The sequence below is a fragment of the Gordonia sp. CPCC 205333 genome, assembly GCF_048537885.1.
Lineage (GTDB): Bacteria > Actinomycetota > Actinomycetes > Mycobacteriales > Mycobacteriaceae > Gordonia.
The window spans coordinates 1-57671 of the sequence record NZ_JBCLVI010000003.1 but is presented as its reverse complement, the minus strand read 5'-3'; the positions used below and the strand labels follow the sequence as shown (position 1 = coordinate 57671).

56 protein-coding genes, 1 tRNA gene and 1 pseudogene (1 of these 58 running past the window's edge) are annotated in these 57671 nt (G+C 61.9%); 23 read left to right on the top strand and 35 right to left on the bottom strand.

The genetic code is table 11. From position 1 onward, the window contains the following. The 9 genes and pseudogenes from AAFP29_RS10470 to AAFP29_RS10430 form a co-directional block, all read right to left on the bottom strand. On the bottom strand, positions 1-566 hold the 5' portion of the coding sequence (locus tag AAFP29_RS10470) for a PLP-dependent aminotransferase family protein (RefSeq protein WP_419217319.1). Its footprint begins 634 nt before the window's first position; the window shows 566 of its 1200 coding nt (coding positions 1-566); the start codon lies at positions 564-566; the stop codon falls past the left edge of the window. Further along, complete coding sequence (locus AAFP29_RS10465) at positions 563-1756, bottom strand: enolase C-terminal domain-like protein (protein WP_419217318.1); 1194 nt, start codon at positions 1754-1756, stop codon at positions 563-565. Before AAFP29_RS10465 ends, AAFP29_RS10470 begins: the two co-directional genes overlap by 4 nt. A gap of 6 nt (positions 1757-1762) precedes the next feature. Further along, on the bottom strand, positions 1763-2602 hold the full coding sequence (locus tag AAFP29_RS10460) for an alpha/beta hydrolase (RefSeq protein ID WP_419217317.1): 840 nt from the start codon (positions 2600-2602) through the stop codon (positions 1763-1765). Next, positions 2599-3864, bottom strand: a complete 1266-nt coding sequence (locus tag AAFP29_RS10455; RefSeq protein ID WP_419218059.1) for a hypothetical protein — start codon at positions 3862-3864, stop codon at positions 2599-2601. The genes AAFP29_RS10460 and AAFP29_RS10455 overlap by 4 nt, the downstream gene beginning before the upstream one ends. 15 nt (positions 3865-3879) lie before the next feature. Further along, positions 3880-4290 (bottom strand): annotated as a pseudogene (locus AAFP29_RS10450) (GH3 family domain-containing protein); the annotation flags it as partial. A gap of 243 nt (positions 4291-4533) precedes the next feature. Next, on the bottom strand, positions 4534-5277 hold the full coding sequence (locus tag AAFP29_RS10445) for an HNH endonuclease family protein (protein WP_419217316.1): 744 nt from the start codon (positions 5275-5277) through the stop codon (positions 4534-4536). 175 nt (positions 5278-5452) lie between these two features. Beyond that, entirely contained in the window at positions 5453-5638 is a 186-nt protein-coding gene (locus tag AAFP29_RS10440; RefSeq protein WP_419217315.1) for a hypothetical protein, read from the bottom strand. Between the two features lie 37 nt (positions 5639-5675). Further along, positions 5676-6425 (bottom strand): hypothetical protein, encoded by a 750-nt coding sequence (locus AAFP29_RS10435; protein ID WP_419217314.1) that lies wholly within the window; start codon positions 6423-6425, stop codon positions 5676-5678. Between the two features lie 116 nt (positions 6426-6541). Next, on the bottom strand, positions 6542-6874 hold the full coding sequence (locus AAFP29_RS10430; protein ID WP_419217313.1) for a histone-like nucleoid-structuring protein Lsr2: 333 nt from the start codon (positions 6872-6874) through the stop codon (positions 6542-6544). A gap of 224 nt (positions 6875-7098) precedes the next feature. On the opposite strand from AAFP29_RS10430, the gene AAFP29_RS10425 reads away from it, so the two are divergent. From AAFP29_RS10425 to AAFP29_RS10410, 4 genes are all read left to right on the top strand, one after another. Further along, positions 7099-7731 carry a TetR/AcrR family transcriptional regulator gene (locus AAFP29_RS10425; protein ID WP_419217312.1) on the top strand — a complete coding sequence of 211 codons (633 nt, stop codon included), beginning with the start codon at positions 7099-7101 and terminating at the stop codon, positions 7729-7731. Positions 7732-7974: 243 nt separating this feature from the next. Then, a complete protein-coding gene (locus tag AAFP29_RS10420; protein WP_419217311.1) occupies positions 7975-9093 on the top strand; it encodes an oxygenase MpaB family protein in 1119 nt (372 codons plus the stop codon). Next, positions 9090-9653 carry a peroxiredoxin-like family protein gene (locus tag AAFP29_RS10415; protein WP_419217310.1) on the top strand — a complete coding sequence of 188 codons (564 nt, stop codon included), beginning with the start codon at positions 9090-9092 and terminating at the stop codon, positions 9651-9653. Before AAFP29_RS10420 ends, AAFP29_RS10415 begins: the two co-directional genes overlap by 4 nt. 57 nt (positions 9654-9710) lie before the next feature. Then, positions 9711-11072: an ABC1 kinase family protein gene (locus AAFP29_RS10410; protein ID WP_419217309.1), complete on the top strand. Its 1362-nt coding sequence runs from the start codon at positions 9711-9713 to the stop codon at positions 11070-11072. A gap of 118 nt (positions 11073-11190) precedes the next feature. Here AAFP29_RS10410 and AAFP29_RS10405 read toward each other — a convergent pair whose 3' ends face one another. The 7 genes from AAFP29_RS10405 to AAFP29_RS10375 form a co-directional block, all read right to left on the bottom strand. Continuing rightward, complete coding sequence (locus tag AAFP29_RS10405) at positions 11191-11838, bottom strand: tyrosine-type recombinase/integrase (protein WP_419217308.1); 648 nt, start codon at positions 11836-11838, stop codon at positions 11191-11193. A gap of 168 nt (positions 11839-12006) precedes the next feature. Further along, on the bottom strand, positions 12007-12528 hold the full coding sequence (locus AAFP29_RS10400) for a hypothetical protein (protein WP_419217307.1): 522 nt from the start codon (positions 12526-12528) through the stop codon (positions 12007-12009). A 2-nt stretch (positions 12529-12530) separates the two neighbouring features. Next, positions 12531-12932 carry a helix-turn-helix domain-containing protein gene (locus tag AAFP29_RS10395; protein WP_419217306.1) on the bottom strand — a complete coding sequence of 134 codons (402 nt, stop codon included), beginning with the start codon at positions 12930-12932 and terminating at the stop codon, positions 12531-12533. Next, a complete protein-coding gene (locus AAFP29_RS10390) occupies positions 12929-13321 on the bottom strand; it encodes a hypothetical protein (protein WP_419217305.1) in 393 nt (130 codons plus the stop codon). The genes AAFP29_RS10395 and AAFP29_RS10390 overlap by 4 nt, the downstream gene beginning before the upstream one ends. A 223-nt stretch (positions 13322-13544) precedes the next feature. Beyond that, the gene (locus AAFP29_RS10385) at positions 13545-14474 is read right to left on the bottom strand and encodes a hypothetical protein (RefSeq protein WP_419217304.1); all 930 of its coding nucleotides are present in this window, start codon (positions 14472-14474) and stop codon (positions 13545-13547) included. 579 nt (positions 14475-15053) lie between these two features. Further along, entirely contained in the window at positions 15054-15935 is an 882-nt protein-coding gene (locus AAFP29_RS10380; protein ID WP_419217303.1) for a hypothetical protein, read from the bottom strand. A 348-nt stretch (positions 15936-16283) separates the two neighbouring features. After that, positions 16284-16368: transfer RNA gene (locus AAFP29_RS10375), tRNA-Leu, on the bottom strand. Positions 16369-16488: 120 nt separating this feature from the next. Here AAFP29_RS10375 and AAFP29_RS10370 point away from each other — a divergent pair. Together AAFP29_RS10370 and AAFP29_RS10365 are read left to right on the top strand one after the other, a co-directional pair. Beyond that, positions 16489-16923, top strand: coding sequence for a transcriptional regulator (locus AAFP29_RS10370; RefSeq protein ID WP_419217302.1), 435 nt, complete (start codon positions 16489-16491; stop codon positions 16921-16923). After that, on the top strand, positions 16920-17270 hold the full coding sequence (locus AAFP29_RS10365) for a DUF3817 domain-containing protein (protein WP_419217301.1): 351 nt from the start codon (positions 16920-16922) through the stop codon (positions 17268-17270). Before AAFP29_RS10370 ends, AAFP29_RS10365 begins: the two co-directional genes overlap by 4 nt. Positions 17271-17542: 272 nt before the next feature. On the opposite strand, the gene rdgB is transcribed toward AAFP29_RS10365, so the two are convergent. The 12 genes from rdgB to clpS form a co-directional block, all read right to left on the bottom strand. After that, complete coding sequence (rdgB, locus tag AAFP29_RS10360) at positions 17543-18175, bottom strand: RdgB/HAM1 family non-canonical purine NTP pyrophosphatase (protein WP_419217300.1); 633 nt, start codon at positions 18173-18175, stop codon at positions 17543-17545. After that, complete coding sequence (gene rph / locus AAFP29_RS10355) at positions 18172-18921, bottom strand: ribonuclease PH (RefSeq protein WP_419217299.1); 750 nt, start codon at positions 18919-18921, stop codon at positions 18172-18174. The genes rdgB and rph overlap by 4 nt, the downstream gene beginning before the upstream one ends. 17 nt (positions 18922-18938) lie before the next feature. After that, entirely contained in the window at positions 18939-19517 is a 579-nt protein-coding gene (locus AAFP29_RS10350; RefSeq protein WP_419217298.1) for an FBP domain-containing protein, read from the bottom strand. A gap of 17 nt (positions 19518-19534) precedes the next feature. After that, the gene (locus AAFP29_RS10345; protein ID WP_419217297.1) at positions 19535-20314 is read right to left on the bottom strand and encodes a cyclic nucleotide-degrading phosphodiesterase; all 780 of its coding nucleotides are present in this window, start codon (positions 20312-20314) and stop codon (positions 19535-19537) included. A 70-nt stretch (positions 20315-20384) separates the two neighbouring features. Beyond that, positions 20385-21194 (bottom strand): glutamate racemase, encoded by an 810-nt coding sequence (murI, locus tag AAFP29_RS10340; protein WP_419217296.1) that lies wholly within the window; start codon positions 21192-21194, stop codon positions 20385-20387. A 64-nt stretch (positions 21195-21258) separates the two neighbouring features. After that, the gene (locus AAFP29_RS10335; RefSeq protein WP_419217295.1) at positions 21259-21879 is read right to left on the bottom strand and encodes a rhomboid family intramembrane serine protease; all 621 of its coding nucleotides are present in this window, start codon (positions 21877-21879) and stop codon (positions 21259-21261) included. Between the two features lie 15 nt (positions 21880-21894). After that, entirely contained in the window at positions 21895-22866 is a 972-nt protein-coding gene (locus tag AAFP29_RS10330; RefSeq protein ID WP_419217294.1) for a PLP-dependent cysteine synthase family protein, read from the bottom strand. A gap of 11 nt (positions 22867-22877) precedes the next feature. After that, positions 22878-23174 (bottom strand): MoaD/ThiS family protein, encoded by a 297-nt coding sequence (locus tag AAFP29_RS10325; protein ID WP_419217293.1) that lies wholly within the window; start codon positions 23172-23174, stop codon positions 22878-22880. 2 nt (positions 23175-23176) lie between these two features. Further along, positions 23177-23599, bottom strand: coding sequence for a Mov34/MPN/PAD-1 family protein (locus AAFP29_RS10320; protein WP_419217292.1), 423 nt, complete (start codon positions 23597-23599; stop codon positions 23177-23179). 56 nt (positions 23600-23655) lie between these two features. Further along, on the bottom strand, positions 23656-24726 hold the full coding sequence (locus tag AAFP29_RS10315; protein WP_419217291.1) for a P1 family peptidase: 1071 nt from the start codon (positions 24724-24726) through the stop codon (positions 23656-23658). Further along, entirely contained in the window at positions 24723-25301 is a 579-nt protein-coding gene (locus AAFP29_RS10310) for a DUF2017 domain-containing protein (RefSeq protein WP_419217290.1), read from the bottom strand. Before AAFP29_RS10310 ends, AAFP29_RS10315 begins: the two co-directional genes overlap by 4 nt. Positions 25302-25310: 9 nt before the next feature. Next, the gene (gene clpS / locus AAFP29_RS10305) at positions 25311-25691 is read right to left on the bottom strand and encodes an ATP-dependent Clp protease adapter ClpS (RefSeq protein ID WP_419217289.1); all 381 of its coding nucleotides are present in this window, start codon (positions 25689-25691) and stop codon (positions 25311-25313) included. A 22-nt stretch (positions 25692-25713) separates the two neighbouring features. On the opposite strand from clpS, the gene AAFP29_RS10300 reads away from it, so the two are divergent. The 6 genes from AAFP29_RS10300 (at position 25714) to glgB (ending at position 34532) form a co-directional block, all read left to right on the top strand. Next, on the top strand, positions 25714-27021 hold the full coding sequence (locus AAFP29_RS10300; protein ID WP_419217288.1) for a nicotinate phosphoribosyltransferase: 1308 nt from the start codon (positions 25714-25716) through the stop codon (positions 27019-27021). Between the two features lie 103 nt (positions 27022-27124). Further along, positions 27125-27460 (top strand): hypothetical protein, encoded by a 336-nt coding sequence (locus AAFP29_RS10295; RefSeq protein ID WP_419217287.1) that lies wholly within the window; start codon positions 27125-27127, stop codon positions 27458-27460. A 44-nt stretch (positions 27461-27504) separates the two neighbouring features. Beyond that, positions 27505-28107, top strand: a complete 603-nt coding sequence (locus AAFP29_RS10290) for an isochorismatase family protein (protein ID WP_419217286.1) — start codon at positions 27505-27507, stop codon at positions 28105-28107. Next, a complete protein-coding gene (locus AAFP29_RS10285; protein ID WP_419217285.1) occupies positions 28104-30194 on the top strand; it encodes an ATP-dependent DNA helicase in 2091 nt (696 codons plus the stop codon). The genes AAFP29_RS10290 and AAFP29_RS10285 overlap by 4 nt, the downstream gene beginning before the upstream one ends. A 98-nt stretch (positions 30195-30292) precedes the next feature. Further along, positions 30293-32305 (top strand): alpha-1,4-glucan--maltose-1-phosphate maltosyltransferase, encoded by a 2013-nt coding sequence (locus AAFP29_RS10280; RefSeq protein WP_419217284.1) that lies wholly within the window; start codon positions 30293-30295, stop codon positions 32303-32305. Between the two features lie 4 nt (positions 32306-32309). Beyond that, positions 32310-34532 (top strand): 1,4-alpha-glucan branching protein GlgB, encoded by a 2223-nt coding sequence (glgB, locus tag AAFP29_RS10275; RefSeq protein WP_419217283.1) that lies wholly within the window; start codon positions 32310-32312, stop codon positions 34530-34532. Between the two features lie 144 nt (positions 34533-34676). Here the strand turns inward: glgB and AAFP29_RS10270 are convergent, their stop codons facing one another. From AAFP29_RS10270 to AAFP29_RS10250, 5 genes are all read right to left on the bottom strand, one after another. Then, positions 34677-37052 carry an ATP-binding cassette domain-containing protein gene (locus AAFP29_RS10270; protein ID WP_419217282.1) on the bottom strand — a complete coding sequence of 792 codons (2376 nt, stop codon included), beginning with the start codon at positions 37050-37052 and terminating at the stop codon, positions 34677-34679. Between the two features lie 72 nt (positions 37053-37124). Next, entirely contained in the window at positions 37125-38039 is a 915-nt protein-coding gene (locus tag AAFP29_RS10265; protein ID WP_419218058.1) for a tetratricopeptide repeat protein, read from the bottom strand. Between the two features lie 70 nt (positions 38040-38109). Continuing rightward, a complete protein-coding gene (locus tag AAFP29_RS10260) occupies positions 38110-39327 on the bottom strand; it encodes an MFS transporter (RefSeq protein ID WP_419217281.1) in 1218 nt (405 codons plus the stop codon). Between the two features lie 22 nt (positions 39328-39349). After that, positions 39350-39706, bottom strand: coding sequence for a DUF3817 domain-containing protein (locus tag AAFP29_RS10255; RefSeq protein WP_419217280.1), 357 nt, complete (start codon positions 39704-39706; stop codon positions 39350-39352). Positions 39707-39842: 136 nt separating this feature from the next. After that, positions 39843-41063: an acetyl-CoA C-acetyltransferase gene (locus tag AAFP29_RS10250; protein WP_419217279.1), complete on the bottom strand. Its 1221-nt coding sequence runs from the start codon at positions 41061-41063 to the stop codon at positions 39843-39845. A 99-nt stretch (positions 41064-41162) separates the two neighbouring features. Here AAFP29_RS10250 and mce point away from each other — a divergent pair, with 99 nt between their 5' ends. Both mce and AAFP29_RS10240 read left to right on the top strand, forming a co-directional pair. Continuing rightward, positions 41163-41657, top strand: coding sequence for a methylmalonyl-CoA epimerase (gene mce / locus AAFP29_RS10245; RefSeq protein ID WP_419217278.1), 495 nt, complete (start codon positions 41163-41165; stop codon positions 41655-41657). Positions 41658-41686: 29 nt separating this feature from the next. Beyond that, on the top strand, positions 41687-42721 hold the full coding sequence (locus AAFP29_RS10240; protein ID WP_419217277.1) for a hypothetical protein: 1035 nt from the start codon (positions 41687-41689) through the stop codon (positions 42719-42721). A 10-nt stretch (positions 42722-42731) separates the two neighbouring features. Here the strand turns inward: AAFP29_RS10240 and nucS are convergent, their stop codons facing one another. Next, positions 42732-43415 (bottom strand): endonuclease NucS, encoded by a 684-nt coding sequence (gene nucS / locus AAFP29_RS10235; protein WP_419217276.1) that lies wholly within the window; start codon positions 43413-43415, stop codon positions 42732-42734. A 436-nt stretch (positions 43416-43851) separates the two neighbouring features. Beyond that, positions 43852-45372 carry a PucR family transcriptional regulator gene (locus AAFP29_RS10230; protein WP_419217275.1) on the bottom strand — a complete coding sequence of 507 codons (1521 nt, stop codon included), beginning with the start codon at positions 45370-45372 and terminating at the stop codon, positions 43852-43854. A gap of 126 nt (positions 45373-45498) precedes the next feature. On the opposite strand from AAFP29_RS10230, the gene AAFP29_RS10225 reads away from it, so the two are divergent. The 9 genes from AAFP29_RS10225 to AAFP29_RS10185 all read left to right on the top strand — a co-directional run bounded on the left by AAFP29_RS10225 (position 45499) and on the right by AAFP29_RS10185 (position 57517). Next, the gene (locus AAFP29_RS10225; protein ID WP_419217274.1) at positions 45499-47427 is read left to right on the top strand and encodes a primary-amine oxidase; all 1929 of its coding nucleotides are present in this window, start codon (positions 45499-45501) and stop codon (positions 47425-47427) included. 15 nt (positions 47428-47442) lie between these two features. Continuing rightward, complete coding sequence (locus AAFP29_RS10220) at positions 47443-48306, top strand: universal stress protein (RefSeq protein WP_419217273.1); 864 nt, start codon at positions 47443-47445, stop codon at positions 48304-48306. A 121-nt stretch (positions 48307-48427) separates the two neighbouring features. After that, positions 48428-49771: a 4-aminobutyrate--2-oxoglutarate transaminase gene (gene gabT / locus AAFP29_RS10215; protein ID WP_419217272.1), complete on the top strand. Its 1344-nt coding sequence runs from the start codon at positions 48428-48430 to the stop codon at positions 49769-49771. 23 nt (positions 49772-49794) lie between these two features. Then, on the top strand, positions 49795-51252 hold the full coding sequence (locus AAFP29_RS10210) for an NAD-dependent succinate-semialdehyde dehydrogenase (RefSeq protein ID WP_419217271.1): 1458 nt from the start codon (positions 49795-49797) through the stop codon (positions 51250-51252). An 88-nt stretch (positions 51253-51340) separates the two neighbouring features. Further along, the gene (locus tag AAFP29_RS10205; RefSeq protein WP_419217270.1) at positions 51341-52879 is read left to right on the top strand and encodes an APC family permease; all 1539 of its coding nucleotides are present in this window, start codon (positions 51341-51343) and stop codon (positions 52877-52879) included. A 40-nt stretch (positions 52880-52919) separates the two neighbouring features. Next, on the top strand, positions 52920-53909 hold the full coding sequence (locus AAFP29_RS10200) for a nitrilase-related carbon-nitrogen hydrolase (RefSeq protein ID WP_419217269.1): 990 nt from the start codon (positions 52920-52922) through the stop codon (positions 53907-53909). Position 53910: 1 nt separating this feature from the next. Continuing rightward, positions 53911-54933 (top strand): agmatine deiminase family protein, encoded by a 1023-nt coding sequence (locus AAFP29_RS10195; protein ID WP_419217268.1) that lies wholly within the window; start codon positions 53911-53913, stop codon positions 54931-54933. 31 nt (positions 54934-54964) lie between these two features. Next, positions 54965-56323, top strand: coding sequence for a flavin monoamine oxidase family protein (locus tag AAFP29_RS10190; protein ID WP_419217267.1), 1359 nt, complete (start codon positions 54965-54967; stop codon positions 56321-56323). Between the two features lie 216 nt (positions 56324-56539). After that, positions 56540-57517 carry a patatin-like phospholipase family protein gene (locus AAFP29_RS10185; RefSeq protein ID WP_419217266.1) on the top strand — a complete coding sequence of 326 codons (978 nt, stop codon included), beginning with the start codon at positions 56540-56542 and terminating at the stop codon, positions 57515-57517. The last annotated feature ends 154 nt before the right edge of the window (positions 57518-57671 follow it).

Below are 57671 nucleotides of genomic sequence, written 5' to 3'. Positions count from 1 at the left end.
TAGGGCAGCGTACCGCCAGCCGGATTGTGATGGTCCGGTAGTGAATAGACCACCCGGATCGATTCACCGCGGTCAGCGTCGAGGATCTCCTCGATGCGGTCGACATCGCTGGTGCCGTTGACCGTCGGTACGGCGACGATACGACCTCCGGCGTTTTCGACGAGCCGGATGGCATCGGGGAATGTCGGCGTATCGACGACCACAGCGGATCCCGGCTCTATCGTCGTCGCGAGAACGAGCTGGACGGCATGCAGGCCGCCGTTGGTGACCACGACTCGCTGGGGATCGACCTGGTACCTCGCGGCGATCAGTTCTCGCAACCGGGGATCACCCGCGTTGGGGCCATACCCGAGACTGCGGCCGGGACGCTCACTCACAACCAGTCGGGCAGCATCGGCGATCGCGTCAGCGGGTAATGCCTCGGCGGCGGGCGCGCCATTGACGAAGTTGATAAGTGGAGCGCCAGCCGGCGCGGACGGCACCGCGTAGGGTGCCGACATCGAGAGCGAACGCGCGCGGCGCGACAGTAGTTCTTCCAGTTGGCGGGGCGAGCTAGCGACGGTCACGAGACAACCCTTTCTAGATTTCGGTCAGCGGGATCTGCGATGGGCTCATAGGGGACCAACTCCGCGAGAAGATGGGCCGATGGAGTCACACCGGAACCGATGCCGGTAATCGGTGTGGCCAAATGCTCTCGTCTGTCGACGAAGTAGGGCGGAGTGGTTGTGGGAGTTGGGAACCAGCTGTCCTGCTTACCGGCTTCGACGGCGACTGGGTCACGCAAATGTGTCGCGAGATGGCGTCCGAAGGCCCATAGCGGCCCGACTTCGGCGACCTGCACACCGAGCTGGAATCTCTTACCCTGTCGGAGGATCTTGGTGATTGCTCGGGACGTCGCGATCACCCCACCAAATTTCGAGATCCGGACATTGACGAGATCGACGGCACCCGCGCCGACAGCCGCGTTCAGGTCAGCGATACAGGTAACCGATTCGTCGAGCATCACCGGCAACCCGGTATCCCTTCGGATTGCGGCTAGTTCGTCCCAATCACGTTGACGGGTGGGTTCTTCGACCCAGGCGAGGTCGTCCCGAATCGGTTGCAGGCCTCGGCATGTCGATAAGTCCCAGATGCCGTTCGCGTCGATGACGATCGACGCGGATGCGGTTATCGGTGTGGCTCGAATCTCCCTGACATCGGCTACCGTCCGTCCGACGTCGGCGTGGGCCTTGACCTTGACCACGGCCGGCGACGTGCCGCTATTGGCCGCGAGCACGTCGAGCTGTTCGGCTACTGGCCGGCTGGACTCCACCACGTAGGAATAGGGCACCGACCGCGATCGCCGAAGATATAGTCGCTCGCGCGGGTCGAGCCAGGCCAGAAGGTCAGCGGCCGGGCGACCGAACCGCCGAAGGATGACATCGAGTAGCGCAGTCTCCAGGGCGCACGCCGCAGCGTTCCCCAGGCGTTCGGACAGTGCCGCGGCTTCGACGGCATCGAGTGCCTGAGGAAACGTCGATGCCGCCCCTACCGCGGCCGATATCTCGTCGGGCCGATGCCGAGCGAGTGCATCGGCCGCGCCCAGTAGGGTTTCGCCGGTGACATACCTGCGGGGTGCGCCTTCACCCCAGCCGGTGGTCGCGCCGTCCGACGCGGCCACGACCACCGACTCGGCGTTTCCACGAATAGCCTGCCCATGTCCGAACGTGGCGGCGAGAGCGATCGTGGTCGTGAAAATCTCGATAGTGAGGTCCATCTGCACTCACCCCCTCCCCGCCGCATCGACAAGGATCTTGATGTATTCGTCGCGCGACGGCGAGAACTCGATATAGTGCGAACCGGTCGGCAATTCCAACCGTCGTACCGACCGAGCCACTCGTCCCAGTACATTGGCCGCCGCGCCGGAATCGATGATCGTGTCGGCACGAGGCTGGATCAGTATCGAGTCCGGCAAGTGAACCCCGGGCGAGAAATAGGTGTCCTCAATCTCGACCATCGTGGCTCTCGTCCGCCCGGTGATCGAGCGAATCATCAACGGATCGTTGGCCATCCACCGCAGATATTCGTCGTCGGTCGTGTACTGATCGTCGGTGAAGCCGAGAAGAATGCGCTCGACCGATCGGTTGGCACGAATCTCCGGAAGCGAGTTCGCATGACGAAATCTCTGCTGTCCCAACGCAGGTGCGCAAAACACCACTCCATCGGGCACGATCAGGTCCGATGCGACAAGCCCCGCCAATATGCTGCCACCGAAGCTCTGCCCCACCGCGAGAGTCGGCCCCCACAACGACGCTTGCGCGAACGCCGCGCGATAGTCATCGAAGACAGCGTCGGCGGAGATGAGGTCGCCACGTGCGCCACCGCTTTCGCCGCTGCCCCTGCGGTCGAGTGCCACCACGGTTATGCCGTGCCCGGCCAGCAATGGTCCGGTCTCGTGCAGCCAGCCGGCGTGACTTTGTATGCCGTGGATGTAGAAGATCACCCCCACGCTCGCAATACCGTCTGGTTCCCAAACGTGTAAGGCCAGCGAAACGTCGTCCACACCTCTCAGTTCGCGGATATGCTTGCGCACCGCGACCTCGCTGACGCGACTCTCGGTCATCGCTGTCCACCCCGCGCGCCGACGGTCGCTTCCACCCGTGCCAGCAACTTGGAGTCACGTTGGATCCAGAAATGTTTGATCTGGGCGCTGGAGGTACCCGGCCGGGCGATGGCACCGGCCGCCGCGCTCAACGTGCCCGACGGAACCAGAAGGACCCGTGGCCGCCCCAACCGATGACTGGCACGCTTCTCGCCGTATTCGAGGTTCTGACGCATAAGTTCTCGGTCGATCCGAGCCGCGATTCGCTCGATTACCTCCGAAGTGTCCGTACCCGCGGCGGACTCGATGATCGCGGTGTAGAGCGGCGGATCGGCCCACACTGGAGAGACCGTGAAGATGGTGGCCGAATCCGCGGGAAGCTCAGCCTGCAGAGCCGACCTCACCGCGTCGTATACCTGATTCTCGGTCAACTTCTCCCCGGTGAACGAGTGACCGGCCCCCGCACGGCCGATGAACTCCAGCCGCGGAGTCCCACCGACGTGGCCGACCACTTTGTACAGATCGCCGACGTCGTACCGAAGGAGTCCGTTTCCCTGACTCATAACCAAACGGTAGATAGCACCGTCGACTAGTTCGTCGGCCAACAACGTGGCGGGATAACTCGGTAGCTTCGCCCCGTCGTTCATATCTTCCCACGAAATGAACTCGTAGAATCCCTGATCCACGGCCAGCGGACCGGCGGACTGATGAGAGTCAACCGGAATGGTGACAATTCCTTCGGTTCCGGTGGTACTGAATGGGAGTCGGTTCACATTTGGCAGTAGCCTTTTAATCGCCGCTCGATAGAGACCAGCGGATGCTGAATTCCAGGCGACGAGCAGCGTGAGATTAGGCCACAGTTCTCGAAGCGATAACCCGGCGCCGCTGCTCGCCGCGGCCTCGAGCGTCCTGAAATAATCCGAACTAACCGAACCTCGTTCGGCTATTCTGGATAGCAGCCATTCGGCGCGCTGTGCGACCGCTCGATCCAGCGCCAGCACTCGAGATGGGTTCAAAGTGACCAGCCCCCGAACCGACTCGTTGTCGATCGACGGAATTCTTGTGACGAATTCCGAGCAGGCCCCCGATGGGCGGAACCAGTCGTCGTCGTACCACGGCGGCGTCCAGTCCGTCCCTCCGACAGATGCCGGCCGTGCCGAGATGCTGTAACGCGGCAGCTCTGGACTCTCCGGTGACAGCGCCACCTGGCGTGCCCGCAACCAGGACATATCTACGATCGACGCGGGATCCGGCGCCGATTTGCCCGGGCCAGTCTCGCTCAAAAGACGTTCGTAGTACAGCCCCCATTGTGCGTACAGGCCTGGGCCTCGGTACTGCCTCCGCCAGTGCCGTGTAGTCGGTATCAGCTTGGGCTCAGAGGTGCTCCCGGATGTTTTCAGCAGTGCGTACGGAGTCTCCTGGGTCAACACTCGTGTTGTCCCCGCCCTGATTCGGGAAACGGCGTCGGTGAAGTCGGAATAATCCCGCACCGGCACTAGTGAACGAAAGGTGTCGAAATCGTGATAATTGGACGTACGCCCATAGAACCTCGTTTCGTCAACGACTCGGAGAATATCTCTCAACGTGTCGCGTTGACTCGAATTCGGATCGTCCAGTTTTTCCCGAAATCGAGTAAGCGCTCTCAATGTATCTCCGACGAAACTATGGGCAGTATTGGTTTGTATTGGCGCGACCAGACTCGACGTCATCGAAAGACTCCCATCGTGCTGCGAATTTCCATACCGTTCCACACTCGTTTACTTAATAGACATCGGTGGCGAATCAATATCCATAGTAAATGCCCTTAGCTAGGCGAAATATGATTCGCTCAGAGCGCTTTTAAACCTGACCATTGGCCAGAAGATTACGCAGGAGACGTGCGTCTGCGGTGCTGACCTATTCGGCACAACCGCGGCGCCCTCGGCGCGCTGCCCGAGTCGACGAGAGCCGAATCAGGACCAGGTGGTTCGTGAAGTGGCCTGCACATCGGTGGTTGCGGACTCATTCGGGCACCGCGAGAGCACCCGCGACATCGCTTGCTTCTCCGCATCGGTCACCCAGAGTCGATATCGAGTCTTGACCGCGATCTGGCGGGCGACATACGAACACCGAAAATGCCGATTCGGCACCAGCCACGTGGCCGCATCAGAATCCCTCTTGGCCAGATTCGCCACGCGGGTGGTCGTGATCAGGTTGAGGGGGTCGTTGGCGAAGTTGGTCCGCTCGATTGTCGAGAGTTGTTGGGCCCCCTTCTGCCAGGCATCGCCCAGACTCACGACGTGATCAACCGGGACCAACGTCGATGTCTCGCTCCCCCGTACGAATCCGATACTCATACCGGTATAGGGATCGTGGAGCTGCCCGGACTGGACCACGCAATGCGGCGACGCCTTCGTCACGCGGTACTTACACAAGACGTCCACCAGGTCCCGGGAAAGAATATCCTCGCGAGTGCTCAACGAGTTCTCGCCCCAATGGGCCTGGTTGGCATCCGTCCACGCCGCGCCGAATTGTCTACGTGAAAATCCAGTCTTAGGCGCGCGCCCCTTGACCGCGAGCGCTTCGAGCGCGGACCGGGCCGATGGATCCGGTCTCGCCGACCGCCAACCGGCGGTCGGCGAAACGCTCTGTACGCCAGTATTGTTCGACGCACTGCGGCTCGTCGCGGGGGGCACCGAATTGTGGGGTGTTGGCATGGCGGGCACCGTACATCCGGCAGTACCAACTATCACGAACGTTAACGCCACCAGAATCCGCGCCCGCATCATGTACCTCAGTCACCTTCGCGCGAGCCACGTAACGGCTCAAGACAGATGGTGGCATGAGATACCGACATCCCACGACGGACTACCGCCCGGAGACGTTTCATCGTCAGATAATGGCCGACATCAATGCGATCAGAAACGACACGACGGCAACCACGATGCCCAGGACCAACGCGATACGCATGCCACGACGGCGTCGACGTTCGATCTCGGCGTCATAGCCATCGACATCGAATTCGCCAGGCGAGACACCGTCTTGGCCCGGCGTGTAAGGACTCGGAGAATCGGTCATCGCGGCTAGCTTATCCGACCGATGGGTCGCAGCACGCTCAGCCGACTTGCTGAATTCCCACCGTCGGAAGGAAGAAGCAGGTATTCGCGCCATTCTTGACGGTGCCGAGGATGGCCGAGAGAACCAGCCCCTGACCTGTTTTCACGGTCGCCGCGCGCACTCCGGCTTGCGGAAGATCGTTGAGCGCTGACTTAAGGGGTTTCAGCGCGTTGTCGACCAATAGCTTCGTAATCGGGTTGTTCAACAATCCCAGTGCGGCGATCTGCTCATCGATCGGCTTGAGGACCGCGTCCGACAAGCTACCCATCGGCACGAATCCGCCCTTGAAACTGTTGACATTGAACCAGGCGACATTCATACCGGCCTTGTCGGCGGAATCGTTGACTATGCCGGCCGGGACAAACCCGTAGAGAACTTCCCCACTTTTCACGGTATTGAGGTCGTTGCCCAATATCGGCGGAATACTGCCGACGAGCGGCGTATACGGGCCAGTCACCGCTCCCGCCACGGCCGGCACGATGCCCAGGGGCGCGCCGACGTCGGAGCAGAACGGGGCAAACGTCGGCCAAAGGAACGGTGTGATTCCGAGTTTGGTGAGAGTGTCGTTCGCCGCCTGAAGAGTGTCAATGAGCTCGACCGGCGTCGCGGTGGGCTTCGGCAGACTGCGGATCGCGACGAGCGGCGCATCCCGCTTCGACGGTTCGGCGGTCGCGGGAGACGCTACTCCCGCCACCGTTCCCAGAACCGCCAACGCGACAATCCACGTCTTCAGTCGTCCCACACGCATCATTGGCACCTTTCGCAACAGGAGTACCAACGAAGCATGACTCACCGATCGGCGAACAACGGAGTTCTGGTGCTAACCGACGCCGGAACATAACCGTTCCGTGATGGTGACGGGGCTTAGTGAGCTGCGTCGAACGCTTCGACGACGGCCACTGGGATTCGGCCGCGATCGCTCACTTCGTAATCATTTTTGCGTGCCCAGTCACGGATTGCCTGAGTCTGTTCCTTCGAGCGAGTACCGGCAGATGACAGATGCCGAACCCCAGCCGGGCCGCCCCGTCGGGAAACTGCGACATAACCCTCGATGAGTTTCTGAAACTGCTTAGCGTGAGCAGCCGAGGTGTCGAGCTCGTAATTCTTGCCGTCGACACCGAATTTGATGGTCACCGGATCCGCCAAAGTCTTACCGTCGAGGTCGTCGACGTATTTCACTGAGACGCGCTTTGCCATTACCAAATCCTTTGCCATATCCCCTTGAGGATCGAACGTAGCAGCCCACCTGCACGAAAGCGGCGAACTCGGTCGGCCGGCGAAGGTGTGTCGGCGACACATGCGGCGCGATTACCGCCCTCCCGCACGCCACGGGTAAAGTTGGATAGCGAAAATATCTCCGTATCGATATTATTTGAAAATCGTCGCCGCAGACGGCCGGGACGAGGACCGAGGTAGGTGACATGGGGCGGCGGAAGGTACTCAGTCGGGCCGAGAGTCAGGCCCTCACGCGTGAAGAAATCCTCGATGCCGCGGAGCAGACATTTCTAGCGGTTGGGTATCGGGGTGCATCGCTCAACGCGATCGCCGCCGAAGCCGGTCGCACGATCGGGGCGATCTACAGCAACTACGACTCCAAGGAAGAACTCTGCCTTGAGGTGTTGGAAAGACGCAGTTCGGTCATCCTCGCTGGACTGATGGCCGCACTCGTCGGAGCGGACGACGACGAAGCCCGATTAACCGTCCTCGCTGCGAAGTGGGCCGACCTATCGTCGGACAGTGGGCTGCTCATATTGGCCGCGGAATACGGGATCACCACATTTCGTCAACCCGAACAGCGCGCCCGAACCACCGCATATATCGATCGAGCTCGCGAATCGGTGAGCGTACTGATCGAAGATCATGTGCCCGCCAACCTGCAGCCCGTTGCCCAGAACACCCTCAAAGAGTCCGTCGATGCGATTCTGGCGACAGGGTTAGGACTTGCTCAGTTGCAAACTTTTGGGGTGATCTCCGTTGAGGAGTCATCTCGCACCCTCGTCGAGACATTTCGGCTCTGGCTGGGGCGATTAGAGGAACGCGTCGCCACACCGTAGGTAGGTCCGACGACGTGCGCGGCACGATGCGCGTCACGCCTTCCTGGCCGACCCAGCTGGACGCCGATTCTCGGCGTGACACGAGGTGACCCATCCGCCGGTTCTCATTCGGACCGTTGCCCACGCGTGTCGAACTCTTATTCCCGCACGACCGGCGCTTGTTCACTCCCGGAAGTTGGAGTAGCGTCACCATCGAGATAATCAAGCTATCGGGATGGCGCCACAATCCCTAGGAGGTCTGGCATGAGATCGATCGACTTGTCCGAGGGCATCAAACTTTCAAAAGAGGAGCGACAACGGATAGATCGCCGTTACGACTTCATCCTCAAATTGCACGGTAAGAACGGGCGTAAGGCGCTCGCGATCGCCGAGCAACCACGGATCGACAATGGCTATTTCGGGCCGGAATCGATCAGCTGGAAGGTCTACGAGAACGTCATGGTGGCGGGGATGGGTGCTCTGTCGGGCCTGTTCATATCGGTCCTCGAACCCGGCGGGGCCTACGGCGTCGGGCACCACACCACCTACTACTACGACACCATCGGCCGGATCCGGCGTAGCCTGCACTTCTTCGCCGGTGCGGTGGCAGGCGACACCACCGCCGCCGAGAAGGTGGGAATCGATCTCTTTCGGAAACACTCGCATGTGACCGGCGAGATCCCGTCCACCGACGAACAGTTCCAGGCCAATCATGTTGAGACCTTGAAGTTCACCTATGTGGTGGGCTGGCCGCACCTGTGGCGGGCGTACAAGGCGTTCGGCGATCCGCACGCCACCGACGACGACGAGCGCGAGTTCTATCGGGAGCAGGTTATGGTGTGCCAGCTCATGGGTATGCCAGCGGGCGAATTGCCGAATACCCCCGAATCTGTCGAAGAGTGGGTGCGCAACGCTGAGCGTGAATTGATGGCGTTCACGCGCCCGGCGCAGGAACTGACCGACTTCATGACCAAGACTCCGATGACGCCGTTGTACCCCAACGCGATTCTCGGGATCGGGATGAAATTCGCCATCTGGGCCGCGATCCCGCTCCTCACCCCTTACGTGCGACAGATCTGCGGTCTGGACCACTACGCGCTGCGCTCAAAGATTGGCACAATCACTATTCGGACTGTCGCGCGTGCATTGCGCAATCCAATCATCGAGCGTCTGTTCATCCCCTACTTCGGTCCCGAGACGTGGGGATACATGCACAATGCCATACGTCACGCGGAATCGACCGGCGTCGAACCGATGAATCGCGATCCAGGTTTGGAATTGCAGTACGGCAAGCGTGGCACGATGACGTGCCCTATTCGGCATACTTCCGCCGCAGCGATGTCGGAATCCGCTGGGTTCGATGCGACGGAGGTCAACGCGTGAGTCGGGTAGACATGATCACCAACGAACGCGTCTTCGATGATCGTCACCACATGCATGAGTTCCAAGAGTTCTGGCGGGATAGCGCCGTCGCACTGGCGTTCCTGCCTCAGTTCGGTAGCGTTTTCGGCCTTGCTCAAGCTAGAGAGTTGACCGCGAATCACGACAAGATCTGCGCGCTGGGAGCACGCATTGTGCTTATCGGAATCGGCACTTCTATTCAGGGGTTCACGTTTCGGCAGCGGGCGAGATCTCGCGAGCCGGTAATGGTCACCAAAGACGCGAGTCTCTATCGGACTATGGGTCTCGGGCGGGCAGCTCGCACATACCAGGGTTTGCAAAACCTGACCACCTTCGCATCACTCGTGCATCAGGGGGTCTATCCGTTTCAGCGAACGGGTGATCCCCTCCGACTCGGCGGAATCTTTGTGGTGCCAAAAGGGGGCGCACATGTGTCCTGGGAGCACCGCCCCCGTTTCGCCGCGGATTTGGCGTCCGGAGAGCAGCTTGTGACGGCACTCGAACGAGCCATCGTCGATTCGGCGACGGCCCCTTCGAGCTAGCGGGATGAACAAGCTGTGAGCGGGCGTCGTTCACGTTCCGGCAGTTCGCGAGAAGCGATGCCAGAAGGCCGACTGCGGCGGGGCGCCGCGCTCGGGGAACTCGCCGCGCGTCAGGTAGCTCGCACCGCCACGACGCGGATCTCCATGATCGGCCACAGCGACGAGGCACGCGCATTGCTCGCCGAGCGTGCCAACCTGCGGGCACTCGAGCAGTTCGTCGACATACTGGGCAAACTCAAGGGTGGTGCCATGAAGGCTGGCCAGATGCTCTCGGTTTTCGACCTGTCATTCGTTCCCGAAGACCGCCGCGAAGATTTTCGCGCCAGGATCGCCTCGCTGTGCGACGACGCACCAGCCGTCGCCTTCGAGTCGATGCACGAAGTGATCACAGCAGAACTCGGACCGATCGACGCCGTGTTCCGCGACTTCGATCGTGAACCCATCGGTGCGGCATCCATCGGCCAGGTATATCGCGCGACTCTCCATGACGGACGTACGGTAGCGGTCAAGGTGCAGTACCCAGGGATCGGCGCCGCGATCCGGGCCGATATTCGTAATCTCCGGCTGTTCGGCAAACTGATGGCAACCCAGTGGCCAACCCTGCGCGACGGTTCCATCTTCGATGAACTCGCCGCGGTTCTCGATCGCGAGCTGGATTACCGCCACGAGGCGCAGGCCCAACAGGCTGTCGCGGCCAAGTACTTCGGCCACCCATTTGTGATGGTGCCTGCGGTCGTCACCGAATTCAGCACCGATCACATTCTGGTGACCGATTACGTCGACGGAATCCCGTTTGCCGAACTGTGCGAGCGCGGCCAGCGTGAACGGAATCGGTACGGCGAACTTATCTACCGCTTCTACGTAGGCGGAGCACTGCGCGACGGATCGTTCTCGGGAGATCCCCACCCTGGCAATATCCTCGGGATGGCCGACGGCCGGTTGTGCTTTCTCGACTTTGGCACATTCCACCAACTGACTTCGGTTGAAGCACAACGCGAACGAGCACTCATTCGTGCCGCAGTCGAGAGGGACGGGCCAGCTGTGCGGGAGGTTCTAGTGGCCGCCGGAGTCTTCGGCCCCGATGACGAGATCGACGATGAGCAGTGCCTCAGCTTTGTGCGCGACGCAGGGCCATGGCATGCCATCGACAACACCGTTCGCGTAACCAGCGAAATTGCCACCGAAGCGCTACTCCTAGCGGTCGTGCCGCGCGACGACGGTTTCAACGAAATCCGTCGCAAGCAGCTACCGCACGAGCATCTGCTCTCTCGACGCGCCGAGTTCCTCACTATTGGTCTCCTGGGAGAGCTTCGCGCAGAAGCGAACTGGCATCGAATCAGCCGGGAATGGCTCTATGACGAACCAACAGAGACAGCCATCGGGCGTGCCGAAGAACAGTGGCTATCAAGCAATCGGTAATACCTGCCGCAAGAGTTAGTCGGCTGTCGCATTCAGAGCGCAGAAGAATCCTGAGCTGGATGTTCGAATGGTGCGCGAGGGGGGGACTTGACCCCGCGCATCAGTACAGGTCAGAGTGCTATTTTGCTCGTTTTGCCCACATCCTGCCCGCGGCCTCATCAAGCCTGTCGGCAATTCCCTCTAAATCGTCGTCGAAAAGGTCGGCATAAATGTCGAGTGTTTCGGTCGCTCGCTTGTGCCCAGGCATCCGTTGCAGAGCCTTCACGTTCGCGCCGGCCTGCACCGCCAACGACGCCGCGGTGTGCCGTAGATCGTGTGGCGTGATACGCGGGATGCCAGCGCCCTTCACCGACTGCTGCCACCATCCACGCTCATACGGCGGCAGCAGCAAGAACCCGCCGTCGGGGTGGTCGAAGATGAGATCGTCGGGGCCTTTGCCCTCGCACACTTTCGCGATGGCGTCGACGAGAAAAGTAGAGATTGGCGCTGTTCGCTCGTCGCCGCCCTTCGTCGATCCCTCACGGATTTCGCCGTCAACCTCGACGGCATTGTCTTGAAAGAGGAAGCGGTGTCGGAGCGCATTGAAATCGCGGACTTTTAGCGCGGTGGCTTCGCCCCATCGCGGCCCGCAGTAGCCGAGCGTGAGGACCAACGTGGCGCGCTTGGCGGCGTCGATGGCCGTCTTGCCCACCTCGTCGGCGAAACGGTGAAGTTGATCGTGGCTCAGGTACACCTTGCGCCTGTTGACCTTCTTCGGAAGTTCCATCTGCGGTCGCCGTGGATGCAATCGCGATGATCGTCTGGCAACTTCGCCAGTTCGATCAGTAGGTATTTCCGCCGCGCTTCGCGCCATGGATGCCACTTGGTCATGCCGATCAAAGTTAGGGCATGGGTCTGACATCCGTTGCGGGAGAACGAATTACGGCCGTGTAGTTCACTCGTCCTCGGGTCCTCCCACCTCAACACTATCCAGTCCGCGCCAAGGGCTCCGGATGATGTCAAGCGTCGCCGGCGGATAACCCATCCTGGTCGAAAGACTTTGTACCGTTTCGCGTGCATATGGATGGCTCGTCATTACTCCTTGACCTAGCGCAAAGCCTCTTGCGTCCACATCCGGAATATCAGCATCCTCTGGCACGGCCCAATCAGCACAGATCACCAAGCTAATCTCCCAGATCCGATCTGCCTTCTCTGGAAGTCCATCCTCGTCTTCTTTCGCACCCTCGAAAGAGGCGGCAACCTCGTACCTGACCATCGTAGTTAGGACGTCGGCCTGCGGTCTTCGGAAAGTCACCTGGATGCCGGTCGACATTGTCATGTCGCCTCTGTCTGAAGCGAAAGATCGAAGCGCGCTGCAACTGGCGTGCTGCACCCGCACCCCGTGCAATCCGTCGATCTTTTCCAGCACTCGAGCGTTACCCGCAGCACCTTCATCGGGAGTAATGGATTTGGACACGTCTAGTGAACCTTATCGAGCTTGTCAGAGAAATGAGGTACCTGAACTGGTGCCGCACGATAGCCGCGGTTAGCTGGCACATGAACCGGTGGCAAGTAGCGAACTGGCTCCGCCTCTGCCGCTGTCGCCTTGTCGTCGTTCTTGAGCTGGATTGATACTTCAGCGCCTAGGACGTGGAGCATTGCAGCAAGTGTGCGAATGGTTAGATTTCGCCGGCCGGACAGACGTTGTCCAACCTCGTTCTTGCTGACGCCGAGTAAAGCAGCCAATTCCTGCTTAGTCGCCACGCCGGCGCGGTCCATAGCTTCATAGACCAGCTCTGAACATTCAAGTATCAGGCGCTCTTCACTCAAGGAACGCGCACGTTCCGGTGATGACGCCCGATACCAACTGCTGTTGCTCATCTCTTCTCCCATTTCTCGCAACTCTCGGCGTACCGATCACGTGCCCTTTTCACATGGGACGGAAGCTTCTTGGGCTTCCGCGCACCGTGCGTAGCTACGAACGCATCACCGTCGACGACCCCAAAGAGTCTGTAGCCCGGGCCCCAATGGACTTTGATCTCGTGAACAGGCGGCGCTCCCGGAGCCTGGATCAGTCTCATGACGTCCGGGCTTCTCAGGTAGCCGATCTTGCAATACCTCTCGAACAACGCAAGGAACTTGTCCTGCGCCTTCGGCGGCAGTCCAGCCAAGAACTCTTCAACTTCACACTTTCCATCCCGCGTGACCCCCATGATCACTGTTCGACATCCAGCCTCCTGATGCAGCACGGCACGTCCAAGTGAAGTCATAACTTCACCACACCTACGGTAGGTAATCCAGTCGAGCTTGTCACTCGGTTTGAAAAGTGAGTCAAGTCACATTTCCCCTTTCGGGTTAGCGCACATGTCAGGCCGCCCCGTTCCTGTCGTCGCCCGGACCCCGCCCCCTGACACCGTCCCGGCGAGCTAGCCAGGTAAATCGATCCAAGCAGGACAAAGCCCGAACCACCCATGAGGTAGCCCGAACTACTGCTCACTGCTCCCCCTCGGCGGCCTCGTCCTGCGCCCGGCGTCGCCTCACACCCTCCGATGGCCCGCGGGTGCGACGGTCACCGCCGGCAAGGTCAAAGTCAGACTGGCTCAAACCTTCGCCGTCAGACGATTCGAGTTCGGCGTCATCGAATGCGCGGAGCTCAGGTGGCAGCGCTCGTGCCAAGTCGGCCAGGCGGCGATAGGTGCCGCGCTCCAGAGTCGCCTTACGAGTCCAATCACCAAACTCGATCACGACCGTCTCGTCACCTCGGCGAGCAACGAGGTCGAGGCGATTGTTATAGCCTCCCTCCTTGTCGACATCGAAGCCTCCTGCGATGAGCGCGCCGCGTACCAACGAAATCGCGTCACGCTCAGTCGTAGCAGAGACTTGGGTATTTACGACGTGTGAGAACGAATCTTCCTCCCCGACCAACTCCCCAATCGTGAGGTGCCAAGGTAATCCGTCACCACTGTCTGCTAGGAGGCCTACGATGTCTATTGCAGATGACGGGAACGCGTAATCAACACGGGGACCGCGCTCGCGCTTCTGGTCTTCACTCGTTTCGCCCTGTGCATGCGGTTTCGTCGCATCTTCCACGCCATCGTTCGCTCCTTGCTTTGTGACGATGCTCCGGATGAGTTCGTCGACTGCGCGGCGCTGACGTTGATCAAGGAGCAATGACTCCTCAGGGGGTCGATATGGCCCCAATGGCGCGGTTACGTTCCACGCCGCTTCTTGGAGTTGCTTCTCGGTAAACGGCACCACCTGCGCGAGACGACTGAGTGTTGTTGCCGACGGTTTGCCGTGGCGACCCGACCAGTAGGCCGCGATCGTGCCGTACGGCAATTTCACGCAAAGCGCCTCCGCTTTGTCCGCCGCCTGGCGGGCAGTCACGTTCCCGCCGTTTAGCAGGTCACTCAATGCGCTCACGGTTTCAGACGCTCCCACGCTTGCCGCTTGTTCGAACAGTCAGAGTGTAACTGTCGCAGTTACAAATTCCATGCGTGTGATTACTTTCACCTGCATGCCGTCCCGACCTGAACGCTTGCGCGGTGTAACCAAAGCGCTGTGGTTGTCGCTTGATCACGCATCAAGAATGGAGTTACATTTAGAGCAGAGACCAGCGCCGCCGACACAGGGAGGCTTTGGGTGCGACTAATCAGCAAGACGGCGTTTCGTCAATACACGGAGCACCGAGGCATGACGAACGAAGAGTTGGCCGCCGACGCGCGGTGCAGCACATCAACAATTGCGTTCCTGAGATCCCGCGGAAAGAGTTCCCGAGACAGCGTCGGCCCCGAGACCGCCCGCGACTTCGCGTGACCGCGTGATCACCGTCTTCTACAACGCTACCCTGACGTTCATCGCGATTACCTCCGGTACCCAACGGCAGGCGTACTCCGCGACATCGACCACATGACCCTCGCAGATGGCAGCGGCTCACCGTCGGGTCACGAACACCTCGACCGGCGCGACGAACACCGACTCCGTCCGCCTAGCTGGGTAGGTTCAACCCGATTCGCAATTGAAAAAAACGGTTGACGAAATATCGCCAAAAGCACTGTTGAGGCTGTTTTCAAGGGCGTTTGCCGCGTTGACGGGAAGCGTTGTCTTTACAGTCACTAAACTCAGATCGTCGTCAGGGTGATTAACTTGGTCAATTTCGACGATGTGAGATGGATCGAATTTGTTTTTGACCAGCCATCTGTGAATCGCATGGTCCATACGAGCTCGACTGAAATCGCGAAGCGGAAGTGGAGGATTTTGAGCAGCCGGACCGCGTGACATGGAATTCTGAGACTGACCCGCCTGCAATCTGCGTACCCCTTCAAGAACTTCGGCGAGAATATCCTTCTCGGGCCTAGGATCCGGAATCGGGTCTTTTGAATTCTTAACTACCGCTGCCGCCTTCTCGAAGGCTTCTTTGTATTCGGTATCCCATAGCAGCCCGAAGCGCTTTGTGTGAACGTTGGTAGCTGCACCGAGCACTGAGGCCAAGGAACGCACCGTTTCCTCGACGCCTTTTTCCGTCAGCATTTTCATTTGAAACATCGTCAGAGGACCGGTCACTTCTTTCATCGCGTCAAAATCGACCAGGCAAGGCACCACACGCGGCATTTCGTCATCAGGTAATTGTCGTGATACCACTCCGGCCTCAAAATTCAGCCACTTAGCATTCTGATTCGCACGAGTCGTCACTATTATGGCAAACTTCGCGCCGTCGAGATTTGCCCTGATCTGCGCCATGCTTATGACACCGGCCTCCATTTCATCCGAAATAAAGCAATCTACTGAATCGTCGAATACATCTCTCAGGAGAGCCGCCCATACTCGCGCTACGACGAGCGACGGGCTGCCGGACCAGCTGATGAAGACTTTAGTGGCAGTCACGGCAGGATTCTATCGAGTGATGGAACCAAACCGCAGCTGGTTATGTCTAAGAACGATGGAACCAACATCCGAAGACCTCGCCGCTGGCCGACGCTGCATCGCCGAAACCTCCGCACTGATAGAACAACCTTCCGGCGGGATCTCGGCGATCCTCATGCGCGGAAATTACAGTGCCCTACCGACAGTGTCGGTAGGGCACATTTCTCTCGTTGTGGGGCTTTGAGTGCTGCCCACATTTTGCCACACTTCTAGCTGAAACACGCTCGAACAGACTCACAGGCGTTCACACCTCAAAGGTGTAAACACAAAGGTCAGGTGCCAGAAATGGCGTTGGCCTGGATGTTCGAATGGTGCGCGAGGGGGGACTTGAACCCCCACGTCCGAGGACACTGGAACCTAAATCCAGCGCGTCTGCCAATTCCGCCACTCGCGCGTGAGCGCACTCACTGTACCGCCTGAGCAGGCGCAGAACGAAGTCGGGCTGCCGTGACGACTGTCACCAGGACCGATCCCGAGGCTACGGACCGTCGTACCACCGAGGTAACCTCAAGCTATGCAGTCGCAACCCCAGTCGGCCCCTCGACGTCGGCATAAGCCTGCGTTGATCGCGCTGACACTGGTCGCGGCCTTGGCTTGTTTGGTGCTGGCCTGGTGGCAGTGGGACCGGTACGAATCGGCGTCGGGTACGGCCCAAAACCTCGGCTACGCCCTGCAGTGGCCGGCCTTCGCAATCGCCGTCGTCTACGCCTACCGACGCTTCGTTGTGTTGGAGGCCAGCCCGGAGGAGCAGGCGAAAATCGCGGCCGACGCCCACGGCGCGACGACCATTCCCGACGGCCTCCTCCCCGACCGTCCGACGACGCCGAGCGCATCGGCCTTCGGCACGACGTCGAATCCCGACGATGATGCCGACCTTGCCGCGTACAACGACTTCCTCAAGAACCTCCGAAACTCAGAAGCCCCCCGCGCAGAAAGAGGCACCACGTGAGCGACGTGTCGACCAGCAACCAACCCGCCACCACTCCCGTCGAGAAAGTTCGCGGAGCCCTGGTGCGCTATCGCGCGCTCGCCTGGATCACCGGTGTTTGGTTATTGCTGCTGGTAGTCGAGATGATCGCCAAGTACGGCTTTGATGTCGACGGCTTCGGCTGGGTTGGCGTTGTGCATGGCTGGATCTATTTCGCATATCTGATCTTCACCGTCGACCTCGCGATCAAGGTGCGCTGGCCGGTTGGCAAGACGATCGTCACCGCGATTGCTGGAACCATCCCGTTTCTGTCGTTCTACTTCGAGCACATCCGTACCAAGGATGTGAAGGAGCAGTTCGGGATTTAGGGTCGACGGCCCGAATTCTTGCGGCCTACCGACAGTAGGACCGGGATCCGACTGTCCCGAGGTGTCGGGGTTGGCGCGCGGTGTCGGGGGTTCAGGCGGTCGTGGTTAGGTTGGCATCTCGGCCTGCGGGCGTCTCGATACAACCAAGACTCGCTGCGCTCGCTTGGTCACTCGACGATCGGCGGGGAGGCTTGGTCACTCGACAATCGGTGGGGCTACCTGACTCAACGATCGGCGGCGGCTCCCTCACCCGACCATCGGCCGGAGCGTCCTTACTCCGCGGTCGGCTGCTTCTCCCCCAACGTCCTCAGCGCGGGAATCAACTGCGCCAGCGCCTTGCCTCGATGGCTCAGTGCATCCTTTTCCTGCGCCGACAGTTCTGCGGAACTGCGCCCGGCAGCTATCTCGTCGTTGGGGGCGAATAGCGGGTCATAGCCAAACCCATTGTCACCCTTGGGCTCCGACAGCAGCACACCACGCCATTCGCCGCGCACCACGGTTTCGGCGCCAGCGGGAGTGACCAGCGCACACGCCGACACGAACCCCGCGCCCCGACGCTCATCGGGCACATCATTTACCTGCGCGAGCAACAGACGGTTGTTCGCCTCGTCATCTCCGTGAACACCCGACCATCGCGCCGACAACACGCCCGGCATCCCATTAAGCGCGTCGACGGAAATACCGGAATCGTCTGCCACACAAGGCAATCCGGTGGCCAGCGCACCTGAGCGCGCCTTGATCAGGGCATTCTCCTCGAAGGTCGCGCCCGTCTCCGGCTCCTCCGGATACTCCGGTACGTCGTCCAGCCCGACGACCTCGAGCCCACCGAGTCCCGCTGCGGCAACGACCCGGCGAAGCTCGGTCAGCTTCTTGGCATTTCGACTGGCCAGCAGAACTTTGTTCACGACGGCAGATCGCCCGGATAGTCGGCCGCCAACACCTCACGCTGCGCTTCGAAGAGTGTCGCGATTCCGTCCTGCGCCATATCGAGCAACTTGTCCAGGGTCGCGCGCGGGAAGGTCGCTCCCTCACCGGTGCCCTGCACCTCAACCAGCGTGCCGGCATCCGTCGCGACGACGTTCATGTCGACCTCGGCGCGCGAATCCTCCTCGTATGGAAGGTCCAGTCGCACCCGCCCATCGACGACTCCGACGCTGACCGCCGCAATCGCACACGAAATCGGTTGCGGGTCAGACAGTTTGCCCGCAGCGGACAACCAGGTCACCGCATCGGACAACGCCACATACGCACCACTGATCGCCGCAGTCCTGGTCCCACCGTCGGCCTGCAACACATCACAGTCGAGGGCAATGGTGTTCTCGCCGATAGCCGCGAGGTCGATACACGCACGCAGGGACCGCCCGATCAGTCGACTGATCTCGTGGGTTCGTCCGCCGACCTTTCCTTTGACCGACTCGCGTGACGATCGAGTATGGGTTGCGGCCGGCAGCATCGCATACTCCGCGGTCAGCCACCCCAGGCCGGATCCTCGCCGCCACGGCGGCACTCCCTCGGTAACACTCGCGGTACACATCACCCGCGTGGACCCGAACTCCACCAGCACCGAACCAGCCGGATGCGAGGTGAATCCGCGGGTGAATGTGATCGGACGGAGTTCGTCGTCGGCCCTGCCATCAGCACGTGTCGTCATGCGACAACACTATCCGCTCAGGTTCGCGAATCTACATCGGGCGAGTGTTGCGGATGAGGGTCTTCCCCGCGCACCCGTTCCACGAATGCTGCGACCGACACCTGTACTTGTTCGATGCGGCGTTCGATGTCGAAATCCTCGCGGTACTGCCGCCCCAACGAAGGCAACTTTCGACGTCGGGCGTAGAGCGAACAGTCGAAATCCGTGCAGATGTACCGCCCGACCGTGTTGCCCCGCTTGCCCGCCTCCCCGGTGCGCAACGCGGTCATCAACGACACCCCACCGCCGACATGCGTAGTCGAACACACCGAGCACATCTGCGCCCGGCGTAACCCGACGGCACCAGATCGACTGTAGCGCAACGCAATTCCAACAAGGTCGTCACCGTCGGGCATCACCAGATACCCGCGACCCGCGGCGGCGGGGTCGGTCCAGCCGATGAAGTCGAGGTCACCCCATGGAACCGACCGGGAGTAGCGCCCGCCGAGTCCGCCATGATCGCCACGTAGATGAAGTGGAATACCCAGCCGTGCGGCCTCACCTTTAGAACAGTTGATGAACGACGCCCGCAGTTCGGCCTCGGTCGTCGGCAACATGGAACGAGCCAGCCTGTTCAGACCGCGGTCGGCGTCACGTCGATGATCTGCCCCGGCGCTATGACGGTGATCGGTCCGGCATACCGACTGCGCGCCTCGGCGACGACGTCGTCAGTCGACGTCCACGGCGGGATGTGGGTGAGCGCCAGATGTTTGACGCCAGCCTTGCTCGCCGCCTCCCCCGCTTCGACACCCGACAGGTGCAGATGCGGCGGATGGTCGTCGGGCGCATGCGTCCACGATGCCTCGCAGAGGAATACGTCGGCGTCGGCGGCCATCTCGATCAGCTGATCACACGGCGCGGTGTCGCCGCTGTAGACCAGGGTCTCCCCCTGCGGACCTGTGATGCGGACCCCATAGGTCTCTGGCGGGTGGTCCATTTTAGTGGGGACCAACGTCATCCCACCCAATTCCACCGAGACACCTTCAACCCACTCCCGAGTGTCGAAAGTGTCGGAAATGTCGTCGATATCCCCGGCGAATTCGGACGAACCAGCACCGATCCGCAGAGCGGTTCCCGGCGGACCCCATAGCGGCGCGCGGTGGGTCGCCGCTAGCTTCGGAGCGAACCGGCGCCACACCAGCATCGCCGGCAAATCCATGCAGTGATCGGCGTGCAGATGGCTCAAGGCGACGGCGACATCACTCGGATTGACGTAGCGCTGCAACTCCCCGAATACGCCGGGTCCACAGTCCAGCAGCACCGGCTGCTCGTCGGGGACTGTCAACAGATAACCCGAACACGCGACGGATGGACCGCCGACGCTTCCCGAGCACCCGAGGACTGTCAACCGCATGTGCCCACCTTGCCACGCCGCATCAAACGATTGTCGGCGAACCGCCGTGTTGGGGCTTGGCACACAGTGTTCACAGATGTGTGACTTCGCCAACTGCCGGACCCAGAAAGCGAGTCGAAAGAGTTTTGAACGACGCCGGGTCTCCGGTCGCCTGAAACACCCGCGATGCCGCGCGGTTCGAATGTGGGTGCAGCAGATCACGTTCGGTGAGAACGCGCAGAACATCCTTCGCAGTTTCCTCGGCGCTCGACACCAATGTCACCTGATCGCCCATCGCCAACTGTATGACACCCGAGAGCAACGGATAGTGGGTGCAGCCGAGAACCAGCGTGTCAACGTCAGCCTCCTGCAACGGTTCGAGATACCCCTGCGTCAGGCCGAGAATCTGCCGCCCGCTGGTGATACCGCGCTCAACGAAGTCGACGAATCGTGGGCACGGCACGGCAGTGATCACGGCGTCACGGGCGGCGGTGAACGAATCCTGATAGGCGCGCGACGCGATTGTTGCCTTGGTGCCGATTACCCCGATCCGGCCGGATCGAGTGGCGACGACAGCTCGCCGAACCGCAGGCAGTACCACCTCGATGACCGGTATTGGCGCATACCGCTCGCGGGCATCGGACAGGCATGCGGCCGATGCCGTATTACACGCGATGACAATCGCCTTCACCCCGCGCGACGCCAACTCGTCGCCGATGGCGAGCGCATGGCGTCGAATCTCGGGAATCGTCAGCGGGCCGTACGGGCCGTTAGCGGTGTCGCCGATGTAGACAATGTCTTCGTCGGGCAATTGGTCGATGATGGCGCGCGCGACGGTGAGTCCGCCCACGCCGGAATCGAAGATACCGATCGCAGATGACTGGTCAGCACTTTTCGGCACGACCGGTGACGGGGTGGTAATTGTCTGGACCTCTCGGGAATCTCACAACAAAGCAGCAGATCAGTCAGTATGTCGGCGTCGCGGCCTTCTTCCGGTCTCGCGTTGCCAGCCACCAGGCGGCGACTACACCGCCGATCGCGCCGAACAGATGCCCTTGCCACGAGACTGTGCCTCCGACCGTGGGCAGCACTCCCCAGAGCACACTGCCGTAGATCAACAGCAAGGCCACGCCAAGAAGGCATTGCCAGATCTCACGGTTGAAGATGCCGCGTACAAGGAGAAAGGTCAACCAACCGAAAATGACGCCTGATGCTCCAACGGTCACGGTGTACGGCGGGGAAAACAGCCAAATTCCCGCCCCCGACACGATCCAGACAATTGCGGTGACAACCACAAATCGTCTCGTCAGCAAGAGCATGTAGCCGAGTACCGCGCCGACGGTGACATTGCCGATCAGGTGCGCCCAGTCCGCATGCAGCAGCGGAGCCCAGACGATGCCGTCCAGTCCATCCAGTTGGCGCGGTTCGATACCGTTGTCGTCGAGCTGGAAGTTGGTCGCCTGATCGATTGCCTCGATAACGAACAACCCAGCGACGATGATCGCCATGACAATCCCTGAGCGGATCCACAGCGGCTTGTCGCGGAGTCTGCTCCCGGCACTACTTACAGTCGGCGGGTAGGTCATCGGCACCTTTCTTTCTCACGCCCAGAGTTGATCGGCGATCGCCTCGGTGGCCTCGTCCAGGCTACCCGTGTACGCGCCGGTCGAGAGATACTTCCACCCCGCGTCGGGCACGACGATGCCGATGTCGGCGCGCTCGCCTGCCTTGACTGCTCGCCGCCCAACGCCGCGCGCCGCGTGCAGAATCGCTCCGGTCGATACTCCCGCGAAGATGCCTTCCGTCTCGATGAGTTCGCGGACACGTGCCAGCGCGTCCGCGCCGGTCACCGAGTAGCGACGAGTCAGTACCGACTCGTCATACAACTCGGGGATGAAGCCCTCGTCGATATTGCGTAAACCGTAGACCTCGTCGCCGTACCGTGGTTCGGCCGCCACGATCTCGACGTCGGCATTCTGCTCACGTAGATACCGCCCGACGCCCATCAGGGTTCCGGTTGTGCCCAGACCCGCGACGAAGTGGGTGATCTCAGGTAGGTCGGCGTATAGCTCCGGTCCGGTGCCCTCGTAGTGTGCGAGCGCATTGGCCGCATTTCCGTACTGGTAGAGCATGACCCAGTCGTCATGTTGCGCGGCAATCTCTTTCGCCTTGGCGACGGCAGTGTTGGATCCACCTGCCGCAGGCGATGAGATGATCTCGGCGCCGAACATGATCAGCAATTGCCGACGTTCTTCCGAGGTGTTCTCGGGCATCACGACGATCAGCCGGTAGCCGCGTACTTTAGCGGCCATGGCAAGCGAAATGCCCGTGTTGCCACTCGTCGGCTCCAGAATCGTGTCGCCGGGTTTAAGGGTGCCGTCACGCTCGGCGGCCTCGATCATCCTCAGCGCCGGTCGGTCCTTGATCGATCCGGTGGGATTACGATCCTCGAGTTTCGCCCAGATGCGGACGTGCGGACCATCGCCCGAGTCGTTCCAGCGGGGCGAGAGTTTCGGCAATCCCACCAGCGGAGTGTGTCCCAGCGATTCGACGAGCGAGTTGTAGCGAGTCACCGTCGCAGTGCCTATTCTCGGTCCCGACCATCGCCTGCCCCGCCCGCGACCGCCGGCAGGATCGTGACGTCGTCACCGTCGTCAATGGCGGTCTGTAGCCCGCCGGAGAAGCGCACGTCCTCGTCGTTGACGTAGACGTTGACGAACCGGTGCAGCGCGCCGTCGGCGACGAGCCGATCCTTGAGGCCCGCGTGACGGCTTTCCAGGTCGTCGATGACCGCCGATAACGATGTACCAGAGGCCTCGACTCGCTTCTCGCCGTCGGTGTAGGGACGAAGAATAGTCGGGATGGATACCGTGATGGCCATACTCACTCCTGGTTGGTTGGGCTGCTGATGACGATAGGTTCTTCAGTCACGTCGCCGTCGACTATTCGATAGCTCCGGACTTCGGCCTGGTCCGCGTCGCGGGTGGAGATCAGCACGTAGTGAGCGTTGGGCTCGGATGCGTAGGAGACGTCGGTACGGCTGGGATAGGCCTCGGTCGCGGTGTGGGAGTGGTAGATGACGACGGGTTCCTCGTCGTTGCGGTCCATCTCGCGCCAGACGGTCAGTTGTTCGCCGGAATCAAACCGATAGAACGTCGGTGAGCGCTCAGCGTTGATCATCTCGATCAGCCTGCGCGGTTCGTCGGAGTTCTCGCGGCCCGCGATCACTCCGCACGCCTCGTCGGGATGATCGGCGCGGGCATGCGCCACCATGGCGTCCACCAGGTCTTGGGCGATCGTCAACACGACTGTGCCAACGTCGTGACATCGGGACGGTATTCCCCACGGCTACTGGAACCATCTCATCCGAAAGCTGACGGCAATACCTGCCGCATCGTCGGCAAACCGGCAACCGAGGTCGCATTCACCACGGCATCGACGATGGCGTCGGCCACCATATCCGCGGCGGCTGCCCCCAGTGCCGCCACGAGCGCGACGTCGGGATTCATACCCGGCGGCACCCGCGGCGACCGCTCTGTTTCGATCCTGCCGGTCGCCACCGCGAACAGGGTGTCGCCATCGAGTGGTGAATGCGCCGGACGAATCGCGCGGGCCAGGCCGTCGTGCGCGGCCATCGCGATCCGTTTGGTCGACGCGACGTCGAGTTTCGCATCAACCGCGACGACGCCGATCGTTGTATTGAGGACAGTCTGTTTAGCGGACAACTGACCCAATACCGCGACATCCTTAGCCGACGGCGGTTGCAACCCAAACCGGCTCAACACCGATTTGCTTGCGCCCCAAGGTAATCCCGTCGAAAGATCGAGGACGTCACCGACCGGGTTGGCAACTACGAGCGCGCCGACCGTTACCCCGGAGGCTGGACCGTCATTAAGCGTGATGCTCGCGGTGCCCACACCGCCTTTGAGGCAACCCGCTCGCGCGCCGGTACCGCCGCCGACGCTGCCGACGGCGAAATCCACGGACGCATCGCCCAATGCGCGGGCGCCGAAATCGACGTCGGGCCGCTTAGCCCAGTCTCCGACCAGAAGATCGAAGATCACCGCTGCCGGCACGATGGGGACGACATGACCGAGTGAATCCATCGGGAGTCCGATGCCCTTGGCCTCCAGGGCGAGCATGACGCCGTCAGCCGCCGCCAGACCGTACGCACTGCCGCCGGACAGCACGATCGCATGCGCGCCGATAACAGTATTCACCGGATCGAGCAGGTCAGTCTCACGGGTGCCCGGCCCCCCGCCGCGGACGTCCACCGCGGTGACCGAGCCGGGCGGCAATGTGACCACCGTGGTTCCCGACGCCCAGCCGCTGCCCGGAGCCTCCTCGCCGACTGTCGCGTCATCGTCAATGCGCTCGTAATGGCCGACGCCGACACCCTCGACGTCGGAGATGCGGCGGCCTGCGACGCTCACCGCATCAACTCTTCGACAAGCAGCATCTGCACCAGGGTGAGCCAACGGTAGACCTCCAGATGCCCGGCCTTCGGATCGTCGTAGGGCAACTCATCCGGGGTGTCCTCGGTGATACCGAGCATCGCGCCAAGCGCGAGCCGGACGTCATTGAGCGCGGTGAGCCATTCATTGGCTTGCTCACCGGTCAACTCGAGGTCACCGCCCTCCATCGGCAGCGAATCCAGAAGTGTTTGTGCCGCAGCCTTTTTCGCCGACAAAATATGCGGCTCATGCACACTGCGCAGCGCCGCGTTCACGTTGCCGTCGAAAGTGTCGGTGGTCAACACCTCGTCTTGATCCGGGCGGTGAAAATCCGGCAGCAGTCGGCCGAGCGTGGCATCACCCGGCGCTGACGAATGCCCCATGGCGATGCCGGTGATCCCGGCCAAGTCGTCATGCGGAGCCGATTGTTCGCGCTCATCGAATAGTTCGACGAGCGAGGTGACCACGGCCTCGATCAGCTGACTCTCATTGCTCTCGAGTTGAGATCGATAGCGATAGTTGGGCGAACGGCCAACTCGTTCCCAGGTACGCACGTGTTTCGATCAGCCGTCCCGTTGCATCGTGGCCCACAGGCCCGCGGTATGGAGCCGACGAACGTCGGCTTCCATCTTGTCGCGATCGCCACTGGATACGACCGCCTTGCCCTCGGTGTGCACTTGCATCATCAGTTCGTTGGCGCGCGCCTTGGAATACCCGAACAATTTCTGGAATATGAACGCGACATATTGCATCAGGTTGACCGGGTCGTCCCAGACGACGGTGACCCAGGGGCGGTCGAGTGCGGAGTGATCAGCGACATCCGGGTCGGTCAGCGTCGACCCGCCGGACGTGCCGTCGGGGAGGGCTGCGACGACAGACTCGCGCACCACACTCCGAGCGCCGGGCGTCACCTCCGGCCCGCTCCGAATAGCTTGGAAACCCATAGCGCCTAGGGTAGTTGATGTGATGAGCCAGAACACGTCGTTGCTGACCGACCACTACGAACTCACGATGGTCTCCGCGGCACTGCGCCAACCGATCGCCCACCGTCCGTGTGTGTTCGAAGTCTTCGCACGTCGGCTCCCCGACGGCCGTCGCTACGGCGTCGTCGGAGGTACCGGACGTGTGCTGGAAGCCCTTGCCGACTTCCGATTCGGTCCAGACGAGATCGCCCTCGTCGAAAGATTCCTCGACGTCGACACGGTGAACTGGCTTCGCAATTATCGATTCGGCGGTGATATCGACGGGTATCGCGAAGGCGAGCTCTACTTCCCTGGGTCGCCGATTCTGACGGTTCGGGGCAGTTTTGTGGACGGGGTGGTCCTGGAGACGGTGATCCTGTCAATCATGAACCACGACAGTGCGATCGCGTCTGCCGCCGCACGTATGGTCAGCGCGGCCGGCAGCCGGCCGATCATCGAAATGGGGTCGCGACGCACTCATGAGCGCGCGGCTGTGGCCAGTTCGCGGGCCGCCTATATCGCCGGGTTGGCCGCGACGTCGAATCTGGAAGCGGCTCGTAGTTACGGCGTCCCGAGCGCGGGTACCGCCGCGCATGCCTTCACCCTCGCGTTTACCGGCCCAGACGGGCCCGACGAGAAGGCTGCGTTCGCCGCTCAGATCGAGACGCTGGGGGTGACCACCACCCTGCTAGTGGACACCTACGACATCACCCAGGGCGTCTACAACGCGATCGAGGTGGCTGGCGCCGAGTTGGGGGCCGTTCGCATCGACTCCGGCGATCTCGGCGTGCTGGCTCGCAAAGTCCGCGAACAACTCGACGGTCTGGGAGCGACCAAAACCAAGATCGTCGTTTCCGGTGACCTCGACGAATACGCCATCGCCTCGTTACGAGCCGAGCCGGTCGATACCTACGGCGTAGGCACGTCGCTGGTGACTGGCAGCGGAGCGCCGACGGCCGGGATGGTCTACAAACTCGTGGAGGTCGACGGACGCCCCGTCGCCAAACGCTCAAGCCACAAAGAATCGCGTGGCGGTGCGAAGCGGGCCGTTCGGGTGGCCCGCGCGTCCGGCACGATCACCGAGGAAGTCATCTTCGGGGCGGGTGATACACCGCCCACATTCGACAACTCACCTGGCGAGCAGGTGCGTCCTCTGCAAATTCCGTTGGTGCGCGCGGGCGAGGCTGTCGATGGCCTGCCCGGTTTGACCGATGCGCGCGACCACCTGGCCGCGGCGCTGGTTTCCCTGCCGTGGGAAGGACTCGGGTTGTCGCACGGCGACCCGGCTGTGCCGACGCGGTACGCGCTGTAGACCTCGGCCCACCAACCGCAATCCAACAACAACCAGCCCTGATGCACTAGGATGAATGTCAATCTCCGGCGAGAACCGCTCGCCGAGTTGACCAGGGGGTCCAATGACCACACAGAAATTCATCCGCATGTCGACGTTGGCTGTCCTATCGGCCGCCGCCGTGGCCGGTGCCGGTTTCACCAGCGCTACCGCCGATGCCGCGCCCAAGTCGTGCGCGGCGCATGAAAGCAACCTCAGCGCGGTCAACAGCCAGGTCTATTTGCATAACGCACGATCAGCATCGATCAATCGCTCGGACGGAACGCAGCTGAGTGCGTACTGGGGCGAGGCAGCGAGCCTGGACAGTCGGCAGAACTCCGCCGCCGCTGGCCTACGGCATTGTTATGCACAGTCGGGAAAGAAGTCGAAATACATCGACACCCCGTACATATACCGCTAGTCGGTTGAGGGCATTCGAACCTTCGATCGAATAAGCTGGACGCCGTGACCAATCGCTCCGCACTGATCGTCGTCGATGTTCAGAACGACTTCTGCGAAGGCGGCTCCCTGCCGGTAGCCGGTGGAGCCGCCGTCGCAGCATCGATCACCGAATTGGCTCACGACTACCCCATCGTCGTTGCGACCCGCGACTATCACATCGATCCCGGCGCGCACTTCTCCACAACGCCGGATTTCGTTGACACCTGGCCGCCGCATTGCGTGATCGGGACCGACGGTGCGGATTTTCATCCTGCATTCGATGCCTCGGTCGCGGCTGCCGTTTTCTCCAAGGGCGCCTATACCGCTGCCTACTCGGGCTTCGAGGGAACCCTGAGCGACACCCAGGAGCCCGCAACCGCAAACCTCGGAGAATGGTTGCGCGACAACGACATCGACTCCGTCGACGTCGTCGGTATTGCCACCGATCATTGTGTCCGGGCCACCGCGCTTGATGCCGTCAGCGCCGGTCTGCGGGTACGGGTTCTCCTCGAGAACACCGCCGCCGTCGCCGCTGCGACCACCGAGTCGGCGCTGGCCCAACTGCGGGACGCCGGTGTCGAGTTGGTCGGCCATATTCGCGACGGCCTTGCGAGCGATCAGAATTGAGTAAGACCGCAACCACCATTCCGTCGGTTAACACGCTGCTCGAAGCTGCCGTCGATGCACTCGGCGGGGCGTCGCGACCCGGCCAGATCCGGATGGCCAACGCTGTGGCCCATGCCATCGATACCGGGGAGCATCTGGCCGTCCAAGCCGGCACCGGCACCGGAAAGTCGTTGGCCTACCTAATACCGGCCATCGCCCACGCGATGGAAAGCGGGAAGACCGTGGTGGTGTCGACCGCGACGATTGCGCTGCAACGTCAGCTCGTCGAACGCGATCTGCCCCGGCTCGCGAAAGCCCTCGCCAGTTCGCTCGGGTCCGAGCCAAAGTTCGCCATCCTCAAGGGTCGATCAAACTACCTGTGCCTCAACAAGATTCACGGTGGCATGGTCGAAGAGCCGGATACCGCGCTCTATGACGCCTTCGAACTGTCTCGCACCGGACGGGAAGTGACGCGGCTACGTGAATGGGTCTCGGACACTGAAACCGGCGACCGCGACGACCTCACGCCCGGTGTGGTTGACCGTTCCTGGAAGCAGGTCAGCGTCAGCGCCCGCGAATGTCTCGGCGCCAGCAACTGCTCCTATGCCGAGGATTGTTTCGCCGAGAAGTCCCGGATGCTGGCCGGCCAGGCCGACGTGATCGTGACCAATCACGCGATGCTCGCCATCGACGCGCTCAGCCCGGCGAATATCCTGCCCGATCATGACGTCGTCATCATCGACGAGGCACACGAATTGACCGACCGCATCACTGCGGTCTCCACAGCCGAGTTGAGCGCGGCGTCGATCACCCTTGCCGCTCGACGCTGCGCCAAGTTGATCGATGACGAGTTGGTCGATGACATTGTCGGTGCCGCGGAGCAATTCGGCGAACTGCTCGCCGATACCGGCGACGATTCCGCGCCGCGTCGGCTAACCCGCTTGCCGCATGGATACGATTTGGCGCTGGCATCGCTTCGCGATCGATTGTGGAAGGGGCGCAACGCGATCGGGCCGGTCAAACAGGCTGGCGCGGCCGATCCCGATGCGGCCGCCGCGCGGTCTGCCGCGACCACCTCACTCGAAGAGTTACATGACACCGCGGTTCGGGTGCTCGGTGCGTTCGATGATCCCGACGAGGCGAATCGCCGCGATGTCGTGTGGGTGGCCCATGATCGCTTCCGCAACGACACGCACGCTGTGCTGCGGGTTGCGCCACTATCGGTAGGCGGGCTGCTGCGGGCCTCACTGTTCGCCAATTCGACGGTAATTCTCACGTCGGCGACACTCGTCGTCGGCGGGAGTTTCGATGCCCTTGCCGCGACCTGGGGGCTGCCCGCCCATGCTCGCGCCGACGGCGACCCCACGACATCGGAGCCGGCCGCGCACGCCGTCGGCGATGTCACCGCGGTGGGTCTCGCAGTTCCTAGTGACTCCGAGAACATCCGCTGGCGCGGTCTGGACGCCGGTTCGCCGTTCGACTACCCCAAGTCGGCGATCCTCTACATCGCGCGGCATCTGCCGCCGCCCGGCCGCGCGGCCATGTCCGAAGCCACCAGTGCCGAGTTGAAGAACCTCATGGCCGCAGCCGGCGGCCGGACGCTTGGCCTGTTCTCCTCGATGCGGGCGGCGAAGGAAGCCGCCGCCGCGATGCGGGATACGACCGATCACCGCATCCTCTGCCAGGGCGACGACATGACCTCGACGCTGGTCCGCGAATTCACAGATGATGCCGAATCATGCCTGTTCGGGACCCTGTCCCTGTGGCAAGGCGTCGATGTTCCCGGACCATCGCTGTCGCTTGTCGTCATCGACCGCATCCCCTTTCCGCGTCCCGACGACCCGCTGCTCACCGCGCGCCAGCGGGCCATCGAGGCCCGCGGCGGCAACGGTTTCATGTCCGTCGCCGCCAATCATGCGGCTTTGCTGCTGGCGCAGGGCGCCGGGCGCCTGCTCCGCTCGGTCGACGACCGTGGCGTGGTCGCCGTGCTCGACTCCCGGCTCGCGAACGCCAGGTACGGCGGCTACCTGGTCAGGTCGCTGCCGCCGTTTTGGCAGACCACCAATACCGAGACTGTTCTCGGAGCGCTACAGCGACTGCCACGCTGAGCCGGTGCTGATCGGCGAGTCAACGTCGCACTCAAATGGCCTATGACGACTACGGTTGAGTGCGACCGCAGAGCAACTGACACTCAAGGAGACCACGCGTGATCGGCCGCATGGGCATTGATGACATCGCACCTGCGAACTCGGGCGGCCTACATCCGGTCAAAGCGGTTGTGGGAGAACTCGTTCCGGTGAGCGCCACCGCCTGGCGCGAAGGGCACGACGCGCTGGGCGTCACCCTGCATATCGACGGACCCGAACAAACCCACTACGACATAGCGATGGTCCCTGGCCCCGCGCCCGACACCTTCAACGCCGCATTCGTACCAGACAAGGTCGGATTCTGGGTGTACCGAATCGATGCGTGGAGCGACCCATACAGCACGTGGCGCGACGCTGTCATCAAGAAAATCGATGCCGGTCAAAGTGCCGAAGATCTATCCAACGACTTGGCCAACGGCGTGGAGATCATCGCCCAGGCTCGTGCGCAACTACTCGACGCGGTCGCCGACGATGACGCCCAACTGCTCTCCGACGCCCTCCGCGACCTTCGCGCGTCCCGACGCCGCGTCGAGAATCGCGTGGCACTGGCGATCAGTGACGACGTCGTCGCTGTGCTCCAGCGACACCCGCTGCGCGAACTCCTGACCAAATCGAAATCGTATCGGGTCTGGGCCGACCGGCACCGAGCGCTCTTCGGTTCCTGGTACGAGTTTTTCCCGCGCTCAACCGGCGGCCTCGACCACGACGGGCATCCTCTGCACGGCACCTTCCTAACCGCGGCCGATGACCTCCCCCGCATAGCGTCGATGGGATTCGACGTCGTTTACCTTCCGCCCATCCATCCGATCGGCATCGTAAATCGCAAGGGCCCCAACAACTCACTGGTCGCCGGACCGGACGATGTCGGGTCGCCGTGGGCGATCGGTTCCGCCGATGGCGGGCACGACGCGATTCATCCGGCCCTCGGCAGTGAAGCCGACTTCGCTTTCTTCGTCGCACGGGCCCGCGAACTCCAGATGGAGGTGGCGCTCGACCTCGCTTTGCAGTGTGCACCCGATCATCCGTGGGCGACCGAGCATCCGGAATGGTTCACCACACAACCCGACGGCACCATCGCCTATGCCGAGAACCCGCCGAAGAAGTATCAAGATATCTACCCGATCAATTTCGACAATGACCGAAACGGCATCTATCGGGCGGTGCTGAAAGTCGTACTGCACTGGGTCAACCTGGGCGTCAAGATCTTTCGGGTCGACAACCCACATACCAAACCGCCAAACATGTGGGAGTGGCTGATCACCGAAGTGAAAAAGCGCGACCCGTCGGTGCTTTTTCTCTCCGAGTCGTTTACGCGCCCGGCGAGGTTGTACGGGCTTGCCCGCCTTGGCTTCACACAGTCGTATACCTATTTCACGTGGAAGACGACGAAATGGGAATTGGAGGAGTTCGGCACCGAGATCGCAGCGCACGCCGACGAAGCGCGGCCCAACCTCTTCGTGAACACTCCTGATATTCTGCACGAAAGCCTGCAGTACGGCGGTCCCGGAATGTTTGCGCTCCGCGCGGCGCTCGCCGCGACGATGAGCCCGGCTTGGGGTGTGTACAGCGGATACGAACTCTACGAACACATCGCGGTGAAACCCGGCAGCGAAGAGTATCTCGATTCGGAGAAATACGAGCTTCGCCCACGAGACTTCAAGGATGCCGCCAGTCGGGGCGAATCACTCGAGCCGTGGATCACCATGCTCAACACCATCCGCCGACGCCACCCAGCGCTACAGCAGTTGCGCAATATCAGCTTTCACCATCTGGACAATCCGTCGCTGATCTCGTATTCGAAGATCGACCCGGAAACCGGTGACCGGGTGGTGGTGGTCATCAACCTCAACCCATTCGCCGCCGAGACATCGACATTGTGGCTGGACATGCCCGCGCTCGGCTACGATTGGCACGACAGATTCAGCGGACGTGACGAGGTGAGCGGCGAGGAATTCCATTGGGGCCAAGCCAATTTCATCAGACTTGAGCCCTGGCGGGCGGTTGCACACATTGTGGCGCTGCCTCCCGTCGAACCGGCGCGTGCCCGTGAACTGTCCTATCGGCTGAGGTGAGAAGATGACCAGCAAAGACCCGGCACCCGGACGCATTGATGCCAGCGCATCGGAATTCGATCTGAATCGTCTTGCGGCGCAGACTCATCACGATCCCCATTCCTTTCTCGGTGCCCATGCGACAACGGGCCACACAATTCTGCGAGTGTTGCGACCCGATGCGGTCGCGGTGAGCGCAGTCATCGGCGGGGTGGACTATCCGATGACATCGCAGGCTCCCGACCTATTCGTGGCGGCTGTCCCCATCGACAACCTGATGGACTATCGATACCGAGTCACCTATCCTGACCCCGACGGCGGCACAAGGGAATTCGTCGTCGCCGACCCGTACCGGTTCCTGCCCTCGCTCGGCGAGGTTGACACCCATCTGATCTCCGAAGGCCGCCACGAACGGCTGTGGGAGGCCCTCGGCGCCCGACTGCATTCGTATACGACACCCGATGGCGTGGTCGACGGCGTCTCGTTCTCGGTATGGGCACCGAATGCACACGGGGTCACCGTGATCGGAGACTTCGACAATTGGGCCGGTCGCGCGTTCCCGATGCGTTCACTGGGCTCCACTGGCGTGTGGGAGATCTTCATCCCCGACCTACGGGTGGGCGACGCCTACAAGTTCCGCATTCACGGTTCCGACGGCATCATCCGCGACAAGGCCGACCCGATGGCGCGGCGCACAAGTGCCCCGCCGTCCACCACCTCGGTTATCGACGACTCTGACTACCGATGGACCGACGACCAATGGATTGCCAAGCGCGCCAAGTCAACTCCCACGGACGAGGCGATGAGTGTCTACGAGGTTCATCTGGGATCCTGGCGGCTGGGGCTGAACTACCGAGAACTAGCGGCCGAGCTCGCCGACTATGTGACCGAGCTGGGTTTTACCCACGTCGAATTCCTGCCGGTAGCCGAGCATCCCTTCGGCGGGTCGTGGGGTTATCAAGTCACGTCGTATTACGCACCTACGGCGCGGTTCGGGTCGCCTGATGATTTCCGCTATCTGGTCGATCATCTGCACAGCCGCGGCATCTCGGTCCTTATCGACTGGGTGCCCGCCCACTTCCCCAAAGACGACTGGGCATTGGCTCGTTTCGACGGCACCGCGCTGTATGAACACAGCGATCCGCAGCGCGGTGAGCAACTCGACTGGGGCACATACATTTTCAACTTCGGTCGAGCCGAGGTTCGCAATTTCCTGGTAGCGAATGCGCTGTACTGGTTTGCCGAGTTCCACGTCGACGGCCTGCGCGTCGACGCTGTCGCCGCGATGCTGTACCTGGACTATTCGCGACCGGAAGGTCAGTGGACACCGAATATCCACGGCGGACGCGAGAACCTGGAGGCGGTGCAGTTCCTCCAGGAGATGAATGCCACTGTGCACAAGCACTTCCCGGGGGTCGTGACCGCGGCCGAGGAGTCGACGTCGTGGCCAGGGGTCACTCGGGACACAGCGCTCGGCGGGCTCGGCTTCACCCTGAAGTGGAATATGGGATGGATGCACGACACGCTGGGATACCTCGGCCGGGATCAGGTGCATCGCAGCTTCCATCATCATGAGATCACCTTCTCGCTGATGTACGCGTGGAGCGAGAACTTTGTACTACCCATCTCCCATGACGAAGTAGTGCACGGCAAAGGCACACTGTGGACCCGGATGCCCGGTGATGCCTTCGCCAAGGCGGCGGGCGTGCGAATCTTCTTGGCCTACATGTGGTCTCACCCGGGAAAGCAACTGCTCTTTATGGGCCAGGAGTTCGGCCAGTCAGCCGAATGGGCTGACGATCGGGGTCTGGACTGGGATCAGCGTTCTGGCTGGGAAGGCGAATTGCATTCCGGCATAGCGTCGTTGGTGACGGACCTCAATCGCGTCTACCGCGACTCCCCCGCGCTCTACAGTCAGGATACGACGCCACAGGGCTATTCGTGGATCGACGCCAATGACACCGCCAACAATGTGATCAGTTTCCTCCGCAATGGGACTGATGGCTCAATGGTCGCGTGCGTCTTCAATTTCTCCGGATCGGATCGTTCGGAATACAAAGTCGGCCTCCCCCACGTCGGCGAGTGGACAGAGATCCTGAATACCGACGCCGGGGCGTACAGCGGTGCGGGGCGTGGGAACCTCGGCGAAGTGATCGCGACGGACGAACCGTGGCATGGCCGCCCGGCGTCGGCGACGGTACTGCTGCCACCGAACTCGGCGATCTGGCTGGCGCCGGTGCGGGACTAGCCCGCATCTCCCGATCGTCGAGTGCTTTGCCGAGATGTGCTGGCTGAGATTGGCATTTCGGCCGCCTGGCGTCTCGATACACGTTGGACTCGCAAGCTCGTCCAACGCACTCGTCGATCGGGAGTTGTCCCCAACGATCACCCCTCACTTCACGGAGTGGACGTACTCCGCCAAATGTTCACCGGTCAACGTCGATCGCGCCGCGACCAATTGCGCTGGCGTGCCTTCGAAGACCACTTTGCCGCCGTCGTGGCCGGCGCCCGGCCCCAAGTCGATGATCCAGTCCGCGTGGGCCATCACAGCCTGGTGATGCTCAATAACGATGACGGACTTACCGGCATCGACGATGCGGTCGAGTAGTTCGAGCAGATTCTCAACGTCGGCCAGGTGCAGTCCGGTCGTCGGCTCATCCAAAACGTATACGCCGCCCTTATCACCCAGATGCGTCGCCAGTTTCAGCCGCTGGCGCTCGCCGCCGGACAACGTTGTAAGCGGCTGCCCGATGGTGAGATAGCCTAGCCCGACGTCGACCAGATGCCCAAGGATCTTGTGTGCCGCCGGAATTCGCGAATCTCCGTCGGCGAAGAACTCATGCGCCTGAGCGACCGACATGCCGAGCACCTCGCTGATGTCGCGGCCCCCGAAGGTGAAGTCGAGTACTGACGCGTCGAATCGCTTACCCTCACACTGCTCGCATACCGTCGACATTCCAGCCATGATGCCCAGATCGGTGTAGATCACCCCGGCACCCTTACACGCTGGACAAGCGCCCTCCGAATTCGCGCTGAACAGTGCGGGTTTCACCCCATTCTCCTTCGCGAAGGCCTTCCTGATCGGTTCGAGGAGTCCGGAGTAGGTGGCCGGGTTGCTTCGGCGCGACCCTTTGATGGCACCCTGATCGATGGAGACCACGTCGTCGGATTTCGCGAACGATCCGTGAATGAGCGAACTCTTACCGGACCCGGCCACGCCCGTCACGACGGTGAGGACACCGAGCGGAATGTCGACGTCGACGTCGCGGAGGTTGTTGGCGTTCGCTCCGCGGATCTCCAACGCGCCACTGGGTGACCGAACCTCGTCTTTCAACGACGATCGGTCGTCGAGGTGGCGACCGGTTACCGTGTCGCTGGCACGCAACTCGTCGACCGTTCCTTCGAAACAGATTGTGCCACCGTCTGATCCGGCCCCCGGACCGAGATCGACCACATGATCGGCGATGACGATAGTTTCCGGCTTGTGCTCGACGACAAGAACAGTGTTGCCTTTGTCGCGGAGCTGGCGCAGAAGGTTGTTCATCCGCGCGATGTCGTGCGGGTGCAATCCGATCGTCGGTTCGTCGAACACATAGGTGACATCGGTGAGCGAGGATCCCAAATGCCGAATCAGCTTGGTGCGCTGCGCTTCTCCACCCGAGAGCGTGCCGGCCGGACGCTCGAGGGACAGGTAGCCCAGACCGATCTCGACGAAGGAGTTCAGGCTGCGAGACAGGTTTTCCAGCAGCGGCCCGACCGACGGCTCATCGAGCGCGCTGACCCACTGCGCCAGATCGGAGATCTGCATCGAACAGGCGTCGGCGATGGACTTCCCGGCGATTTTCGACGATCGAGCGCCTTCCGTCAGCCGAGTGCCGTCGCAGTCCGGGCAGGTGGTGAAGGTGATGGCGCGGTCGACGAAGGCGCGGATATGTGGCTGCATCGCCTCGCGATCCTTTGCGAGGAAGGACTTTTGGATCTGCGGGATAAGTCCCAGATAGGTGAGATTGATGCCTTCGACCTTGATCTTGGTCGACTCCTTGTAGAGCAGGTCGTTGAGTTCGCGCTTGGTGTACTTCTTGATCGGCTTGTCGGGGTCGAACCAGCCACATCCTCGATAGATCCGGCCGTACCAGCCGTCCATGGTGTAGCCGGGAATCGTGAGGGCGCCCTCGTTCAGTGACTTCGTGTCGTCGTAGAGGGCGGTGAGATCGAAGTCGGATACCGAGCCACGACCCTCGCATCGCGGACACATACCGCCAACCAGATTGAAGCTCCGACGCTCCTTCACTGTGCGCCCCGCCTTTTCGACGGTGACGGCGCCGGCCCCGCTCACCGAAGCGACGTTGAACGAAAAGGCTTGCGGCGAACCGATATACGGCTTGCCGAGCCGACTGAATAGGATTCGAAGCATTGCATTGGCGTCGGTCGCGGTGCCGACCGTCGACCGCGGGTCGGCACCCATCCGCTCCTGGCTCACGGTGATCGCGGTGGTCAGACCATCCATGACGTCGACGTCGGGACGAGCCAGCGTGGGCATGAACCCCTGGATGAAAGCACTGTAGGTCTCATTGATCATCCGCTGCGACTCGGCCGCGATGGTCCCGAAGACGAGCGAGCTCTTCCCCGAGCCGGAGACACCGGTGAATACAGTGAGCCGCCGCTTGGGGATCTCGACGCTGATGTCTTTGAGATTGTTCTCCCGCGCACCGTAAACGCGGATCATGTCGTGGGAATCGGCAGTATGAGCGGTGGGGCTGGGATTCATGCGTATCAGATTATAGGGACGCCGAACATCGACGCTTCTTCATTCCTGATCAGTTTGGCGCGCCACGCCCGATCAGTACAACGCTGCGGCCAGCTTCCGTCGCGCTGCAACCACGAATGTTTCTGCGGGATCGAATAATTCGAATAGCTCCAGCAACCTGGTCCGTGCTCTGGTTCGTTCGTCGCCGTCGCTCAGTTTGATCGCGGTGATGATGCGATCGAAGGCCTCTTCGGGGCGTTGATCGAGTAGCAGTTTGTCGGCAGCGGCAAGTTGTCCGTCGACGTCATTGGGAGCGGACTCGAGTACCGAATCGTCGTGGGCGTTGGCCCGCGCCATGAATTCGATGTTGCGGATGAGCGACGCGACTTCGGTGTTGTTCGGCTCGGCTGCCGCAATCTCGCGATACGCGACCAGTGCGCCGTCCAGATCACCTGAATTGAACTTCTCTTCGGCAGCGGCCAGCCGCGGGTCCACTTCCTCCGGCTCGGTCGGCGCTTCGGCGGGTGCGCCGGCAAAGGTGTGGCCAATCTGCGCGAGGATCGAGTCAATCCATGGCTCGATCTCGGCTTCTGATCGCCCCTCGAATTCCGCGACGGGCCGGCCCTGGGCGATGGCGATCACCAAGGGCACCCCCTGCGCTTGGAATGCTTGGACAATGCGCGGATTGGCGTCGGCATCGACCGCCGCTAACGCCCATCGACCGCCGGACTGCTGCGCCGCAGATGCGAGCAATTGCACCAGCTGCGCCGTCGCAGCGCTGCGCGGCGACCACAGCACCACGACAACGAGTTGTTGGGTGGAACGCGTCAGCACATCGGCTTCGAAGTTGGCCTCGGTTACCTCGACGACCGCTGGAGCCGATCCTCCAGTCGGAGTCACTTCGCCCGACGTCGGCGCGCCGGCTGGATCGCTGCTCGGTCGAGCCGCCTGTGCGCGCTGTGCATCGGCGCGTTCCTTGAGGACCGCGAGATCAACCGCACCTGCCATGGCTACTGCTGCGGCGGCCTGCTGGGCGGCGGCCTGCCGACTCTGTGGTCTGCTCACGACTAACAGTGTGTCATGAGAGTTGAATGCTCGACGATCCGGTGGTGGAGGCCCGTTTATTCACTTGGCCGGCAAACGCCAGTGCCACTCCCAGCGCGACAATCACGACCACCAACGCAGACGACAGCGACGTCAGATGACTCAACAAGCCGACGACCGCTGGGCCAGCCAGCATTCCCAGGTATCCGCAGCCGACAACCGCGGAAATCACCTGGCCGCTGGCGACCGGCGAGAGATTCCCGGCCGCGGTGAAGATCTGCGGAATCCCGCCGGCCAGGCCGATGCCGAATATGAGCCAGCCGGCTGTGGCTATCCACTGCGCGTCGTCGAAATTCGCCGACACCACCACGATCGCCATGCCGATGGCGCCGATCGCCGCGCCAATCCGCACCACAGCGGCCGGTCCGATAGCGGCGGCGATGGGGTCGATGACAAAGCGAGTCACCGTCATCGCGGCGCTGAACGCGAAGAAGGCGATGGCCCCGCTCGCGTCGGGGACGTTGAAGGTCTCCACCACCTGCAGTGCCGACCAGTCGTATGCGGTGCCCTCGGCCAGCATCAGCGCAAAGGCAACGATCGCGAGAAGGACAAGACGGGAGCGATCCACGCGGTGCCACCAGCGCGGTTGCGTCTGCCCCGACAGTTGCGTCGCGGCGACGTCGTCGACCGAGAGCTGCGGGGCCACCAACGCGAGCACGACGACCGCGAAGATCGCGGCCCCGACGACAGTCGCGACGACACCGACGTCGACCCAGAGGGTTAGCGCGACGATCGCCGAACCGATCATGCTGCCAACCGAAAAATACGCGTGGAATGCCGACATGATCGGCCGTGGATAGGCCTGCTCAACGACGACCGCCTGCGAATTCATCGATACGTCGAGGCCACCGTTGGCAAAACCGAAGGCCACCATCGCCAACGCGAGACTAACGGTTCCAGTTGCAAGCACCGGACCGAGCACGGCAACCGCCAATACCGATACCGCGATGATCGTCAATGGTCGCGATCCGAACCGATCGATGAGCGGCCCGCACAACTGCATACCCACGAATGCCGAGCCGCCGAGTAACAGCAACAGGCCGCCAAGCGTCTCGTGGCTGACGCCGGTGCGGTCGGTGATGACCGGGATGTGCGCAACCCACATCGCGGCGAGAAATCCGTTGAGGGCAAAAACGACGGTGACCGCGATCCGCGCGCGGCGCGGCTGGGCGTCGTCGGTCCGGTTGGTCACCCGCCCCAGGGTAGGTGGTCGATCAGGCTGTGATCGCGGTGGTGGCGTCGTCGGAGTTGTCGGTCGACAACTCGGCCAGGTGACCGTTGCGCGCGGCCCACCATTCGAAGACCAAGGTCCCAAAGGGCGGGATCGAGGAGACCAATGCGAGCGCGGTGACCTTGAGGTTCCACTTGAGCTGCCACGCGGTCAGTAGCGCGACGACGCAGAACACCACGAAGACGACTGCATGCACCATGCCCGGAATCGCAACCGCCTCTTCGTGGCCAAGGACCCATTTGAAGAACATCGCGATCAGCAGCGCGAGCCAGGTGATGGCCTCGGCGATTGCGACAAAACGGAATCTCTTGGCCGGCGTGGTCAGGTCGAAAATCTGCATGGGTCCATTGTGCATGACGGAGGTGACTCCTACTACCAAACGTAGTAGGAGTCACTCGGCTCGGGGTGAGTATTCGGTTGCTGGCCGGGGGCGAATCACCGACGATGCCTGACCATCGGCACGAACCGCCGGTGGATCAGCCCTTCGGCACCGTGATGATCAGTGCATCGCCCTGGCCACCCGCGCCACATAGCGCGGCCGCGCCCACTCCGCCACCGCGACGCTTGAGTTCCAGCGCCAGATGCAGCGTGATGCGCGCACCCGAGGTTCCGATCGGATGACCGAGCGCGATCGCACCGCCATTGACGTTGACCTTCTCCGGGTCGATGCCGAGCTTCTTGGTCGATGCCAGCCCCACTGCGGCGAACGCTTCGTTGATTTCGATGAGATCGAGATCCTTGGGGTCGATTCCCGCACGCGCACAAGCCTTTTCGATGGCGTTCGCGGGTTGCGCCTGCAATGACGAGTCCGGCCCGGCCACGACGCCATGCGGACCGATCTCGGCCAGCCATTCGACGCCGAGCTCTTGCGCCTTCGACTTACTCATCACGATGACAGCTGCCGCGCCGTCGGAGATCTGCGACGCGTTGCCCGCCGTAATAGTCCCATCCTTGCGGAACGCCGGCCGCAGCCCGGACAGCGAGTCGGCAGTGGTGTCCGCGCGGATGCCCTCATCCTCGGCGAAGACGATCGGATCGCCTTTTCGTTGCGGAATCTCAACGGGCACAACCTCGTCGGCGAAGAGTCCATTCTTCCACGCTTGCGCTGCCAACTGATGGCTGCGCGCGGCGAACTCATCCTGCTCGACGCGGGTGAAACCGCGGGTCGGATCTGCCTCAGCGCCACTCACCACGTCGTTGCCCTGTTCGGTCAGCGCCCCCATTGGCTGATCAGTGAACGCATCCCACAGTCCGTCGTATGCCATGTGGTCGACGAGTTCGGTGTTGCCGTATTTGAAACCATTGCGGCTACCGGGGAGGACGTGCGGCGCCTGCGTCATCGACTCTTGGCCGCCTGCCACGACGACGTCGAATTCGCCCGCGCGGATCAGTTGGTCGGCCAACGCGATGGCATCGATTCCCGACAGACACATTTTGTTGATGGTCAGCGTCGGGACATCCCAGCCGATGCCACCTTTGATCGCGGCTTGGCGGGCGGGCATTTGCCCGGCTCCGGCGGTCAGAACCTGGCCCATGATCACGTAATCCACAACGTCGGCGGATATGCCGGCGCGTTCGACGGCGGCTTTGATGGCAGTGCCGCCGAGGTCAGCGCCCGACTGCCCTTTGAGCGCACCCGACAAACGGCCGAACGGGGTGCGTGCACCGGCGACGATTACCGAGGATTCTGCGGACATTGCTAACTCCTTGTGACTGCGACGTGGCTACTGCTGGGTAACTCAACTGGTGGCAGACCACCGCGCAGTGGCCTTCGCGCTCAACGCTACCTTTGGAGGATGAGCGCATCGCCAACGGATCCAGCCAGCATTCCTGCCACTGCGTTGATCGAAGATCTCGTGACAGCGATCGATCACGCCGGCATCGCCGTCGCCGACCTCGACGCCGCAAAGAATTGGTATGCCACGCATCTGGGCTTCGTAACCCTCCATGAGGAGGTCAATGAGGACCAAGGCGTGCGCGAAGCGATGATCGGGCCGCGCGGCGCGGGCACCGATGGCAGCGCCGTCATCCAATTGCTCGCCCCGCTCAACGATGAGTCGACCATCGCGAAATTCATCGCGCGCAACGGGCCCGGACTGCAACAACTCGCTGTCCGCGTTATCGACGTAGATGCCGTCACCGCGCGCCTGACCAGCGCGGGAGTCCGTGTTCTCTACCCGGCCGCGCGCCGGGGCACCGCCGATTCGCGAATTAACTTCGTACATCCCAAAGATGCCGGTGGCGTACTGCTGGAGCTGGTGGAGCCCGCAGCCGACGGTGGCGGTCACTAGCGTCGGCTGACGCGATTACACTGGTCGCCATGTCGGCACCCGCCCAGCGCCCCGCGCCCTTTGACACCGTCCGTCGTGGTTATGACCGCGACCAGGTCAACGATCGACTCCAGCGTCTCGACGCCGAGTTGCGCGTGCTCGCCGCCGACCGCGATGCGGCCAACGCTAACGCCAACGAACTGGCCGCACACCTGGGCGCGGCACGCGAAGAGATCGAGGAGTTGCGCCACGAGGTGGACCGACTTTCGGTGCCGCCGACCACCGCTCAAGGCATGAGTGAGCGACTGTCCCGGATGCTGCAACTCGCCTCCGACGAAGCATCGGAGATTCGCGCCACCGCAGAAGCCGAGGCAGCCGAGACCGTGTCAGTCGCTCGCCAGCACGCGGCGTCGATGGTCGCCGATTCCGAAGCCAAGGTCGCCGCGAACACCCGGCGGGCCGAGGAAATCGCGGCCACCTCCAAACGCGATGCTGAGAAGACCACTCGCGCCCTCGCCGACCGTAAGTCAGCGATGGAGAACGAGCACACCTCAACGATGACCGCCGCTCGCGAGGAAGCAAAACGCATCCTCGCCAAGGCAACCAACGAGGCCACCGAACTCGAGCAGCAAAGTTCGCGTGCGCGCAACACCGAGCGCGAGCGCTTCGACACACAGATCGCTTCGGAGCGCGCGAAGGCCAACGCCGAGGTCAAACGCCTGAAGGAGACCGCGCAGCGGGTCGCATTGGAGCGGATGAAGCAGTCGCGTGAGTTCGCCAAGCGGGCACGTAGCACCCATCAGGGCGTACTCGACCATCTTGAAGAATTGCGAAAGCACCTCATCTCGGCGCCGGGAGAACTCAAACTCGCCCACATCGACGACTTCGCTGACGCCGACGATCTGTCAGACACCGAGCTACTCAATCGCGAGTTGTCCGGGCCGTCGAAAATCGCCGCTGCGAAACAACAAGCCGCGCCGCGACGCGAATCAGACGATCAGGATGGCGACTCGTCGTCGTCGGAGCCGAGTACTGCGCCGGTCAACGGCAACAATGTGAACCGTCGGGTCGCTCAGAAACGCTGACCGGCGTCGATCAGAAGAGCTTGAACTCGGTGTTCTCGGTGCCGCGAAGTTTGTCGTAGTCCAAGACCAGACAGCGAATACCGCGATCGGTCGCGAGCGTTCGCGCCTGAGGTTTAATCTGTTGCGCCGCAAAGACTCCCGCGACCGGTGCGAGTAGCGGATCACGGTTGAGCAAGTCCAGGTAACGGGTCAACTGCTCGACGCCGTCGATCTCGCCGCGCCGCTTGATCTCCACCGCGACCGTGCCGCCGTCGGCGTCGCGACAGAGCAGATCAACCGGGCCGATCGCCGTCATATACTCCCGGCGAATCAGCGTGTGGCCCTGCCCCAATGTCTCGACGTGCTCGGCCAGCAACTCCTGCAGATGAGCTTCGACGCCATCTTTGATCAGGCCAGGATCAATACCCAGTTCGTGCGCGGAATCGTGTTCGATGCTCTTGATCGTGATGCGCAACTGTTCGTCGGCCTTGTTGGTAACAACCCAGAGCGCCTGCGCGTCCAACTCGTCAGGGACTTCTTCCTCGATCAGCCAGCATGGCGGGCTCATCCAGTTAAGCGGTTTGTAGGCACGGTCGTCGGCGTGGACGCTCACCGAACCATCCGATTTCACCAACAGCAAACGCTTCGCCATCGGGAGATGGGCGGTCAATCTGCCGACATAGTCAACTTGGCACTCCGCAATAACCAATCGCACGCGGACCAGCCTAGGGCATCGGCCTAGCGGCCTCGGGGAGATGGCGTCCACGGTGCGTCCGGGGCGCCAACCCACCCGACATCAACCCTGGCAGAGAACCGAGAGGGATTGGCTCAAGTAAGGCGCCCAACGATTTTCGCTGTTGGGAACTGCGCGCGACCGTCGAAGGGCTATGCCGTGTCGCCGAAGCTAAAGTCTGCGCGCTCAGGTCCGCCAAGGTGAATACGCCCTCGACACGGGCCAGGCCGCAGGCTCCAGTCGGCGCAGTCAGAGCGCTGGCTAGAGTCTGCGCGCTCAGGTCCGCCGAGGTGAATACGCCCTCGGCACAGTCCAGGCCGCAGGCTCCAGTCAGACTCAACTCTGCGTGCTCACCCCAACCTAGGTGACAACCCCCTCAGCAAGACCCACGCTGCAGACTTCAGCCGTGCCGGTTGGCTTAGCCCCGCGCCAGAATCGCGAGTAGAAGCTCCGCGCGCACCCGCGCCGAATCGAGATCGCAGCCCAGGACTTCCTCGGCGCGGGTAATGCGGCTGCGCAGGGTATGTCGATGTACGCCGAGGGCCGCGGCAGCCGACTCCCATTGCCCGTTCGCCTCCAGGTACGCACGCAACGACGGCAGCAATTCGGTGTTGTTGGCCTCGTCGTGAACGGTCAACGGGTCAACCATGATGCCCGCGATTTCGTTGAGCACGCGGCGCGACTCCGGTGAGGCAAGCAAGGTCCGGCCGACGAGCCCCGACGCCTCTGTAGGCGTGCCGCGATGCTCGGCCGACGACGCGGTCATCCGTGACTGTTCCACTGCCGCTTCGAGATCCGCGAGGTCGTGCGGCGCGCTCAATCCGATCCGCAGGACACGTCGCGAACGAATCGGCAGGGCATCGACGATGTGACGCACGAAATCGAGATCGTCGGTCCCACGCAACACTGCCAGCGTCGAAGTACCGTCGGGTTCGGACAGTAGAAAGCCCGGCCGACCGGCCGCACTGAGTTGTCCGTCAATCACATCGACAAGCGACCCAGCGTCGGAGCCGAGCACGGTGAGGACTCTGATCCAGCCGTGGTCATCTGCTGCGCCGCTGACCATTTCGCGCGCTCGTGATAAATCGGTGCCGCCGGAAAGCAGGATCTGCAGCGCACCGGTGTTCACTCGGTTCTGGTCGGCGTGCAGGCGCAGCGGCTTCTCGAAATCCAGGGCGAGCAACGAGTTCGCGTGGCCGATCAGCACCTGGTCCACCAGCCTCGGCTCACCCGGAAATACCACCGCGAGATAGCCGTGGGTCCGGCTACCGACGCGAATCGATTGGACCACGACGACGCCGGACGGACTCGAAATCACGCTACTGTCGGGCACGTCGGGCAGTCGCTCGGCAATCAATTCGACGACCGCCGACGAGATCTCGTCACCAGACGACGATGGCGATCTGTCAATCACCCGACCTGCCTGGTCGCATAACAATACCGGCCCACCACAGGCACTCGACAGCTCACGAATCGTCGAAGCCACCCCACCACCGACGGCCGCGCGAGTCATTCGCGGTTGCGCACGCGACGCCCGAAACACCGACTCGTACTGTTGCTCGGCCAGACGACTCATGACGGTCTTCACGATGGCCACGAACGGAGTGGGTAACGGCACTTCGAACAGGGGCATTCCATGCCGATCAGCTTCTTCGATCAGTTCCGGCGGTATGGCATCATGGGACAAGCCAAGGCCGAAACCTATTGCCGCTACGCCACATTCAGCCAATTCTCGGACGTAGCCGCGCCGGCCCGATACGTCGGACGGCAGGCCGATGCCGGTGGCCAGGACCAATTCGCCGCCGGACAGCCATCGTCCGGGATTGGCCAACTCGGTGGTGACCGCGAAGGTGATCTCCGCACTCAGACCCGACTCGCCGCCCCGCAGACGCAATCCGAGGTCGGATTGATTGAGAAGCCACCGCACAGGTACGCCCACTGCACTCCATTCTGTCTAGATAAGCCGGCCGATCACCGACATTCTGGCAGATGCCGTGGCATCGTGTGGGGAGCAGTGTTATACCTGCGCCCAGTGGCTCTTGAGGGCAAGAGAGGAAACCTGAGAATGGCGAACACCTTTCATCCGCTAGACCCGTTATCCGCAGACGAGTTCGCCGCGGTCACCGCAATACTGCGCGACTCGAAGGGTGTCACCGCACCACTGTGGCGATATGCCAGCATCGAGATGTTTGAACCGTCGAAGTCCGCGATCGCTGCCTTCGACGACGAAGGAAGTCTCCCCGACCGGCAAGCGACGGTCATCTGCTTCGAACGCTCGACCAACTCCACCTACAAGGTTCTGCTGTCGATCACCGAGTCCAGAGTCATCTCCTGGGAACATATCCCAGATCAACAGGCCAACTTCACCGTCGACGAGTGGGAGGAAGCCGACGCGGCGTTGCGGAGTCATCCCGACGTAGTATCGGCACTTGCTCAACGCGGGATCACCGATATGGATCTGGTGTTCATGGACACCTGGACCTACGGCGATGCCCTCATCCCCGAGAAGTACAAAGGCAGGCGGATCGGCTGGTCGGATACCTGGGTACGCTCGGCACCGGATCGAAACCCATATGCGGGTCCGGTCAACGGATTTCACTGCATCATCGATCTGAACAGCATGGAACTGCTGGAGATCGAAGACACCTTCACTGTCGACCGGCCAGAGGTGATGGGTGAATACGTACCCAGGTTCATTCCGGACCGGATCCGCGCGTCGAGCACCCGCGAGCCGCTGCGACCGTTGGATATCACCCAGTCCGACGGGCCGTCATTCACATTGGACGGCAACCGAATCGGATGGCAGAACTGGTCATTGCGAGTCGGCTTCAACTATCGCGAGGGAATGACCATACACGCCGTCACCTACAACGATCACGGTGCGATCCGCCCGATCGCCCATCGCCTATCGTTCGCCGAAATGATGGTCCCCTACCGAGACCACTGCGAAGATCATTACCGCAGAACGGCTTTCGATATCGGCGAGTGGGGTATCGGCTTCATGACGACGTCACTCGAGTTGGGCTGCGACTGTCTCGGCGAGATCCGTTACCTCGACGCCACCTTGCACGACAGCACGGGCCAGCCCTATGAGATCCGAAACGCCATCTGTATCCACGAAGAAGACAACGCGGTGTTGTGGAAGCATGTTGACCACGACAAGTCCGAGGTCCGGCGGATGCGACGACTTACCGTCTCGTTCCACGTGACCGTAGCCAACTACGAATACCTCGCCTACTGGCGGTTCTATCAGGACGGCAATATCGAATGTGAAGTCCGCGCAACAGGAATCATGGTCGTCAGCCACCTTCCCGAGGGAGCCGAACACCCACACGGCTCACTCGTCGACGAACGCACCTACGCGCCGTTCCACCAGCATTTCCTCGTCGCCCGATTAGACCTCGACGTCGACGGCACGGAGAACACGGTCTACGCCTCGGAAACCGAGACGGTGCCGATGGGGCCCGATAATCCGTACGGATTGTCGCTGCGACAGGTCAATACGCCGCTACTGACCGAATCAGAGGGCAAGCAGGATATGAATTTCGCCACGCAGCGCGCGTGGAAGGTCGTCAACGAGAATACGACCAACGGGCTGGGCACCCATCCGTCGTACAAGTTGGTACCGGGCGGCGCGTTCCCCGCGATGTTCGATCCGGCCTCCCCCATCCTTGCGCGTTGCCGAGCCATCGAGCACACACTATGGGTGACCCCCAACTCTTCCGACGAACGTTGGCCCGCAGGAGAATTCGTCAATCAGAGCAAAGTCGATCACGGTCTGCCCGAGTGGACCGCCGCCAATCGCTCGATCGTCAACACCGACGTCGTACTGTGGTATGTGTTCGGAATTCACCACATCACCCGTCCGGAAGACTGGCCCGTGATGCCGGTCGACGTGGTGAGCTTCTGGCTCAAGCCCGTCGGCTTCTTCGACCGCAACCCGGCGCTCGACGTCGAACCGACTCCACCTGCCGCCTGTCATCACCACCACTGAAATGGGAGTTCCCAGATGAAGATTCTCGTCGCCTATCTCGCCACCAGCGGTGGTGCCGACGCCGTCGTCCTCGGCGCCCGACTGGCACGCACCCTGAGTACCGACCTGGAGATCTCGATGATCCTGCCGCCGGAACGTGACTCCGTGCTGGCCGCGACAACTAACTACGAATCCGTCCTGGCCAAGCAGGCCGCCGAATGGCTTGTCGAGGCGAAAAGCCTTGTCGGCGAGGACATTGCGGTAACCACGAATATCGCCTATGCGGATTCTTCGGCCGGAGGCATCATTGCCGAGGCAGAGCGAATTGCCGCCGAGGCAATCGTTGTCGGCGGTGGCGGTGGCGGGCTGGTCGGTGCTCATACGCTCGGATCAGTGGTCAACGAACTCTTACATTCCTCGCCGGTGCCAATTGTGTTGGCGCCACGCGGCACCCGACACTCGACTATCGAACGAGTTCGTGAAGTCACCTGCGCGGTCGGTGGTCGCCCCGGTGCGGATCTGTTGCTATCCACCGCCGTTCGCGCTGCGGGCGCGGCGGGTACGCCGCTACGACTGGTCTCGCTGGTCGCGCTCGATTCAGTGGGGGACGGACACAAATCCGACGACGCAGCGTTGGAGCAAGCACGTATCCATGCCAATGAGACCGTCGAACGCGTGAAAGCCAAACTGCCCGAGGACATCAAGGTCACCTGGTCGGTCGTCGACGGCGAATCGGTTGAGGACGCGGTGAACAAACTCGAATGGCACGACGGCGACGTCATCATGGTCGGCTCCAGCCGGCTTGGACAGGCACGCCGTTTGTTCCTCGGATCAACCGCCGCCAAGATGCTGCGCGTGCTGCAAGTGCCGATGGTCGTCGTGCCCAGAGAGGAGACGTAGTCGGCATCGCCGAAATGGCGTGTGCGTCCTCACATATTTGGACAGTCTGGCGATAGCGACGACTCGGCGTTTGGAAAACACTTCTTCACAACACCGTTGGCACGATCCGGGAGAGTCTTCCATGAGCAGCAGCATCACCTACCGCCTCGAACAGAAGCGCAACCTGGTCACCGAACTTCCAGGCCCGCGGTCTACCGAACTCACCACGCGACGTCGTGCGGCCGTCGCAGCGGGCGTCGGCTCTTCGGTTCCGGTCTATGCCGCCGACGCCGACGGCGGTGTGATCGTCGATGTCGACGGGAACTCCCTGATCGACTTCGGCTCCGGAATAGCGGTCACCGGGGTCGGCGCGTCCGATCCGCGGGTCGCGGCTGCGGTCGCCGAACAGGCCGCACACTTCACCCACACCTGTTTCATGGTCACTCCCTACGAGGGCTATATCGCGGTCGCTGAGAAGCTGGCCGAGTTGACCCCGGGTGATCACGAAAAGCGAAGTGTCCTCTTCAATTCCGGGGCCGAGGCCGTCGAGAACGCGGTAAAGGTCGCGCGACTCGCTACCGGCCGCGATGCCGTCGTCGCCTTCGATCACGCCTATCACGGCCGCACCAATCTCACGATGGCTCTGACCGCGAAGAATATGCCCTACAAGGCTCACTTCGGTCCGTTCGCGCCGGAGGTATACCGCATGCCGATGAGCTATCCGTACCGCGATGAGGCCGGATTGTCCGGCGAGCAGGCAGCTCAACGCGCGATCACCGCGATCGAAAAGCAAATCGGCGCAGACCAATTGGCTGCCATCATCATCGAGCCGATCCAGGGCGAGGGCGGCTTCATCGTGCCGGCCGCCGGTTTCCTCCCTACACTCGTCGAGTGGGCCACGAGGAATGGAGTGGTTTTCATCGCCGACGAGGTACAGACCGGTTTCGCCCGCACCGGCTCATGGTTCGCGTGCGACGACGAAGGTGTCGTCCCCGACATCATCACGATGGCCAAAGGCATCGCCGGCGGCCTGCCACTGTCGGCGATTACCGGGCGGGCCGACCTTCTCGACAAGGTCCATCCGGGTGGTCTGGGCGGCACTTACGGCGGCAACCCGATCGCTTGTGCCGGAGCACTCGCCGCGATCGAGTCAATGGTCGCGTTCGACCTACCGGCACGGGCCCGCGCGATCGGCGAGACGGCTTTGACCCGCCTGCGCGGACTCTCAGCTGACCTTGACGTGATCGGCGAGGTTCGGGGCCGGGGCGCGATGATCGCCATCGAGATAGTCAAGCCCGGAACTGACACACCGGACCCTGACCTGACGAAAGCCATTGCCGCACAAGCTCTCGCACAGGGAGTCGTGATCCTTACCTGCGGCACCTACGGAAATGTGATCCGGCTTCTGCCGCCGCTCGTCATCGACGACGACCTACTCGAAGACGGACTCTCCGTTCTCGAAGACGCCATCCGCACCGCGCGCTGATTCAACCCACGAAAGGAAGCCCGATGTCCGACTTCGACGAGCTGCTCGCAACCGTCCCTACCGGCTTGTGGATCGACGGTGGTGCGCGAGAAGCCAACTCCGGCAAACGCTTCGACGTCGTGAACCCCGCTACGGGTGAGGTTTTGACCACGGTGGCCGATGCCGACCTTGCCGACGCCGATGCCGCGCTGGCATCCGCTACCGCTGCTCAAGCATCGTGGGCGGCTACCGCGCCGCGTGGACGGTCTGCCATTCTGCGTCATGCATGGGAGTTGGTGGTCGAACGAACCGAGGATTTCGCCCTGCTGATGACCTTGGAGATGGGCAAGACCGTCGCCGAAAGTCGCGGCGAAGTCACCTACGGCGCCGAGTTCTTGCGTTGGTTCTCCGAGGAAGCTGTGCGAATCGGCGGACGGACCGCCACCGCTCCGTCGGGCAATGGTCGGATCGTGGTGACCAAAGAGCCGGTTGGACCGTGCCTGGCCATCACGCCATGGAATTTTCCGCTGGCTATGGGTACGCGCAAGATCGGACCGGCGTTGGCAGCGGGCTGCACGATGATCGTCAAACCAGCCGAAGCCACTCCGTTGACCATGCTGCTGCTCGCGCAGATATTCGACGATGCGGGATTGCCTCCCGGTGTCCTGTCCGTGCTGCCGACCGGCGACGCCCCCAATGTCATTGCGGCACTGATGAAAGACCGTCGTCTTCGCAAAGTCTCGTTCACCGGGTCGACCGAAGTAGGCAAGATTCTGATCGGACAATCGGCCGACCAAGTACTCAAGACTTCGATGGAACTGGGCGGCAACGCGCCGTTCATCGTATTCGAGGACGCCGATATCGACGCGGCCGTCGACGGAGCGATGGCAGCGAAAATGCGTAACGGTGGCGAAGCCTGTACCGCGGCCAATCGCCTGTTGGTACACAACCCAATTCGCGAGCAGTTCACCAAGGCACTCGCTGAACGCATCGCAGATATCACTGTGGGCCCCGGCTATCAGGATGGCGTCACACTGGGGCCGCTGATCAGTGCCACCCAACGTGATTCGGTTGCCGCCCTGGTTGACGAAGCGGTATCGGCGGGCGCACGCGTACACACCGGCGGATCGACGATCGACCGCCCGGGCTTTTTCTACGAGCCGACCGTCATCGACGAAGTGTCCGGTGGCTCACGCATTCTGGTCGAAGAAATCTTCGGTCCGGTCGCGGTGATCACCGGATTCGATACCGAAGACGAGGCCATCGAACAAGCCAATGCCACCGACTACGGCCTCGCGGCGTACTTCTACACCCGTGACCTCGATCGTGCATTGCGCGTCTCGGCCGCACTCGAATCCGGCATGGTCGGCGTCAACCGCGGCGTAATCTCAGACCCCGCAGCACCTTTCGGCGGCGTCAAGCAGTCCGGTCTGGGCAGCGAAGGCGGCAGCGAAGGAATCGAGGAGTATCTCAACACCAAATACATCGCTCTAACCCCCTAACCCTCACAACGGAATCTCGCGCGCACGAAACTAACCGACGTCTCCCCATCAGCACGTTCTCCCGGCCCAACCATCATCTGGAGTTTCCATGGCCACACAACCTGCAGATCAGATCGACCCGGTAGTTTCCCCGAAAGGACTGGCCGCCAACAAAGTTGGCGTCATGTCCGGTGCCGTACTCGGCATCTCGACCGTCGCTCCCGGCTATACCCTGACCGCGAGCATCGGATTGATCGTGGCCGCAGTCGGCCTGAAGATGCCGGCGATCTTCATCGCGGGATTCATCCCGATGTTCCTCACCGCCTACGCATATCGCGAACTGAATGCCGACACCACTGACGCGGGTGCATCGTTTACCTGGTCCACCAAGGCATTTGGCCCATACGTCGGCTGGATGTGCGGGTGGGGCATGGTGCTGGCGACCATCATCGTATTGTCGAATCTTGCCGCCGTCGGCGTGCAATTCTTCTATCTGATGTTGGCTCGTCTCTTCGACCACCCGGGCTGGGAATCACTCGGCACGAGCAACAAGCTGGTGAATATCCTCACCACCATCGCGTTGCTCGCCATCGCCACCTATATCTCGATGCGCGGAATCACCACCAGTGAGCGAATCCAGTACTGGCTGGTTGGATTTCAGATGATCGTCCTGGTGGTGTTCTCCATTATCGCCTTCTCGAAGGCCGGCGGGCAGATCGGTCACTTGGACTTCAGCTGGTCGTGGTTCAATCCGTTCGGTGGACTGGGCAGTCTGTCGATCGCGGCATTCGCACTCGGACTGACCGGATCCATCTTCGCCTTCTGGGGATGGGACACCTGTCTGACGCTGGGCGAAGAATCCAAGGATCCCAAACGCACACCGGGGCGGGCCGGCCTGTTGTGTGTGCTGACGATCCTGGGCACCTACCTCCTAGTCGCATTGGCGACGATGATGTACGCCGGCGTGGGTACCGAGGGGCTGGGATTGGGTAACGAGGAGATCAGCGACAACGTCTTCGGCGCTCTGGCGGAACCCGTAATGGGCCGCTGGGGTGGTATGTTCCTTTTCCTCGCGATCCTCGCATCAGCGGTGGCCAGCCTGCAGACCACCTTTCTTCCGGTAGCTCGCACGATGCTGGCGATGGGTAGCTACCGCGCATTTCCGGCCAAATTCGCCGAAATCAGTCCGCGGTATCTCTCGCCCGCGTTCGGCGCACTCGTCGCCGGTATCGTGACCGCGGTCTTCTACACCGCGGTCACGTTGGTGTCGGAGAAGACCCTTGGCGACACGATCGCCGCGCTCGGTATCATGATCTGCTGGTACTACGGGATCACCGCGTTCGCATGCGTTTGGTACTTCCGTCACTCACTCTTCGACAATCCGCACAACATCGTCTTCAGATTCCTTTTCCCACTGCTCGGCGGAATTGCCTTGCTGTCCGTGTTCGTGGTCTCGGTCAAGGAGAGTTTGAATCCCGACAACGGCAGTGGCGCACAGATTTTCGGCATCGGTCTGGTGTTCTACATCGGCTTCGGGCTGCTGATCGTCGGCGCGGTGCTGATGCTTGTCATGCGGGCAGTGTCCCCCGCGTTCTTCCGCGGCGAGACTTTGCCACGGTCAACACCTGAATCCGCCAAGACCTTGTGACCGCAACACCATCGAGAATTTCTCAAAGGAGCCGCCGCCGATGAAACTTGTCACCGCTCTCACCCCGCCGACGTCGTCGGCCCGAGTCGATGCGCCAACCCGAAAACCGTTGCGCGCCAGTCTTGTTCAGCATCGCTGGCACGAATCGCCAGAGCACCTGCTGGCTGAACTCAACAACGGCGTCGATACCGCGGCCGCACAGGGAGCACAAGTGGTCTTCCTACCGGAGTTGACGCTTACGCGCTATCCCGCATTCGTGCGCGGCGGGGACAATCCCGGCGCGCACGCCGAAGATCTATCCACCGGTCCGACCCTAGCGTTCGCCCGGGCCGCCGCACGCCGTCACGGCATCCTCGTCCACGCATCGCTCTACGAGAAGAGCGCCGCGGAAGGCGACGAAAGCTATTCCGACGGACTCGGTTTCAACACGGCCATCCTGGTCGGCCCGGACGGACTCGTCGCGCGCACACGCAAGCTGCACATACCGGTCACCGAAGGATATTACGAGGACACGTATTTCCGGCCCGGGCCGTCCGGCGACGACGCCTACACCGTGCACACACCCGACCAACTCGACGGCGCTCGGATCGGCATGCCAACCTGCTGGGACGAATGGTTCCCCGAAGTCGCCCGAATGTACTCCCTGGGCGGCGCGGAGATCATCGTCTACCCGACAGCCATCGGATCCGAACCCGGACATCCCGGATTCGACACCCAGCCGCTATGGCAGCAAGTCATCGTCGGAAACGGAATCGCCAATGGCACCTTCATGATCGCACCCAATCGGCACGGCGACGAGGGGGCCATCACGTTCTACGGCTCATCGTTCATCTCCGACCCGTACGGACGAATTCTGGTGCAGGCTCCGCGCGACGAATCCGCGGTTCTGGTAGCCGACCTCGATCTCGATCAGCGTCGAGATTGGCTGACGCTATTTCCGTTCCTGTCCACCCGGCGCCCCGACACATATGGTCGATTGACCGAACCGGTGAACCGCACCAGCCCGCTCGGTGCGACGACGGACGCGTGAGATGACCGCACGATGGCGCATGCCCGCCGAGCATGAGCCGCACTCGAGAACCTGGATGGCTTTTCCCGCGCCGGGGTATTCGCTTGGCGATAGCGAGGCCGAACACCATGAGGCGCGCACGGCATGGTCTGCGGTGGCCAATGCTGTCGTCGAGTACGAGCCGGTAACCATGGTGGTTGACCCGACCCAGAGTACCTACGCGCGCGAATATCTCTCGGCCGCAGTAGATATCGTCGAGGCTCCGCTCAACGACGCGTGGATGCGCGACATCGGACCAACGTTCGTCATCGACGGCACGGGCATGATCGGCGGCGTCGACTGGGTGTTCAACGGTTGGGGCGCACAAGATTGGGCGGCCTGGGATCGTGACCAGCACATCGCGCGAATTGTCATTGAGCAGACCGGGGTGACATATGTCGGCTCCGATCTCGTCAACGAAGGCGGCGGCATTCAAGTCGACGGCGCCGGCACGGTGCTGGTCACCGAGACCGTACAGCTCGATCACGGCCGTAACCCGAGCCTGGTAGCGGCCGACGTCGAAGCCGAATTGACGCGGGTGCTCGGCGTCGACAACGTGATCTGGCTGCCCCGTGGCCTCACTCGCGATTCCGAGGAGTTCGGCACTCGTGGTCACGTGGACATCGTTGCCGCGATGCCGGTTCCCGGTACCGTCATCGTGCACGATCAACGAAATCGAGAACATCCCGATCACGGTGTGTCTCAACAGATCAAAGAAGTTCTGGCGACCGCCGTCACCACGGGCGGCGATGCCCTGACCGTCATCGATGTGCCCGCACCGTCCACCCTCCGCGATGCCGAAGGATTCGTTGACTACAGCTATATCAACCACTACGTCGCAAACGGTGTCGTCGTGGCCTGTTCATTCGATGATCCGGCCGACGCGGAAGCCGCCGAGATTCTCGGCTCGGTCTACCCCGGCCGCGAAGTGGTGACCGTCGATGCTCGTGCGATCTTTGCGCGCGGCGGCGGCATTCACTGCATCACCCAGAATCAGCCAGCCTGACGACCACCCCACCGCAAGGAGAATCAGCACCGTGCCAACCCTTAGTCGCGACGTCGCCATCGTCGGAGCCGGCCCGTCCGGTCTCACTGCCGCTTACGAACTCACCAAAGCCGGATTGACGGTCGCGGTCCTGGAGGCCCGAGAGCGGGTCGGCGGACGTACCTGGACCGACATAGTCGATGGCGCGTCACTGGAGATCGGCGGTCAATGGGTATCCCCCGACCAAACCGCTCTACAGGCATTGCTCGACGAACTCGGCCTCGCGACATTTCCCCGCTATCGCGACGGCAGTTCAGTCTACGTAGCACCCAACGGCGAGCGCACTGTCTACGACGGCGACGATTTTCCGGTGGCCGAGAAGACCATTGCCGAGATGAACCGCCTGATTGCCGTCATCGACGATCTGGTCACCGAGATCGGCGCCGACGAACCGTGGGCACATCCGCGTGCGGCAGAGCTCGACTCGATTTCGTTCCGGCGCTGGCTTGAAGACCAAACCCACGACGTCGAAGCGATCAACAACATCAGCCTGTTCGTAGCCGGCGGCATGCTGACCAAACCGGCACATGCCTTCTCCACCCTGCAGGCGGTGCTCATGGCAGCGTCGGCCGGATCGTTCTCCAACTTGGTCGATGAGGACTTCATCCTCGACCGTCGGGTCGTCGGCGGAATGCAGGAGGTCTCGGTGAGACTGGCCGCTCGGCTGGCCGATGATGTAATCCTCGGCGCACCGGTACGATCCGTACGTTGGTCGGACAGCGGGGTGACCGTCGTCGCAGACGACGGGGTAGAAGTGAAGGCGCGCAAGGTGATTCTGGCGGTGCCGCCAAATCTGTACTCGCGTATCTCCTTCGATCCGCCGCTTCCGCGACGACAACATCAAATGCACCAGCATCAGTCTCTCGGTCTGGTGATTAAGGTGCACGCCGTCTACGACACGCCCTTCTGGCGCGAAGAAGGACTATCGGGAACCGGCTTCAGCGGTAGCGAACTCGTTCAAGAGGTCTACGACAACACCAATCACGAAGATCCGCGAGGCACACTGGTCGGCTTCGTATCAGATGAGAAGGCCGACCGCATGTTCGAGCTGAGTGCGGCAGAACGAAAAGCGGCGATCCTGGCGTCGATGGCCCGCTTCCTCGGACCGAAGACGCTCGACCCGGTGGTCTACTACGAATCCGATTGGGGCTCAGAAGAATGGACTCGGGGCGCTTACGCCGCGAGCTTCGATCTCGGCGGCCTCTCCCGCTATGGCAAAGATCAACGCTCACCGGTCGGGCCAATCCACTTCTCCTGTTCGGATATCGCCGGAGCCGGTTATCAGCACGTAGACGGCGCAGTCCGAATGGGCGCGGCGACCGCACAGAGTATTGCCGACCTGTTGGCTTAGCCGACCACGACAGCCGATATCTCGCTAGCCCTGGCATAAATCAGTTGCGGGGACCAGCGCGGCCGGTGCTAACATTTGGCGATCGTGATCGACAGCAGGAGGTGAGACCCATGACCGCAGTACCGCAATGGGTGCTCCCCCGCTTTCCACGATCGCGCGACTGACCTAGTCGGCTCCAGGGAGTGTCATCACGCATATTCGCGAAAGGCGACTCCCATGAACACAATATCCTCACCAACACCGCACACCTCTACGACCGGCGAGCGATCGCAATCTGGCCGTCGGCAACCGATCGATGCCACCACTCGAATCCCGACAGGCAAGCGGGCGTTGATCCTTGGCGGCGGCGGATCAACTGGCAACGCATGGCTGATAGGCGTCGTCGCGGGAATCTTCGACGCTGGGCTCGACCTAACCGAGGCAGACCTCATCGTCGGGACATCAGCCGGATCAACCGCCGCGGCGCAGATCACTTGTTCAACGCCAGTCGACCAGTTCGCCGCCGTTCTGGACGCGCCCCCACAGTCACCCGCCCAGCCAGTCGGACCCGTGGCTAGACCCAATAGGGCGGTCGCCGATCACCTGGCGCGAATGAAAGCGATCATCTCGACCGCGAATAGCGCCGACGATATGCGCCGAACAATGGCTGCTGCCGCCCTGGAAAGGACCACCGTCTCTGACGGCTCATGGCAGTCAGGGTGGCGGACAACCGTCGCCGCCCGGCTACCGAGCCGAGAATGGCCCGAACAATCGATCCTCATCACCGCGGTCGACGCACGTACCGGTGAGCCAGTCCTCTTTGACAACGTCAGTGGCGTCGACCTCGCCGACGCCGTGGCGGCCAGCTGCGCCAGCGGCCTGGCCTATGGCATTGACGATGGTCTGTACATAGACGGGGGGTACCGGTCCAACGCCGAGAACGCCGATCTGGCATCCGGCTACGAACGCGTGCTTGTGCTCTCTCCATTTGGCGGTCGTTCGTTACACCCCCAGGAGTGGCGCACTCATCTTGATGCGCAGGTCGATGGTCTCCGCGCCGGTGGCAGCGAAGTTTACGTCATTTCCCCGGATAGCAGCGTCGAGTATATGTTCGGCGCGAATGCGATGGATATTTCGCTACGGCCGATTGCGGCGCAGGTCGGATATGACCAGGGCATGGCCCTAATCGATAAGGTCGGCGAATTATGGCAATGACGGCGAACTGCTGAAGTTCATCGCTCGAAGACGAATGGACACCAAATGAAAGAAGGCCCCAACACTTAGTGTTGGGGCCTTCTTCGAAATATAGTTCGGCGGTGTCCTACTCTCCCACACTGGTTAGGGTGCAGTACCATTGGCGCTGGAGGGC

What these genes read in the sequence shown, in the direction of transcription:
- AAFP29_RS10370 (WP_419217302.1), top strand. Translation starts at nt 16,489, where the DNA reads ATGCAGTCGCAACCCCAGTCGGCCCCTCGACGTCGGCATAAGCCTGCG.
- AAFP29_RS10250 (WP_419217279.1), bottom strand. Translation starts at nt 41,063, where the DNA reads ATGTCCGCAGAATCCTCGGTAATCGTCGCCGGTGCACGCACCCCGTTC.
- AAFP29_RS10440 (WP_419217315.1), bottom strand. Translation starts at nt 5,638, where the DNA reads ATGACCGATTCTCCGAGTCCTTACACGCCGGGCCAAGACGGTGTCTCG.
- rph (WP_419217299.1), bottom strand. Translation starts at nt 18,921, where the DNA reads ATGACGACACGTGCTGATGGCAGGGCCGACGACGAACTCCGTCCGATC.
- AAFP29_RS10300 (WP_419217288.1), top strand. Translation starts at nt 25,714, where the DNA reads ATGAGCCAGAACACGTCGTTGCTGACCGACCACTACGAACTCACGATG.
- mce (WP_419217278.1), top strand. Translation starts at nt 41,163, where the DNA reads ATGAGCGCATCGCCAACGGATCCAGCCAGCATTCCTGCCACTGCGTTG.
- gabT (WP_419217272.1), top strand. Translation starts at nt 48,428, where the DNA reads ATGAGCAGCAGCATCACCTACCGCCTCGAACAGAAGCGCAACCTGGTC.
- AAFP29_RS10200 (WP_419217269.1), top strand. Translation starts at nt 52,920, where the DNA reads ATGAAACTTGTCACCGCTCTCACCCCGCCGACGTCGTCGGCCCGAGTC.
- AAFP29_RS10265 (WP_419218058.1), bottom strand. Translation starts at nt 38,039, where the DNA reads ATGGCAGGTGCGGTTGATCTCGCGGTCCTCAAGGAACGCGCCGATGCA.
- AAFP29_RS10345 (WP_419217297.1), bottom strand. Translation starts at nt 20,314, where the DNA reads ATGCGGTTGACAGTCCTCGGGTGCTCGGGAAGCGTCGGCGGTCCATCC.
- AAFP29_RS10395 (WP_419217306.1), bottom strand. Translation starts at nt 12,932, where the DNA reads ATGAGCAACAGCAGTTGGTATCGGGCGTCATCACCGGAACGTGCGCGT.
- AAFP29_RS10460 (WP_419217317.1), bottom strand. Translation starts at nt 2,602, where the DNA reads ATGACCGAGAGTCGCGTCAGCGAGGTCGCGGTGCGCAAGCATATCCGC.
- AAFP29_RS10435 (WP_419217314.1), bottom strand. Translation starts at nt 6,425, where the DNA reads ATGCGTGTGGGACGACTGAAGACGTGGATTGTCGCGTTGGCGGTTCTG.
- AAFP29_RS10195 (WP_419217268.1), top strand. Translation starts at nt 53,911, where the DNA reads ATGACCGCACGATGGCGCATGCCCGCCGAGCATGAGCCGCACTCGAGA.
- AAFP29_RS10425 (WP_419217312.1), top strand. Translation starts at nt 7,099, where the DNA reads ATGGGGCGGCGGAAGGTACTCAGTCGGGCCGAGAGTCAGGCCCTCACG.
- AAFP29_RS10270 (WP_419217282.1), bottom strand. Translation starts at nt 37,052, where the DNA reads ATGAATCCCAGCCCCACCGCTCATACTGCCGATTCCCACGACATGATC.
- AAFP29_RS10335 (WP_419217295.1), bottom strand. Translation starts at nt 21,879, where the DNA reads ATGACCTACCCGCCGACTGTAAGTAGTGCCGGGAGCAGACTCCGCGAC.
- AAFP29_RS10465 (WP_419217318.1), bottom strand. Translation starts at nt 1,756, where the DNA reads ATGGACCTCACTATCGAGATTTTCACGACCACGATCGCTCTCGCCGCC.
- AAFP29_RS10205 (WP_419217270.1), top strand. Translation starts at nt 51,341, where the DNA reads ATGGCCACACAACCTGCAGATCAGATCGACCCGGTAGTTTCCCCGAAA.
- AAFP29_RS10325 (WP_419217293.1), bottom strand. Translation starts at nt 23,174, where the DNA reads ATGGCCATCACGGTATCCATCCCGACTATTCTTCGTCCCTACACCGAC.
- AAFP29_RS10255 (WP_419217280.1), bottom strand. Translation starts at nt 39,706, where the DNA reads ATGCAGATTTTCGACCTGACCACGCCGGCCAAGAGATTCCGTTTTGTC.
- AAFP29_RS10445 (WP_419217316.1), bottom strand. Translation starts at nt 5,277, where the DNA reads ATGCCAACACCCCACAATTCGGTGCCCCCCGCGACGAGCCGCAGTGCG.
- AAFP29_RS10210 (WP_419217271.1), top strand. Translation starts at nt 49,795, where the DNA reads ATGTCCGACTTCGACGAGCTGCTCGCAACCGTCCCTACCGGCTTGTGG.
- clpS (WP_419217289.1), bottom strand. Translation starts at nt 25,691, where the DNA reads ATGGGTTTCCAAGCTATTCGGAGCGGGCCGGAGGTGACGCCCGGCGCT.
- glgB (WP_419217283.1), top strand. Translation starts at nt 32,310, where the DNA reads ATGACCAGCAAAGACCCGGCACCCGGACGCATTGATGCCAGCGCATCG.
- AAFP29_RS10220 (WP_419217273.1), top strand. Translation starts at nt 47,443, where the DNA reads ATGAAGATTCTCGTCGCCTATCTCGCCACCAGCGGTGGTGCCGACGCC.
- AAFP29_RS10420 (WP_419217311.1), top strand. Translation starts at nt 7,975, where the DNA reads ATGAGATCGATCGACTTGTCCGAGGGCATCAAACTTTCAAAAGAGGAG.
- AAFP29_RS10185 (WP_419217266.1), top strand. Translation starts at nt 56,540, where the DNA reads ATGAACACAATATCCTCACCAACACCGCACACCTCTACGACCGGCGAG.
- AAFP29_RS10240 (WP_419217277.1), top strand. Translation starts at nt 41,687, where the DNA reads ATGTCGGCACCCGCCCAGCGCCCCGCGCCCTTTGACACCGTCCGTCGT.
- AAFP29_RS10405 (WP_419217308.1), bottom strand. Translation starts at nt 11,838, where the DNA reads ATGGAACTTCCGAAGAAGGTCAACAGGCGCAAGGTGTACCTGAGCCAC.
- AAFP29_RS10295 (WP_419217287.1), top strand. Translation starts at nt 27,125, where the DNA reads ATGACCACACAGAAATTCATCCGCATGTCGACGTTGGCTGTCCTATCG.
- AAFP29_RS10410 (WP_419217309.1), top strand. Translation starts at nt 9,711, where the DNA reads ATGCCAGAAGGCCGACTGCGGCGGGGCGCCGCGCTCGGGGAACTCGCC.
- AAFP29_RS10430 (WP_419217313.1), bottom strand. Translation starts at nt 6,874, where the DNA reads ATGGCAAAGCGCGTCTCAGTGAAATACGTCGACGACCTCGACGGTAAG.
- AAFP29_RS10390 (WP_419217305.1), bottom strand. Translation starts at nt 13,321, where the DNA reads ATGACTTCACTTGGACGTGCCGTGCTGCATCAGGAGGCTGGATGTCGA.
- AAFP29_RS10225 (WP_419217274.1), top strand. Translation starts at nt 45,499, where the DNA reads ATGGCGAACACCTTTCATCCGCTAGACCCGTTATCCGCAGACGAGTTC.
- AAFP29_RS10350 (WP_419217298.1), bottom strand. Translation starts at nt 19,517, where the DNA reads ATGTTGCCGACGACCGAGGCCGAACTGCGGGCGTCGTTCATCAACTGT.